The organism is Mesorhizobium sp. M0894 (assembly GCF_040319725.1).
GTDB lineage: Bacteria > Pseudomonadota > Alphaproteobacteria > Rhizobiales > Rhizobiaceae > Mesorhizobium.
Map to the genome: position 1 here is coordinate 56211 of NZ_JAMYOG010000002.1, position 54837 is coordinate 111047.

The following is a 54837-nucleotide window of genomic DNA, read 5'->3' on the forward strand; positions in this document are numbered from 1 at the left end:
TCCGTCGCAAATGCAGATCAACGACAGGCAGCCCAGCGTGGAGTGTTCAGAGAGTATGTATCTCTCACTCTCCGACAGCATCGCCAATTCCGGAAGATCGGGACCCGCTTCGAGCACGCGACATGACCGCTGCGCCGAACTTAAAGCCGGCACGAAGGTAAATTGTCCGCTGGAGAAGAGCCGAAAGCCGAGCGCCCGGTTGGCTTTCAATGTCGCTTGTGCCGGCGAAATGTTCGTGTAGGTCACATCCCTTCGCTTGAGAACCGCCGCAACCAACATGGCGCCGTAGGGACGGAATTCTGCGTCGACTGACCAGCTTGAAAGATTGCAGCGGATTTCGTCGCCCTCCGACCCCTGGTAGCGAGCATAAAGGGTGAGCACAACGCCGACGATCCGACCGGCATGCTCCAAAACAAAGCCATATTGTGGGAACTCGGCAACTGCGGGCCGCTGCGACAAACGGGTCAGAGCCTGTATCCAGTAACTCCGGTTACGCGCCGGAAAGCCCCTGCACAGACAGTCGACCACTCCCTCCCAGTCGGTTTCTCGAATTGGTCTACAGCGAAGACCGGGCGGGAGAGCGCCAAGTACGGCCAAAATCAACTCCGGAATACGATTTACTTACATGTGTTTAATGCGCCCAACATATCGGCGCACAACGATTAATAGTCTGTGCGGGTTTTAAAAACGATTTTCCACACTCAGCACAAAACACAGGTCGCCATGCCGGGCTGCTCACCGTCCTGAATCGCGCCCAAAGGTGCGGTCGCCATGGTTGACTTGGTGTTGAATGCGGCTTTACAGGAATGAAGCGCGAACCGGTCGGGGAACGTCCTGGTGCCAATCCGGTACCGACTGCTCGAACCCGCCCTCTCGCGATATCCTAAGTGATTGAAAAATCACCTTGGAGGGATGGCCGAGCGGTTTAAGGCACCGGTCTTGAAAACCGGCGTGGGTGCAAGCCCACCGTGGGTTCGAATCCCACTCCCTCCGCCATTTGAAGCCTTGTCCCGAAAGCAATCTCCTGGGCTTGCGTCGAGATGACCGGGAAGGGACCCCCGATCGGGTTGATTTCTCCGTCCGAATATGATGCTTCTCCCGCCTATGAATAAACTATTTTCTGCGGTTTTCGCATGGACGATAGTGGCTTGGCCGGCCACCGCGATGGACAGCGCATTGCGCGCCGGCCTGCTTAAACTCGACCCGCAAACCCGGCTGGAGCAGCGATGCGACGCCGAAATTCTCGACCGGATTACCCGCGACGACCACAAATACAGAGCCGATCGCGTCGTCGCTTACGCCTTTGCGACGCCCGAAATGGGCGCCGATGCGATCAGGAGCCCGGGCGCTGCGTTTCGCAGCAAGGGACAATGGTACCGGCTGAAATTTAAATGCGAGACAGCGCCGGACCATATGGAGGTCCTGCAGCTCCGCTACCGGATCGGCGACGAAATTCCCGAAAGCGACTGGCCCAAATACAATCTCTACAACTAGGCATTCGCGACCTCTGGCCGCATTTTCGCCGGTGTTTCGGGCCGATCGTCGCAAACTCTGTATGTTGCCGCCGTGACGAGCGGTTTGCCGACCTTGTTCCAACCAGTCCCTTGACGCGCGGGAACCATACACGTTAGGGCCTCCAGGCATTCGACGCGAACGGCCGGCCAACCAGCAAGGGAACTCCCAGTCGATGGAAATTTTCACCGCCGCGGGCTTCTCTGCCCTGCTCCAGGTCATCGCCATCGATCTCGTGCTTGCAGGCGATAACGCCATTGTCATCGGCCTTGCCGCTGCCGGCCTGCCGGTCGAGCAGCGCAAGAGAGCGATCCTTATCGGCGTGGTGGCGGCGACGGTGCTGCGCATCGGTTTTGCAGCTATCACTGTCACTCTGCTCCAGATTGTCGGCCTGCTGCTGGCCGGCGGCATCCTGCTGCTGTGGGTGTGCTGGAAGATGTATCGCGAACTGCGCACCTCCCATGCCGACGAAGTGGAGGCGACCGAGGCGTTGTCCAATTCCGATATCAACAGCGATAATATGGTGGCCGGGAAGGCGCGTAAGAAGACGCTGGGTCAGGCTGCATTGCAGATCGTCATCGCCGACGTCTCTATGTCGCTCGACAACGTGCTGGCAGTCGCCGGCGCAGCGCGCGATCACTTCCAGGTGCTGGTGATCGGCCTGGTCCTGTCGATCGCGCTGATGGGCCTTGCCGCGAGCTTCATCGCCAAGCTGCTGCACCGCCATCGCTGGATCGCCTATATCGGCCTTTTGATCATCTTCTATGTCGCACTCGATATGATCTATCGAGGCGCGGTGGAAGTCTTGCCGCATGTCAGCAGTGCGGTGAGCTGACGCATCGACTCGAATTCGCATCGGCCGGCACTTCGACTTCGGCCAGCCTTCGGGGGCGCTTGCGTTTCGCTGCAGCCGCTGCCCATACCAATGCGGCAACAACTGTGGTACTGCGCCGCCAATCCTGAAAATCCGGAAAAGCTTTGATGTCCGCCCCTCGTGTCAGCTTCGTCAGTCTTGGATGCCCGAAAGCCCTTGTGGATTCGGAACGCATCATCACGCGCCTGCGCGCCGAAGGCTACGAGATCGCCCGCAAGCACGACGGCGCCGACCTGGTCGTCGTCAACACCTGTGGCTTCCTCGATTCGGCCCGCGACGAATCGCTCAACGCCATCGGCTCGGCACTTTCGGAGAATGGCAAGGTCATCGTCACCGGCTGCCTCGGCGCCGAACCGGACGTCATCCGTGAAAGACATCCCAACGTCCTCGCCATCACCGGCCCGCAAGCTTATGAAAGCGTGATGGCGGCAGTGCATGAGGCCGCTCCCCCGAGCCACGATCCCTATATCGACCTTTTGCCGCCGCAGGGCGTCAAGCTCACGCCGCGCCACTATGCCTATCTCAAGATTTCGGAAGGCTGCAACAACCGCTGCACCTTCTGCATCATCCCGGCGCTGCGCGGCGATCTCGTATCGCGGCCGGCCGCCGACGTGTTGCGCGAAGCCGAGAAGCTGGCCAAGGCCGGGGTCAAGGAGATCCTCGTCATCTCGCAGGACACCAGCGCCTACGGCATCGACATCAAATACCAGACCAGCATGTTCGGCGATCGCGAAGTGCGGGCGAAATTCCTCGATCTGTCGGAAGAGCTGGGTAAGCTCGGTGTCTGGGTGCGCATGCACTATGTCTATCCCTATCCGCATGTCGCCGACGTCATCCCGCTGATGGCCGAAGGCACTATCCTTCCCTATCTCGACATCCCGTTCCAGCACGCCTCGCCGCAGGTGCTGAAGAACATGCGCCGGCCCGCCCATGGCGAAAAGACGCTCGAGCGCATTCGCGGCTGGCGCGAGGTTTGTCCGGATCTCGCCATCCGCTCCACCTTCATCGTCGGTTTCCCCGGCGAGACGGACGACGATTTCGAGATGCTGCTCGACTGGCTGGACGAGGCCAGGATCGATCGTGCCGGCTGCTTCAAATACGAGCCGGTCAGAGGCGCCCGTGCCAACGAGCTCGGCCTCGAGCAAGTGCCGCAGGAGGTCAAGGAAGCCCGCTGGCACCGCTTCATGCAGCGCCAGCAGAAGATCTCGGCAACGCAACTCACCAAGAAAATCGGCAAGCGCCTGCCGGTCCTGATCGACGAAGCACATGGCAATTCGGCCAAGGGCCGGACCAAATACGATGCGCCCGAAATCGACGGTTCGGTCCATATCCAGTCGCGGCGGCCGTTGCGCGCCGGCGACATCGTCACCGTCAAGATCGATCGTGCCGACGCTTACGACCTCTACGGCTCGGCGGTCTGATATCATTCAATCCAAAACAAAAAGGGCGCCGCGTGGCGCCCTTTCGTTCGATGTGTTTCCGGTTGCTTACTGTGGCAGCTTGTCGTCGACGCCCTTCACGTAGAAATTCATCCCAAGCAGCGTGCCGTCGTCAGCGACCTCGCCGTCCTTCAGCCATGGTGTGCCGTCCTGCTTGGCGATCGGCCCGGTGAAGGGATTCCAGCCGTCGGCTATCTTCTTGGTGGTGGCCTCGGCCATCGCCTTGACGTCGTCGGGCATATTGGTGAACGGCGCCAGCTTGACGGCGCCGTCCTTGATGCCGAGCCAGACATTGTCGGGCTTCCAGGTGCCGTCGAGCGCCGCCTGGACCCGGCTGATGTAGTACGGGCCCCACTCGTCGGTCAGCGAGGTCAGCTGCGCGTGCGGCGCGAACTTGATCATGTCCGAGGACTGGCCGAAGCCGTGCAGCTTGCGCTCCTCCGCCACCTGCAAAGCAGCGGTCGAGTCGGTGTGCTGGACGATGATGTCGGCGCCTTGGTCGAACAATGCCTTGGCTGCGTCGGCTTCCTTGCCCGGATCGAACCAGGAGTTCACCCAGACGATCTTCGCCTTGAAGTTCGGGTTGATCGACTGCGCGCCGAGCATGAAGGAATTTATGCCCATCACCACTTCCGGGATCGGGAAGGAAACGATGTAGCCGGCGACGCCCGACTTCGATTGCTTGGCGGCGATCTGGCCAAGCACGTAGCGGCCTTCATAGAAACGCGCATTGTAGATGCCGAGATTTTCGGCCGTCTTGTAGCCGGTGGCGTGCTCGAACATCACCTTGGGGAATTTCTTGGCGATCTTCACTTCCGGGTCCATGAAACCGAAGGACGTGCCGAAAATGATCTTGCAACCTTCGCGTGCCAGGCGTTCGAAGGCGCGATCGGCGTCGGGGCCTTCGGAGACGTTCTCGAGATAGGCGGTCTCGACCTTGTCGCCGAGTGCCTTTTCCACCTCGAGGCGGCCTTGGTCGTGCTGGTAGGAGTAACCGAAATCGCCTATCGGGCCGGTATAGACCCAGCAGGCCTTCAACTTGTCCGCCGCCTCGGCTGACGCCGCCAGTGACAATGCGGCCGTCGTCGCCATCAGGGCAATAAGCAGTTTTTTCATTGTGTTACCTCTCTGAGTTAAGCCTTGGAGCTTCCGTCTTTTTGTTGTCAACGATCCGGAACGAAGGGCTGGCCCAGGGAAGCCGGCGTGTTCATCATCGTCAGACGCTTGTTACGCGAGATTAGAACGAGAACCACGACGGTTGCCAGATAGGGCAGCGAAGAAAGCAGTTGCGAGGGGACCGGAATGCCAAATGCCTGTGCATGAAGCTGGCCGATCCAGACCGCGCCGAAAATATAGGCGCCGGCTAACACCCGCCATGGCCGCCAGGAGGCGAAGACGACCAGAGCCAGCGCGATCCACCCGCGGCCGGCGGTCATGTTCTCCACCCATTGCGGTGTATAGACCAGCGACAGGTGGCCGCCGGCAAGGCCTGCACAAGCGCCGCCGAAAATCACCGAAAGATAGCGGTAACGGATGACGTGGATGCCAAGCGCATGGGCGGATGCATGGCTGTCGCCGATCGAACGCAGAGTGAGCCCGGTGCGGGTCTTGAACAGGAACCACATGACGGCGGCGGTCAGCGCGATCGAGATGTAGAAGATCGGATCCTGACCGAACAGCAGCCTGCCGACGATGGGGATTGCGGTCAGGCCGGGAATATCGAGGTTGGGCAATCTCTCACCGGGCTGGCCGACAAAATTCGTCCCCATCATGCCGGAAAGGCCGAGGCCAAGCAGCGTCAGCGACAGGCCGGTGGCCACCTGATTGGTGGCCAGCGACAGGGTCATGAGGGCGAACAGAAGCGAGAACACTGCCCCCATGGCAATTGCCGCCAACAGCCCTATCCACGGCGAGCCGGTCAGATAGCCGGCGCCGAAGCCGCCGACCGCACCCATGATCATCATTCCTTCGACGCCGAGATTGAGCACGCCGGAACGTTCGACCACCAGTTCGCCGATCGCCGCTATCAGCAGCGGCGTCGCCGCCGTCGCGATGGTCAAGAGGATGTTGACGGTGATGTCCATCAGCGGGCTTCCTCCAGCTTCGGTGCTGCCTCGAGTTTCGGCGCGGCAAAGCCGATTAGGCGGATGCGATAATGAATGAGCGTGTCGCAGCCGAGCACGAAGAACAAAAGCATGCCTTGGAACACGCGCGCCACCTTGTCGGAGATGCCGAGCGCGCTTTGCACCGCCTCGCCGCCGAGATAGGTCAGCGCCAGCACAAGGCCGGCGGCAACGATGCCGAGCGGATTGAGCCGGCCGAGGAATGCCACGATGATGGCGGTAAATCCGTAGCCGGGCGAGATCACCGGCTGCAGCTGGCCGATGGCGCCAGAGACCTCCGAAATGCCGGCAAGTCCGGCCAGCGCGCCCGACAGCAGAAAGGCAAAGAAAACCATGCGGCTCAGGCCGAAACCGGCGAAGCGCCCTGCCCTCGGGCTCGAGCCGAGCACGCGGACCTCAAAGCCTTTCAGCATCCGGCTCATCAGGATCCAGATCAGTACTGCCGCGATCAGCGCGAAGACAAATCCCCAGTTCGCCCTGCCGGATTCCGGGAGGAGTTCCGGCAGTATGGCCGAGTCGTTGAACTGGATGGTCTGCGGGAAACCGTGGCCTTGCGGATCGCGCCACGGCCCGCGCACCAGCCAATCGAGGAAGAGCTGGGCGACATAGACCAGCATCAGGCTGGTCAGGATCTCGTTGGTGTTGAAGCGCGTCTTCAGCAGTGCCGGAATTGCGGCATAGGCGGCCCCGCCGACCATGCCGAGCAGAAGCATCAGCGGCAGCACCAATGGACCTTCGAACTGCGGAAACAGCACGGGAATGATCGAGCCGACAATGCCGCCCAGGATGAACTGGCCTTCGGCGCCGATGTTCCAGATGTTTGCCTTGTAGCAGACCGACAGCCCGACCGCGATCAGGATCAGGGGGGCGGCCTTGATCGCCAGCTCATGCAACTGCCAGACTTGGCTGATCGGTTCAATGAAGTAGATGCGGAACGCCGTCAACGGGTTGACGCCGAGCAGCGCGAACATGATAGCACCAGCAATGATCGTCAAAACGAAAGCGATGAACGGCGAGAGTGCCGAAAACAGCATCGAGCGCTGCGGGCGTTTTACAAGTTCGAGGCGCATCAAGCCGTCTCCAACGTATGTTCGGCATGCCCGGGTTCTGAGCCGCCCATCAGCAGCCCGATCTTCTCGAATGTCGCTTCAGTTATCGGCAGCGGCCTCGACAGTTCGCCATTGTGCATGACCGTGATCGCATCGGAAATCTCGAACAGCTCGTCGAGGTCCTGGCTGATCACCAGCACCGCCGAGCCGCTGCGCGCTAGCTCGATCAGCGCCTGCCGGATGTGGGCCGCCGCACCCGCGTCGACCCCCCAGGTCGGCTGATTGACCACCAGGACGCTTGGCCGGCGGTCGAGTTCGCGGCCGACGATGAATTTCTGCAGATTGCCGCCCGAAAGAGCCGCAGCCTCCGGATCCGGCGCGCTCTTGCGCACGTCCATCGCCTTTATGATGCGCTGGGCAGCGGAATAGATTGCATCGCTCTTGACCATTCCACCGGCGCCGACAAACATCTTGCCATCGGTGGCGTGGCGCGACAGAAGCAGGTTCTCCGAAAGCTTCATGCGCGGTGCTGCGCCGTGGCCGAGCCGCTCTTCCGGGACGAAGGCAGCGCCCATCAGGCGCCTGCCGGTGATCGTGAGGCCGCCGGCATCTTTGCCGCGGATGCGGACCGAGCCGGCATCCTGCTGCAGCACCTCGCCGGAAACGGACTCGAAGAATTCGCCCTGGCCGTTGCCGGCGACACCGGCAATGCCGATCACCTCGCCGGCGCGGACTTCAAGATTGATGTTCCTGAGCGGGATGGAGAACGGAGTCGCCGGCTTGCGGGTGAGTTCGCGGACTTGAAGCAGCACCGGCGCGGTCTCGATACCTTCGGCCGGCGCTCGCACCACAGCCTGAACCTCGTTGCCCACCATCATCCGCGCCAACGAAGACGCGGTTTCCTGGCGCGGATTGCAATGGCCGACCACCTTGCCGTGACGCAGCACGGTGGCGCGGTCGCAGATGCGTTTGACCTCTTCCAGCCGGTGCGAAATGTAGAGGATGGACTTTCCTTCCGAACGCAACCGCTCGAGCGTCTCGAACAGCTTATCGGCTTCCTGCGGCGTCAGCACCGAAGTCGGCTCGTCGAGGATGATGAGTTGCGGCGTCTGCAACAGGCAGCGGATGATTTCGATACGCTGACGCTCGCCGACCGACAGATCACCGACCAGCGATAGCGGATCGAGAGGCAGGCCATAACTGTAGGAGAGCGCCCTCGCCTTGGCCGCGATCGTGCTGATCGGCGAGCCGTCATCCAGCGACAGCGCGATGTTCTCCGCCGCCGTCAGCGCTTCAAACAGCGAAAAATGCTGGAAAACCATGCCGATGCCGAGCTTTTTAGCGGCGCCGGGGCTGGTGATCCTGACCACCTGGCCATTCCAGAAAATCTCGCCTGAATTCGGTTCCAGCGATCCGAACAGCATTTTCACCAGCGTCGACTTGCCGGCGCCGTTCTCGCCAAGCAACGCGTGGATCTCGCCCTTGGCGATGTTGAGATCGACATGGTCGCACGCCGTCAGCGTGCCGAATATCTTGGTGAGGCCGCGAACCTCCAGCAGGTTTGCGCCGTCTTGATCTGCACTCACAGTGCCTCCATCTGGTTTGCCAGATATGTTCTGTGTTCCCGCAAGCATCGTATGCGCGCCCTGCTCTCGACGGTAAGCGGCTCACGACTTGAAAGAGCTTCAAGAATTTCAGCGGAAACTCAAGCGGTAAAGCGCAGTTCGCAAGAACCGCGGCGTCGGCGGGCCGAAACTGCGGGCGCTCAAGGGATAAGTATCGTTGTCCCGGTCGTCCTGCGCCCTTCGAGATCGGAATGCGCCTTGCCGGCATCGCTGAGCGCGTAACGCTGATTGATCTTGATCTTGACTGCACCGCTGAGCACGACATCGAACAAGGCGGCGGCGGAAGCCTCGAGGTCCTCGCGCTTGGCATTATAGACGAACAGCGTCGGCCGCGTTGCGAACAACGAGCCCTTCTGCGCCAGCAATGAGATGCTGAAGGGCGGGATCGGCCCAGATGATTGACCGAAGCTGACGAACGTGCCGAGCGGCCGCAGGCAATCGAGCGAGGCCGGGAATGTATCGTTGCCGACGGAATCGTAGACCACGTCGCATTTCTTGCCACCGGTGATGGCGGCAACACCGGGGACGAAATCCTGCTCGCGATAGTTGATCACGTGGTCGAAGCCGTGGGCCTTGGCGAGCTCGATCTTGTCGGTGGAACTCGCGGTGCCGATCACCGTCGCGCCGAGATGCTTGGCCCATTGGCCGAGGATCAGCCCGACACCGCCTGCCGCCGCATGAAACAGAATCGTGTCGCCGGCCTTCACTTTGAAGGTACGGCGCAACAGGTACTCGGCGGTCATGCCCTTCAGCATCATAGCCGCGGCCTGTTCGTCGCTGATGCCGCCGGGCACCTTCACCACGCGGTCGGCGGCGATCACGCGCTGCCCGGCATAGGCGCCGGTGGTCACCGCATAGGCGACGCGATCCCCGGGCATCAGCCAGTCGACATCTGTGCCGACCTCCAAAACCACGCCGGCCGCCTCACCGCCGGGGATCAGCGGAAATCCGCCCTGCGGCGGATAAAGGCCCGAGCGATAATAGACGTCGATGAAATTGAGACCGATCGCGGTGTGCCTGACCAGAATCTGCCCCGAGCCCGGCTGCCCGGGATCGGTATCCTCATACGTCAGGACCTCCGGACCGCCATTGGCGTGGATGCGGATCGCTTTGGACATTTTCCAGCTCTCTTGGGATCAGGCTTTCTTGTCCGGCTTGGCGCCGAGATTTGGAAAGAACTGCATGATAGCGCCGATGCAAGCTAGGTAAAGCCCGGTGACCGTAATTCCGATCTTGATGAAATCGCTGACCTGCTCGCCCAGCACGCCGATCTTGTCATAGAAGGAGGCAAGCGCGGCCTGCGCCAGCGCCAGCGCGCCGAAAGCACACCAAAGCAGCGTCATGCCGAGATTGATGGGCCGCAGCCGTTTCACCCGCACCGGATGGATGAAATTGATCGGCACGAAGGTGAGAATGCCGGCCACCACGACCACGGCGAAGGAAACCCATTGTCCGGGTTCGATGACGAACAGCGTGAACACCACCATGTTCCAGACGACTGGAAAGCCCTTGAAGAAATTCTCCTTCGTCTTCATGCCGGTATCGGCATAGTAGATTGCGCTCGACACCACGATGATCGCCGCCGACAGGAACGACAGGCGCTCGCCCATGAAGCCGCGCTGATAGAGCGCGAAGGCCGGAATCAGCACGTAGGTCACGTAGTCGATGATGTTGTCGAGGAGTTCGCCCGACCATGTCGGCAGGATTTCCTTGACGTCGAGTTTCCTGGCGATCGGCCCGTCGATGCCGTCGACGAACAGCGCCAGCCCTAGCCACCAGAACATCGCCGTCCAGCGCTGCTCGCTTGCTGCGACCAGCGACAGAAACGCCAGGAATGAGCCCGACGCGGTCAAGAGATGGACCGAGAACGCCCGCGCCTGCGGCCATGTGACTTTCTTCTTCGGCCGCGGAATCCGGTCGGCGATTTTCCTGGCCGTCGTCTTCTTGCTCACGGTCCCCGCCAGTCCAGCTTGCAGATTTCGGCCGAGCGGCCGGCAAAGTTCCAGTTGCGGCCAAAGGCCCGCATTTTGCTCCTGTCGGATTTGGCGACGATGATCTCCGGCGCGATCCAGTATTCCGAATTGGTGATGACCGTATCCTTGTCGCGATCCTTGCCGGTGATCGGCGTCACCGCGCCATCGATGATCTTCGGTATCTGAAAGATGCGCGTTTTCTCACGCGTCTCGTAGGTGATCGGCACCTGCTCGGCGCCGAGGAACTGTCCGACCAGGATCGAGAGCAGCGATGTGGTTCCGCCGGCCTTGCCGGTGAATATCTTCGTCAGTGCCTTCACAGCGTAGACCGAGGCGCGCTTGTCGATGAACAGGCCGGCAGTCCAGTTGCCGCGGCTCATATAGCCGGGGATTTCCATGATCAGCCCAAGATTGAGACCAGACAGGTCGACCTCGCCGAAATGGCCGGCATCGATGCGGAATCCGGCCCAGGTCTGGCAATAGCCTTCCGTCGGCGGATGATTGCCGAGCGACAGCACGCAAGGGCAAAAAACCGTGCAATTGCAGGAGAGGACGAGCTCTCCCTTCATTGCCCAGTTTTGGTCTGTCATCGAATTCTCCCCCTCATGTCGAGACTACTAGCAGCGTGGCTGCCCAGACAAGCAGTATCGCGCCGGCCAGCCGCGTCGGCAGATTGCCTGCCGTCTGTTTTTCGACCAGGCTAAACAGGCCGATGAGCGCCATCCAGAACACGTTCATCACGCCGACGGCAAACATTACCAGCATCAGCGCCCAGCAGCATCCAAGGCACCACAGGCCCTGCTCCATGCCGAGCCGGAAAATGCGAATGGGCCTGGCGCTCCAGTTGGCGAACAGGACCGAGAACGGATTTCTGCACTTCTCCAGACAGGCTTCCTTCAGCCAGCTGAACTGATAGAGACCAGCGATCGACAGCGCGGCTGCTCCGGCAATTCCAACCGCCGGATCGAGCATCTGCCCGGGTGACGCGAATGCATCGACTGCTAGCGTCAGGGCTGCGAACATTGCCGAGACGGCAAGCCAGACGCTTAAATATCCAGCGACGAGGACCAACGGATGGGCGACCGGCTCCCCCTTGATCCTGGCGGTATCTGCGATCTCGCAATAAGTCCGGATCATCGGCGCCGCGGAGGGCAGCATGGTCGCGATGGCCATCAACAGCCACATCGCGGTGAGTGCCCCGCCTTGCGCGCCTAGGCTTGCGTGAAGCGGCGCCGGCGCAAGGCAGAGGGCGAAGAAACGCGCAAGGAAATCCGGCAGCGGCAGTTGCGGCAGATATCTCAGCATAGAGTCACCGGGTGCATCGGTGCCCGGGAGCCGGCTTACGGCACCACGAACTGCAATTGCGCCGAGAAGGAGCCATGCAAGGGCGATGCCCATGCCAGCAACAACGCTCACCGTCAGTCGAGGGCTGCGCGCAACGCTCGCCATCGCACGGCCGATACCGTCCAGGTGGCTGAAATCGTCTTGTTGGCCGGTCATGGCAACCGAATGGGCCGAATCGCCGCGTTGATCAAGCGACATCACCTGACCTATATGGACCGGCAGGTCGGATAGGCCTCACCTCGCAATCGGGAAGCCGAATTTGGATCATCGGGAAACAGCACGGATACTCGTTGCCGGCAGCGGCCCCGCAGGGCTGATCGCGGCGCTTGGCTTTGCCGAGACCGGCTTTCCGGTGACGCTCGTCGGACCCGAGGCAGCCGGCCCCGATGCCCGGACGACAGCCTTGATGAACCCTGCCCTGAAGATGTTAGAACGGCTCGGGATCCTGGATAGAATCAGGCCGCACGCAGCGCCGCTCAAGGTGATGCGCATCGTCGATGCAACAAGCCGGCTGATCCGCGGCCCGACAGTGACCTTTCGCGCCAGCGAGATCGACGAAGAGCAATTCGGACTGAACGTGCCCAACAGCGTTCTCAACCGCGCGCTAGCCGAGGCTGTCGGCGCGCATGCGGGCATCGAGTGGCGAAAGTCGATGGTGGAGGCATGGCGCCTCGATGCCGACCATGCCCATGCCGTTCTCGCCGACGGCAGCGAGATTGAGGCGTCGTTGGCGGTTGCCGCCGATGGCCGTCAGTCGCCGGCCCGCGAGGCAGCCGGCATCCGGACATCGGTCCGATCCTATCCGCAGGCGGCGCTGGTGCTCAATTTCGGTCACCGCAGCGACCATGCCTTTACTTCGACCGAATTCCACACCGAGACCGGTCCGTTCACACAGGTTCCCCTGCCCGGCAACCGGTCCAGCCTTGTCTGGGTGCTCGAGCCCGATACCGCCAGGGACCTTGCAGCACTTGACGACGCCGAGCTTTCGACGCGGGTCGAACAGCGGATGCAATCGATGCTGGGCCGCGTGTCGGTTGAGCCCGGCCGACAGGTCTACCCCCTTTCAGCGGTGAGCCCGTGGCGGTTTGCGCAGCACCGCGTGGCGCTTGTCGGCGAAGCCGCCCATGTGTTTCCCCCAATCGGCGCGCAAGGCCTTAATCTCGGCATCAGGGACATCGACGACCTGATTGGTACCGCAAGCAGAAATCGCTCGGACCCGGGCGCCGCCAAGGCGCTTGCGACCTATGATTTCAAGCGGCGGCCGGACATCCTGGCACGCAGCAGCGCGGTCAACCTGCTCAACATGTCGTTGCTTTCCGACATGCTGCCGGCCCAGTTGGCGCGCAGCGCTGGTCTTGGCGTGCTTGAAGGGTTTGCGCCGTTGCGGGCGTTTTTTATGCGCGAGGGTCTGCGACCCGGCAGCGGTTTTGCGGCATTTTTTGGTGGATTGCGAAAACCGGCTGAGCGCTAGCGATCTTGGGTACCGCCCTTGCTCCGCATCTTGCGAACTCAACCCGGCGTCACGCGCTTCGGGATTGAATTGACGCAGAGTCTGCGCCAAATAACGAACATGTCGACGGCAAGGTCTGGACCAATCTTTGCCGGACCGATGCGTTAGAGTCTAAAGTCTTGGAGCGTTCCTTGCGTGTTCCAGGATGCGTGGCGTCCAAGAAGTTCAAGTGGTGAGTGCGATGAAGACAGCCAAATTCTCGATCGGACAGGTGGTTCGCCACCGGCTGTTTCCGTTCCGCGGCGTCATTTTCGATGTCGACCCGCAATTCGCCAACACCGACGAATGGTACGAGGCGATCCCCGCTGACGTGCGGCCGCGCAAGGACCAGCCCTTTTATCATCTGCTCGCCGAGAATTCGGAAACGGAATACATCGCCTACGTGTCCGAGCAGAATTTGCTCGAGGACCGGTCGGGCGAACCGGTCCGGCATCCACAGATAGGTGAGATGTTCGAGAAGAGGCCGGACGGGCGCTACGAACCGAAGCACCAATCGAGACATTGATGACTTAGCTAGGACTTGGCCGGCTTGAGACATGGCTGGACCCGACAATCACCCGGTTCAGCAAAAAAAGCGGGGCATGAACCCCGCTTTTTGTTTGTTCGAAAACCCGTCGATCAGTTGGCGGCAGTCGATCAGTTGGCGGCCTTCGCCTTTTCCTGCTCTTCCTTGAGCTTCTTGGCAAAATCCTGGTTGTTCTTGGCGACGAACTCCTGGAGCTTCTTCTGCCGGTCCTCGATGTCCGACTGCTGCAGCGGCGGGCCGTCGAAGGCGCCGCTGAAGCCGGTCAGCGCAATCTTGATCGGATTCGGCTGGTTCTGGAAATTGATCGAGGTCAGTGTCAGCGCCGATCCCTTCTTGAAGGATGCGACGAGCTGATCGGTCAGCGGCACTTCCGCCACGCAGCGGTCCGGGAAGCAGATCACATAGTCGAGCTTCTGCGCCTTGCCGCCGTCGATCTGGAGGCCGATGCCGGGAGGAACCAGCCGGCCGGTCGGAACCGTCACCTGGAACACCTTGCGGTTCACCTTGCCCTTCAATTCGATCAGGCTGACGCCGGTGATGAGCTGGCCGTTGCCGGCGGTGGTGATGTTCTGGACATTGCAGATGTCGACGTCTTCCTGCTTGGTGCAGGCCTTGAACCAGCCTTGCGGAATCTGCTGTTGCTGCTGCGCGGAAGCAGCGGGAATCCCGGCGCCGAGAATGCCGACCACGCCAGCGGCCATGACCGACAGGCGGTACGCGTTGCTGTTCAGGCTGGTCATGTCGTGCATTCCTCTCAAATGATCCCGGAACCGGCTTTTTCGCGCCGTGTGGTCCAGCTACCTGTTGCCGAAATGAGGCAACAGAATGACTTCGGACGGCGTGTTACACTGCAAGCGATGCCGAATCCAGCCCGAGCCTCGCGAATCTTGGCCGAAGGATTGGCTCAGGGGGTTGGCCGGTGCACGACCGGCTCATGTATGCTGCGCATCGAATCGGGAAGGAGACGGTCATGGGCCGCGTTGTCATTTGGCTGATCGCCACAATATTGTTTGTCGGCCTTTCCCTGCAACCGGCCCTGTCGGAACCGAAGCACGCGCTTGCCATGCAGGGCGAGCCGGCGCTGCCGGCCGACTACAAGCATTTCAACTACGTCAACCCCGACGCGCCGAAGGGCGGTAGCATTACATATTGCGTCGTAGGCAGCTTCGACAATATCAATCCGTTCATCCTGAAAAGCCTGCGCACCACGGCGCGCGGCATGATGGATCAGAGCTTTGGCAATCTCGTCTTCGAGCCGTTGATGCAGCGCAACTACGACGAGGCCTTCAGTCTCTACGGCCTGCTAGCCGATACCGCCGACATGGATCCCGAGCGCAAGGGCATCGAATTCCACCTCGATCCCAGGGCCAAATGGTCTGACGGCGAACCGGTGACGCCGGAAGACGTGTTGTTCACCTATGACGTCTTCACCGAGAAGGGCCGGCCACCTTACAGCCAGCGGATGAAAGCGATTGCCAAGCTCGAAAAGACCGGCGACCGCAGCGTGCGCTTCACCTTCAACGACAAGGCCGACCGCGAATTTCCGCTGATCATTGCGCTGACGCCGATCATCCCGAAACACGCCTTCAACAAGGACACATTCGACAGGACCACGCTGAAGCCGGTGGTCGGCAGCGGCCCTTACACGGTGGCGCAAGTCGTGCCCGGCCAGCGCATCGTGTTCAAGCGCAATCCGGACTATTGGGGCAAGGACGTTTCGTCCAAGCGCGGCTTCGACAATTACGACCAGATCACCATCGAATATTTCCTCAACGCCAACGCCAAGCAGGAAGCGTTCAAGAAAGGCATCTGCGCCATCGACGACGACAGCGACCCGGTCAAACGCGAGCGCGATCTCGACTTTCCGGCCTTCCACCGGGGCGAGGTCATCGCCGAAACTTTCGACACCGGCATTCCGCCGGTGGTCAACGGTTTTCTGTTCAACACGCGGCTGCCGAAATTTTCCAATCCGGTCGTGCGGCGTGCGCTCGGCATGCTCTACGATTTCGAATGGGCCAACAAGAATCTATTCGACGGCAAATACACGCGAACGATGAGCTTTTGGCAGAATTCCGAACTCTCCGCGCTCGGCCACCCGGCCAGCGAAAAGGAAAAGGCCCTGCTGGCCCCCTACCCCGGCCGCGTGCCTGCAGATGTCATGGACGGCACCTACAGGCCGTCTGTCACCGACGGCTCTGGCCAGGACCGCAAGGTGCTGAAGGCCGCATTCGAGCTGCTGAAGAGCGCAGGCTATACGGTGCAGGACGGCGCGATGCTCGATCCCGAGGGAAAGCCGTTCGGTTTCGAGATCCTGACCGCCTCGCAGGACGAAGAGCGACTTGCCGCTATCTATCAGCGCACGCTTGAGAAGCTCGGCATCGATGTCGGTATCCGCAGCCTCGACGGTGATCAGATCCAGTCGCGCAAGCAGCGTTTCGATTTCGAGGTGCTGGTCGGCTCGACCGGTTTCAACAACTCGCTGTCGCCCGGTATCGAGCAAACCGGGCGCTGGGGATCCGCTGCCGCCAAGGCCGAAGGCTCGTTCAACCTCGCCGGCGTCGCCGATCCGGCGGTGGACGCGGCGATCGAGGCGATGTTGAGAGCTCGCTCGAAGGAGGACTATGTCGCCGCCGTCCGCGTCCTCGACCGGCTGTTGATCTCCGGTAACTACATGGTGCCGACGCAGCACAACAACCGGCAATGGCTCGCTTATTGGAACTATCTGGAACATCCGCAAAAGACGCCCATATACGGTTATCAGTTGCCGACCTGGTGGCGCAAACCGAAGTGACCTCTTCAGAACAGGAGATCAAGATGAACGACGAGAACTCGATTGCCGTCGATGTGGTCTCCGACGTCGTCTGCCCCTGGTGCTTTATCGGCCAGAAACGGCTCGACAAGGCGATTGCCGCCGTCGATATCGACGTTCACATACGCTGGCGGCCCTTCCAGCTCGACCCGACGATTCCGCCCGAAGGCAAGAACCGCCGCGACTACATGGTGGCGAAATTCGGCAGCGAGCAACGCATCCGCGAAATCCATGCCCGGATCGAGCCGTTGGGCGAGGCTGAAGGGATTTCCTTTGCCTTCGACGCCATCAAGGTCGCGCCCAATACGCTGGATGCGCACCGGCTCATTCGCTGGGCCGGGACTGCCGGCGAGGCCGTTCAGAACCGGCTGGTGCGCCGGCTGTTCCAGCTGAATTTCGAGGAAGGCGCCAATCTCGGCGATCATGCCGTGCTGATCGAAGCCGCCCGCGAGGCCGGCATGGATGCCTCCGTGGTCGAAACGCTGCTGCCGACCGACGCTGATGTCGAGGCGGTGCGCACCGAAATCGCCACCGCTTCGCGCATGGGCATATCGGGCGTGCCGTGCTTTCTGCTTGAGGGCAAATATGCCGTAATGGGAGCCCAGGACGCCGATACGCTTGCCGATGCGATCCGCCAGGTTGCAGCGGCCAAGGCACGCGGCGAGCTGGAAACGGCCAACTGAGCCGGACTATTTCACCGTCACCTTGGCCTTGCTGACGAAAAAGCCATGGCCATGCTTGCCGGTGCAGGTCAATCCCTTGGTGGATGACTGGCAGGAAAACGGCCCCTTGCTCCAGCTATTGCCGTAGGCCAGCTTGGTGACGTCGCCGCAGCAGCCTTGCTCGCCCGGATACTTGATCAGCGTCGCCGGGCCTTTCGGCCCGAGGATGATGGTGATGTAGCTGGGCTCGACACGCGAACAGCTCAGCTCCGGTCCGCCATCCTGCGGCTCGTAGGTGCTGGTGCCGCCCTTCGGCGTATAGATGCAGCCGATATTGCCGGACGGAGTGTTGAACTCGACCTGCCCCTCGGCGTTTGCAGGAACGGTCTGGCTGCCGGCATATGTTTGCGGGCAGCCAGGCAAATGTTGCGAGCATCGCGGCAAAAAAAGTCCGTGCAAGCATGAAGAACTCCCCCCGGTTCAAACCTAGATGCGCCCGCCAGGTTCGATCCGAAGCGCATCTTTGTCAAACGCAGTTTGTGCGGGCTCTAAAAAGCTCGGTCTAATTGATGTTGGTCCGCATCCTGGACTGTGCCGGCAAAATCATTGCTTGGCTGATTACGGGTTCGTGACAAGGCGGCTTCGACTACGAATCATGCAGTCACGTTCTGGCCGCCGACGAGGTCGGAGCTGACCGTAAAGGCGGGCCGAAGATCGGTCGAGGCTGTGAAGATCGACCGCTGGGTGGCGCTTCTATGTTCACAAAGCTGTGTGAGGACCTTCCCCAACGTAAGGGGTTTGGTTGCGTTGGCGAAGGCAAGTAACTCTTTGAAATTGCGTTTGTATTCCACCTCTCGAAATGCGACGGCAAAGCGCCGCGAGCATTCATTCTGTTGCTCCACTGCAACGGCCGGCCAGCCAATCCACCTGCGGCTGGAGAAAAGCTAATGGAAAATGATCAATTGGTGTTACTGTCCGTAACAAAAGAAAAACCGTTTGGGCGGGATAGTGATTCGGGTCGATAGACCAACGCGACATTCAATATCGGAAAAATGGCTCCGCGGTGCCGCAAGGCAGTCGCCCCTGACGCCCGTATCGTCGATGCGCAGCTTCTGGGGGCTGATGCGAGCTTACTGGTTCTCGGACCGCTGGATGGAAGCCTGGACCTTGACGCTGGTGATTGCGCTGGTCATCGCCCTGTCCAGCAAGGCTGAGGTCTGGTTTACAGTGGCTGGGGCAGAGCTGGCGACTTCGATCGCTTTTTTCCACGATGCCGCGAATACCACGCCACTCAAGACAGTACTGACCAATGCCGGTTTGCTCGTGCTGCTGGTCGTGCTCAAGGACGCGGGTATTGCAGGCGTTCGCAACCTTGTTTCCAAAACACTGCATCGCAAATGGCGTGGCTGGCTGGACAGCCGCTTCAACGAAGCCCTGCTCGACAGCAATCATACCCACTTCCATGCCCAGCATGGGTCTTCCGGGAACGCAGCTCCTGACAATATCGACCAGCGCGTGCAGGAATCCATCAAGGGCATGACCGGTGGGGCCATCGGGCTTGCTACGGGTGTGCTAGGTGTCTTCACCTCGCTCTATTTTGTCGGTGGCGCTTTGCTGGCAAATTCCGTGGAAGTAAAAGGACTGGAGTTCCTCGGCAGCTACGGCAGTGCCGTTCTCGCGCTCCTGGCGGTCGCTATCTACGTGCCGTTCAACACCTGGATCGCAGTCAAACTCGGCGGAATGCTGGAGTGGCTCAATATCAGGATGCAGCAGGCAGAAGGCAACTACCGCAGCGAGTTGATCACGTTGCTCCGCCGCAGTTTTCACGTTGCCGCACTGCAGGGCGAGAATGTGCAGAAGACTGTGCACAGCCAGCGTTATGCCGACATTGACCGCACCTGGGCAAGATTGAACATCGTCAATACCGGCTACGCCTCGTTCGAGCTGATCTACAATTTCATCGGCGCCAAAATTGTCGCTTTCGGACCTGGGCTAGTGCCCTTCATCCACAACGGCCTCGACCTCAAGGGCTATTTAACGGCCTCCGGACAGGTCGATTCGCTGATCAGCAAGTGTTCGTGGTTCATCCATGTGATGCCGGATCTCGCCACGTTGCGTGCGAACAGCCAGCGCGTCGTCGAATTGGCGCAGGCGATCGAAAACGTCCAGCATCCGCAGGAATTCTACAGCCTGACCGGCCGCTCCGACTTCCGCTACGATCGTCAGAACCCGGTCTTCGGCCTGACCATCCAGAAGCTCGAACTGGCGCATCAGGGCGAGGACGCCACCCCGTTCCTGAGCGCTGCAAACTTGCGCTTCCGGCGTGGCGAGTGGACCTTCCTGAAGGGCGAATCCGGATGCGGCAAGACCTCGCTGATCAAGGCGATCAACGGCCTGTGGCCTTATGGCCGCGGCACTATCGTCTTCCCCGAAGGGGTCAGGAGTTTCTACGCCGCCCAGGAGGTGAAGCTGCAGCAGGTCTCGCTGAAGCAGCTGGTCTGCCTGCCCGGCTCCGAACGTGATTACGCCGACGTGCAGGTCGCATCCGCCCTGCACAAGTCCGGCCTCGGCGACTTCATCGAGCATCTGGCCGATGAGAGCCGTGAAGGAAAGATCTGGGATCAGATCCTTTCGGGTGGGCAAAAACAGAAGCTGGTCGTCGCCCGCATCGTGCTGCAGCAACCGGGACTGCTGTTCCTCGATGAAGCCACCGGCGCGCTCGACCCCGATGGAAAGATCGCCTTCCATCAGGCGATCAAGGACAATTGCCCCGACGCAACCGTGATCTCGATCATGCACGAGGCGGCGCCGCCGAGATCGCTCGCGGGCACCGAATTCTACCACAGCGTGGTTGCGATCGCCGACGGCGTCGCCACCAAGAAGCCGCTGGTTCCGAGCTTGCCGGTCGAGCTCACCACCATCCTCACGCAGCCGACGCGGCCGGCCGAGGACAAATGGCTGCGCTTTCCCCGCCGGCTGAAGCAGAGATAGCCGCGGCACCACTGCCGGCATCCAGCCAGCCTGCCACGCAGCCCGATCACAGTCTCGCGATCCAGTCGGTTTGCCGCCGTTTTGACCCGCTCTCGCGATTGACTCGGCAAGGCGCGCTCCTATGTTGCGCCGGCTCGCAGAGATGCCAACCCGAACCCGCGAGCAGAAAGGTCACCGCGCCATGCCTGGCGACAGTCACAGTCGAACGCAACCGCCGTCCGCTTGACGTGACCTGACCGGCTCACGTCCTGCCGGACGGCAAGGAGTGAGCCATGAACGAGTTTTCCCCCGTTGCGGGCGGCGATGCCATCGCCATCGCTCGCGTACTTGCCAACGAACACGTCGCCGACATCGTCGAGGCCTTGAATCAGGAGCCCCGCGAGACAGCATCTGATCTGCTCTGCGAAGTGCCGTTCGAGCGGCTGGTCGAGATCTTCGACCAGCCTGAACTCGACGGCGCGTCCGAACTGGTCGAGGCGCTGCCCCGCAGCAGGGCAGGCAGGCTGCTTGCCGCCATGTCGGTCGACCGCGCCGCCGACATACTGCGCGCTCTGAACGAACCGGCTCGTTCCGAACTGCTTGGTGGCCTGGCGCCACCGCTGCGCGCGACGCTGCTTGCCATTCTCGGCTATCCCGAGGGCAGCGCCGCCTCGCTCATGACGACCGAATATGTCAGCGTGCCGCCGGACTGGAGCGTGGCCCGCACGCTGGATTACATCCGTAAGGTGGGTCGGACACGCGAAACCGTCTATGCGATCTACATCGTCGATCCCAAAACGCATGTCCTGTTGCGCTCGACCAGCTTGCGCCGGCTGATTGCCGGTGAGCCGGATGAGCTGATCATGGCGGTTGCGCCGGATCGCGCGCCTATTGCCGTGTCGCCGCTGACCGATAGCGAGAAGGTCGCACAGCTGATCTCGAAATATGATCTGCTCGCCGTCCCGGTCGTGGACAACGGCAAACTCCTCGGCATCGTCACCATCGACGACATCATCGACACGATGATCGAGGAAACGACCGAGGACGTGCATCGCTTGGGCGGCATGGAGGCTCTGGACGAGCCCTATATGAAGATGAGCTTTCTGGCGATGATCCAGAAGCGCGCCGGTTGGCTATGCGCGCTGTTCGTCAGCGAGATGCTGACCGCCAACGCGATGCAGAGCTACGAGGGCGAGCTGGAAAAGGCGATCGTGCTGACCCTGTTCATTCCACTGATCATGAGCTCCGGCGGCAATTCCGGCTCGCAGGCGACCTCGCTCGTCATCCGGGCGCTGGCGCTGCGCGAGATCGGCCTTGGCGACTGGTGGCGGGTGGCCCTGCGCGAGCTGCCGACCGGCCTGGTGCTTGGCTCGATCCTTGGCGTAGTCGGCGTTTGCCGCATCGCGCTCTGGCAGTATCTCGGCTTCTACGACTACGGCCCCCACTGGCCGCTGATCGCAATGACGATCGGCGCCACGCTGGTTGGCATCGTCACCTTCGGCTCGCTGTCTGGATCGATGCTGCCGTTCGCCCTGAAGCGCATCGGCTTCGATCCGGCCAGCGCATCGGCTCCGTTCGTCGCCACGCTGGTCGACGTCACCGGGTTGGTGATTTATTTTTCTGTGGCGCTGGTGATCCTGCGCGGAACGCTCATGTAAAAAAACTCACGCACTTCCATCGCGGCAATCCCGTTGCCGCGATGGGTTCTTGTCGCGTCAGACGCGCTCACCATCTCTCACCCGGTAAGTCGGCTTGTACATGGTGACGAGTTCTTCCGCCGCGGTCGGATGCACCGCCATGGTACGATCGAAATCATCCTTGGTCAGCCCGGCCTTCAGCGGTATGCCGAGAAGCTGCGCCATTTCGCCGGCATCCGGCCCGAGGATGTGGGCGCCGAGGACTCTTTTCGAGGCGCCGTCGACGACCAGCTTCATCAGCATCTTTTCATCGCGGCCGGAAAGCGTGTGCCGCATTGGCCGGAAGGTGGCGCGGTAGATTTCGAGATCCGAAAAGCGTTTTGCCGCCTCATCCTCCGACAGGCCGACCGTGCCGATCTCGGGCTGGGAAAAGACCGCGGTCGCGATCGTGTCGTGGTCGGGCGCCGTCGGCTTGTCCTTGAAGGCGGTCTCGACGAAGCACATCGCCTCGTGGATCGCCACCGGCGTCAATTGCACGCGGTGGGTGACGTCACCGATCGCCCAGATGTTGTCGATATTGGTGCGGGAGTATCCGTCGACCTGGATTGCCCCGGTCTTGGTCATCTCGATGCCGACGCCTTCCAGGCCCATGTTCTCGGTATTGGGAATGCGGCCGATGGCGAGCATGACCTGATCGACCGTCAGCACCGTGCCGCCGGTGACAAGCGCGTCGAGCCGGCCGTCAGGCCGCTTCCTGACCCACTCTGACACGGCGTGGCAGAGGATTCTTATCCCCTTCTTTTCCATCGTCTCGTGCAGCATGCGTCTGAGGTCCATGTCGAAACGGCTGAGGATTTCCTTGCCGCGGTAGACAAGCGTCGTGTCGACGCCAAGCCCGTGAAAGATGTTGGCGAATTCGACGGCGATATAGCCGCCGCCCTCGATCATGATTGCCTTCGGCAGCTCCTTGAGGTCGAAGGCCTCGTTGGAGAAGATGCAGTGCTCATGGCCGGGCAATGCCGGGTGCGGTGCCGGACGCCCGCCGGTAGCGATCAGGATCTGGTCGGCGGTAACGGTGCGATCCTCACCGAGAAGATGCACCACATGCGGATCGACCAGCACGGCGCGTGAGTGAAAGACTTCGCCGCCGGCGCCCTGCACGTTGTTCTGGTAGATGGCCTCCAGCCGGCTGATTTCGCGATCCTTGTTGGCGACCAGCGTCTGCCAGTCGAAACGCGCCTCAGGCACCGTCCAGCCATAGCCGGCGGCGTCGGCGAAATGTTCGGGGAACTGCGAGGCATAGACATAGAGCTTTTTCGGCACACAGCCGCGGATCACGCAGGTGCCGCCATAGCGGTATTCCTCGGCGATGCCGACCCGCTTGCCGAGTGCTGCCGCGACGCGCGCCGCCCTCACCCCGCCGGAGCCACCGCCGATGACGAAAAGGTCGTAGTCGTAATCGGCCATGGCTGAACTCCTTGCCCCTCAAACACCGAGACAGGTAGGCTGCCGACCACCAAAAGAAAAGCCCGGACTTGCCGGGCTTTCTGGTCCAGTGGCGGTCAGGCCGCTCGGAAGTCCGCGATCAATTCGGTGTGGCGTCCGCGGGAGCAGCGCCATCGGCCGGGGCGGCACCGTCGGCAGGTGCGGCCGGCGCCTTGGCATTCGCCGCTGCACCTAGAGTCTCGCCTACCTGCTGGGCGAGATCGCGAGCCAGGCCGTTCTGCCAGATGTCGGCAGCCTTCACCAGCTCGCGCGTCACGATCGAGCCGTTGTCGAGCAGCTTCTTGCCGGTATCGGAATTGTAGAAGGCGGCGATTTCAGTGAGTTCCTTTTCCGAGAACACTTTTGCATAGGCAAGCGCTGCTTCCTTTTCCAGGTCGGCGCGGCGCGATGCCAGGGCCATCGCCTTCTCGTTGATCGTCTTGGCGATCAGTTCCTGCATGTCCGGGTTCTTCTGGATCAGCTGCTGCTCGAGCGCCGCGGCAGCTTGCGGCAGGATGTTGTCGAACGTATCCGTCGCATGGATCGCCGCGACCGCGGCGCGCGCCGCCTTCAAATGCGCATCAGTGACATCCTGCGAAAACGCCGGCGACGAAAACGCGAAAACGGCCGAGGCCGCCAGAATGGCAAAAAAGCGGCCAACCCGGTTATGCAACATCATGATCGGTAAAACTCCCTGGTTTTCGGGCGGCATGGACGGTTTGGATGCCGTCGCCGCCGGCTATGATGGCCGTTGATGCCAGCCCGATGAAAAGACCATGCTCGACCACGCCCGGAATGGCGTGGAGAGCATTCGAAAGCGCTCTTGTATCCGGAATGCGGCCAAAAGATGCATCGAGGATAAAATGGCCGCCGTCTGTAACAAATGGCTGGCTCCCCGTCATCCTCAGTGTAACAGGGCCGGAAAGGCCAAGGTTTGCAGCCACTGCGCCAACCGCAATTTCGGTGGCGCGCAGGCCAAACCGGTTGACTTCGATGGGCAGCGGAAAACGGCCGATCATCTCGACCATCTTGGAGCTGTCGGCGATGACGATCATGCGGGCGGAGGCCGCCGCGACGATCTTTTCGCGCAGCAGCGCGCCGCCGCCGCCCTTGACCAGTGTCAGCGCCGGATCGATCTCGTCGGCGCCGTCGATGGTGAGGTCGAGCTCGGGCGTTTCCTCGAGGGTCGACAGCGGCACACCAAGCTCGGTGCAAAGGACGGCGGTGCGCTCCGAGGTCGGCACGCCGATGACAGTCAGGCCGGTGGCGACCTTGTCGGCGAGCAGCCGCACGAACTCATCCGCTGTCGTGCCGGTGCCGATGCCGAGCCGCATGCCGTCCGTAACGTGGGCAAGCGCTGCCCGAGCGGCCTCAACCTTCAATTGCCTCGCATCCATGCCGGGTCCTAAGATTTGTTTCGGCGCTGGTAGCATTTTTGCCGGGCTGGTCAAAGGACCTTGCCTGCGGTGCATAAGCCGGCTTGCCTGAACGGGCCGCAGCGGTTATCGCCTGCCGGCAATCAAATCGTCACAGGACAGGCCATGACCCGACCGATCATCGTGTTCGACCTCGACGGGACGCTGATCGACACGGCGCCGGATCTGCTCGACAGCCTCAACCACAGCCTTGCCGCCAGCCAGCTCACGGCCGTCGACGAAGCCGGCTTCAAGCGCTTCGTCGGCCATGGCGGCCGGGTGATGATAGAGCGCGCCCATGCAGCGCAGCACAGGTCGCTGGCAGTGGAGGAGCACGACCGCCTGCTAAAGCTGTTTCTGGACCATTACACCGTTAACATTCCCGGCAAATCGCGCCCTTACCCGGGCGTCCCGGAGGCGATCGCGCGGTTCGAGGCGGCCGGCTACCTGCTGGCCATCTGCACCAACAAATACGAGGCCAATTCGGTGGCACTGATCGAAGCGCTCGGCATGACCAGGCATTTCGCGGCGATCTGCGGCCAGGACAGTTTTCCGTTCCGCAAGCCAGACCCGCGCCATCTCACGCAGACCATCGCGCGTGCCGGCGGCGACCCGCACCGTGCACTGATGGTCGGTGATTCGCAGACCGACATCGACACGGCAAAGGCCGCCGGCATTCCGGTGGTGGCAGTCGATTTCGGCTACACCGACCGTCATGTGCGGGAGTTCGAACCGTCGGCGGTGATCTCGCATTTCGATTCGCTGACGCTCGATCTGGTACAAGGGCTGATGGCCGCGGCTGAGGGCTGAAGCCGGCCATAGTCCGGACCGCCAGATGCCGACCGACAAGTGGTTGACTTCGCGGGCCGGCCTCCCTTATATCGCGGCGCGCTTGGCCTTCGGGCAACGAGCGGGCGATTAGCTCAGCGGGAGAGCACACCCTTCACACGGGTGGGGTCGCAGGTTCAATCCCTGCATCGCCCACCATCTGCTTTCCTGAATCAATTCCAAGTCAGAGCGGCTAGTTGTCAAAATCTGACGCTTGGTGCCGAAGCAGTAGGCCCGCTCTGGGTAAACCTGCCTTTCGCTCCGGCTGCTGAAGCGGCTTTATCGCGCCCACTGCAAGCATATCGCCCATTCGGCAAACTCGCGCGTCGAGGCCTTTTTCAGCGGCGCGAAGCAATCCCCGCCGCCTGGGAGCGGCTGGAGCGCCCGTCGCGGTCATCAAGCGGGTCGCTCGCTACGCTCCCGCTACGGACTCGATGTCACCCATTGTGAGGCCGCAGCCCGATCACGGTCCGCGCTAAACCCAACCCGAACCAAAGTGTCCACAGGGACATCACCAGTGATGCCACGACCCAGACGAAGCTGCCCAGGGTGACTCCGAGCCACATGCCCAGGGGCCAACCGAGGAAGGCTCCAATTCCGGCCACGACTGCGATGTGCGATGCCCAGACCGGCGTGGCTCGGTGAGTGGTCTGCGCCTCGTTGCCAGCGATCACGGCAACGGCCAACGCCAAAAACATGAAGCCGTTGGCCTTTCCTTCGGAAAATGCCCACCAGGCCTCGAAAGTTGCCGTGTCCCCGGCGGCAGCAGCGGCGGAGACCACGGTGGCCTCGGCCACCGCGGTCGTCATGGTCCAGAGGGCGCCGACAGTCAGCACACCCCAGGCAGACAACGTCCACCACGCCTCGGTGAGGCGCGATCTGGCCGCCAGCACGATCAGACCTGTCAGGGCGAACAGTGATAGCGCTACCGCGGAAACCCAATGGATGATCGCCCATCGGACAGGGTCGTCGGTGATGACTCCCATCTGGCGACCCATATCGGGATCGATCGGCCCATGGCCGACCAGCGCGCCTGCCAGCAGGATAGAGGCGATCGCAAGCCAAACTCCTGCTACGCGCGTTCCTTCTTCTGTGTTTGCCATAGAGACCTCGCGCAGTAATGGTCCCATGTCCCATCTAGCGCCAGATTTCAAAGGGTTGCAAGATGGCCAATGATCGGAACGGGTCAACTGACGCCGTAACATTGCCACATCTGTACGACCGGAAAGGGTCGGAACAGATAATCCGCATTGGGCACCAAGCGTCAGATTTTTACCACTAGCAGCTGCAGGTCGCCCCCTCGCCCCCAAAATTCTTTTGGGCGAAATTCAAGGCGCTGCTGTAGCTCGTGTAGCTCTGGAACTGGCAAACGTTGGAGCCGGCCCGCACCTTCATCTGCTCGATATCCCAGAACGAAACTTCGATACGGTCGTCGGCGCAATAGACCGTATAGCGTTCAGGTTCCAGCGCCTCGGCTTTCTGCACAGGCATCGAAACGGACGGGATGGAAAGTATGGAAAGTACAAATATGATGGCATGACGCATTTGCATGTAGACCCCGAGTGACCGTCGGCACTGTTATGGCCGCGATGTTGAGGCGACGCATCATGATTTTAAGCAGTCGCCTTGTTCTTTCGGCGGCCATAGATCAGGTACGGACGGCGCCTCGTTGTAGCGCAACGCTCCGCGATCCCGGAACAAACCTGTATGGAAACGAGTTTCTGGTGATCGAGATGTGAGGGAAAGCCATGTCCAGACTTGTTTTGGCGGCCGCCGTGCTGCTTGTCGGCGGATCGGCCTTTGCGGCTGACGAAAATCCGGTGCCGGCGCAGAATGCCAAGAAGCTGTCGGAAATCATTGCCAAAGTCGAGCAGCGCGACGACTTCCGCTACATCAAGGAAATCGATTGGGACAGCGGCGCCTACACCGTCATTTATTACACGAACGACAAGGCCAAAGTCGAAATCACCTATGATCCGGTGACAGCCGCGCCGAAATGAAGCTGTCCGCCAACGGTCCAGATTCTAAAAAATGGCGCGCCTCGAAGGTCCCGGGCCTTCGGCACACCCTTGCGCAGATATGACTTTGATGGCTGACTGGGTGCTATCATTGCGCGCGGGGGTGGGCATGGCGACGGTAAAGCACGTATTGAAACGCTTTCTGATGATGCTCGCGGGTTATTTCATAGCGGTACTGGTTGGGCTGATCGCGGTGGCGGCGATCTATGGCGGGCTGAGCTCGCTGCCAAATGCGCCGAATTATTTCGACGTCATGGGTGTCAGCCCCGTTGCGGTGCTGCTGTTGCCGCCGCTCGGCATGTTCATCTATTTTCTGACGATCGTGCTGACTGCCCTGCAGACGCTGATCTTCGCACTGATTGCCGAGTTTTTCTCGCTGCGCAGTTTTTGGCTGCATATGATCTTCGGCGCCGCGGCTGCGGTTGGCGGCTTCGCCCTGATCTGGCCCAGTGTACCAGACGATACGAACCCGGAGCGCTGGGCCGATGTCGGTATTATTGCAGCGGCAGGCGTTGTCGCCGGCCTGGTTTATTGGCTGATCGCCGGGCGCGAGGCCGGCTTCCGGCGTCCGCTCTTTCAGCGCTAGACCCGCATTCCTCAGCTTGCCGGCGAACGCACCGCTTCCGTGCTGTCGAGCGCCTGCTGCAGCCTTGTGTCGCGGCCGTATACGTCGTTGAAATATTCGACATTGCCGGACAGGTCCGGCCATGCGGTGAAATAGGCGACATAGACCGGGATCTTGCGTGTCACGTCTTCGGTCGAATGTCCGAGCTTCAGTCTGTCCTCGATGTAGTCGACCGAGGTGCCGAGCACGGCAGCCGCCATACCGCGCGGATCCTGCAAGCGCACGCAGCCATGGCTGAGCGCGCGCATGTCGCGCTGGAAAAACGACTTCTGCGGCGTGTCATGCATGTAGATGGCGTGCTTGTTGGGGAACAATATCTTCAACTCGCCCAGCGCATTGGCCTCGCTCGGCAGCTGGCGCACGCCGTAGGGTATCTTCGCGCCATAGGCGCCCCAATTGACCGAGGAGGAGGGAATGCGCTTACCGCGCGCATTGACCACCTCATAGCCCGCGCGGTCGAGATAGCCCGGATCCCGGCGCAGCCGCGGCAGCATCTCATTGACCAGGATCGACTGCGGCACGCCCCAATAGGGATGGAAGTCGACCTGCTCGATCTGGTCATAGAAGAAAGCAGTCTGGTTGGTGGGCCTGCCGACGACGGCGCGGGTCTTCAGCTTCTCCTCGCCATCGTCGATATAGCTCGCGGTGAAAGCCGGCTGGTTGATGAAGACACGCGGGCTGCCGAGGTCGGAAGGCAGCCAGCGCAACTCTTCGAGCGCGACCCGAACCTTCTGAACCTTGTCGGCCTTGGACGTTCCGGCCAACGATGCAACGGTACGTGGGCCGATGACGCCGTCGCCTTTCATGCCGGCCCGTTTCTGCACCGCCTTGATCACCGGCACCAGCTCCGGATCGTAGACCTCGCTGATGGCGAGCCTCGCCAGGACCTCGCCATAGGCGCCGCCCATCTCGTCATCGAGATTGCGCGCGATCTTTGTCAAAAGCTTCGGCAGTTCAGGGCTGGTCTGCCCCGGCTTCAGCAGCAGATTGGGATCGATGGTGATTTCGTCTTCGGCGCTGGCCTGGAGCGCTTCCAGTTCGACGCGCAGCGCCTGATACTCGGCGTTCTGTGGATGCCGCGATTCGAGGTAGGTGCGAGCTTGCTGGGTATGGGCCAGCGTCTTCAGCACCCCTTCCATGTCGAGCGGCTTCGGCGGAAAATCGTAGTAGCCGGTCATGCGGTTGGGATCGACGCGGCCGCTTTGTGCGTCACGGGCGTAGCGCAGGACGCGTGCCGACAGCGCCATCTCGAAGCGGACCAGCTCTTTCAGGCGTTCATCGGCATCGCCCGCCGATGTGCCTGCTGCCGGAATTTCGACGGTGTAGTCGAAGGGCGTCAGGCCGTAGCTCGCGGCTTCGCCCAGCACCCGCACCGCATCCTGCGCACGGCTGCTGGGACTGGTTCCCGTCACCCAGATGAAATCCGGATTGGCTGAGTAGTAGGCGATCAACGCCTTGGCGATGTCCTTCTCGGCATAGAGGTCATAGCCGTCGAGCCCGGCAATGGCTTCGCGGAATGCAGCCCCGGTGGCCGCCGGCTCGAACGCAGCATCCTGCGGCGTTGCCGGTTCAGGCGCTGCCGACAGTGCCGAAAAATCGACGCGCACCAGCGGATCGCTCTTGTAGGTGTAATAGGACGGGCTGCTGATTTGCGCACCACCACCGCCACCACCGGAAGCGGCCGGCGCCTTGGGCCTCGGCTTGTATTTTGACGGTGGCGGGGGAAAGTTACCTTTCGGCGGTGCGTGTTTGACGCCGCCGCCGAAAAGCATGTCGAAGAACCCTTGTGCTTCAGCCTGCGGCGCGCCGAAGGCCAGCATTGCCGCGGCCACCGCAAACGGCAGCACGGTGGCTTTGTTTTCAAGGAGTTTCATGGATCACCCGCTCCGGTTGAACCCGGATCCCGTTCCGCACCGCTTTCACGGTCTCGCCCACCGCATGGCGGATGTAAGGCGTGACTATACTGATTCATACTGATTTCGTTAAGCTTCCATAAATTTCGGAACGTCTGTTGCAGAACGGTTTCACAACATCGTGACGGGTCAAGCCAATCCGCCTTCGCCCCCGACCAATGGTAGTGCCCGCGAGCCAAGCCTCAAGCGTTGGCGCCGCCGTCGATGGTCAATGCCGCGCCTGTCACGAAGCGCCCTTCGGGGCCGGCAAGCCAGGCGACCATGCCGGCGATCTCGTCGGCCGTGCCGAAGCGAGGCGTCGCCATCTTCTGGCGCTGATGCTCGGCGTGCGGGCCGCCTGCTGGATTCATGTCGGTATCCGTCGACCCCGGATGGACGACATTGGCGGTGATGCCGCGCGGACCGAGATCGCGTGCAAAGGCCTTGGTCAGGCCAACCAAGGCAGCCTTGCTGGCCGAATAGGCGCTCAGGCCGGCATCGGTGGCACGCTCGGCCAGGTTGCTGCCGATCGAGATGATTCGGCCACCCTCGCCCATATGCGCCGCTGCTGCCTTGGCGGCGACGAACGGGGCTCTGAGGTTGACCTCCATTGTCTCATCGAAGTCGGCAAGCGACAGGGCATCGATCGGCGCAGCGCGCCAGATGCCGGCGCTGTTGACGAGGATATCGAGCCGTCCGAAGGCTTTTACCGCCTCATTGACTGCCGCCTCGATCGCGGCAGCATCGCGATTGTCGGCCTTGATGGCGAAGGCCCGGCCGCCGGCCGCCTCGATTGCCCCGACCACCGAACGCGCCCGTTCCTCGCCATTCACATAGGTGATCGCCACGCCCGCGCCGTCGGCCGCGAGCCTTCGTGCGATCGCCGCACCAATGCCGCGGCTGCCGCCGGTGACGAGGGCGGCCTTGCCGTTCAAGCTCCTGGATGACATTTGCTTCTCCATTTTGTAGTGATTGATACATAAATATCTGCCAGCCTTGCTGAACCACGTCAACTGAATTATGTATCGATCAACACAGAAAGCACACCATGCCGGAACGAGGCCGCCCCCGCACCTTCGATCGAACCGCCGCCTTGCGGCGGGCAATGGAAGTGTTTTGGGCCAAGGGTTATGAGGGCGCGTCGATAAGCGACCTGACCGCTGCAATGGGCATCAACTCACCCAGCCTCTACGCAGCCTTTGGCAGCAAGGAAGCGCTGTTCCTCGAGGCGACCGAGCTTTACACGCAGGTGGAAGGCACCGATATCTGGTCTGCGCTGGAAAAGGCGCCGACCGCACGCCAGGCGGTCGAGCGATTCCTGCGCCAGACGGCCAGGGCCTATTCGCAGACCGGCCGTCCGCAAGGCTGCCTTATCGCGCTCGGCGCATTGCACCAGGACTCGAGCCGCGGCGCCATCTGCGATGATCTGCGCCGTCGCCGTGCCGAAAACCGCGAAGCCTTGCTGAGACGCCTCGAGCGTGGCGTGGCCGAGGGGGAGTTGCCGGCCGATTTCGACTGCGGTACGGCCGCGACCTTCTATGCGACCGTACAGCACGGCATGTCGATCCAGGCGCGCGACGGCGCGTCGCGCTCGGCTCTTCTGGCGACGGTGGCCGGGGCGATGGCAGCTTGGATAGCGATGGCCAGCACCGGGGCGGCGTGACGGTCGAAACCGGCTGACAAGAACGATATTCAGGTCACTGCAGAGAAGGCTCCAGCCTGCCGGCAACGAAACCAACGGCACGCTCCACCACACCCTTGTCCGCGAGAATACGGCGGTGGCCGAGCCCGTCGGCCCAGTACAGCCGCACATGGTCGCCGGCACGCGCGTAGAGCCTTGCATGATCGGCGGACACTTCGCGGTCGTCCGGCGCGTGGATCACCAGCGTCGGCAGCGGCGTGCTTGCCAGTTGGCGGTCACCGGTGAATTCGTGCAGCGGCCGGCCGGCGATGCGCTCGACCCGGTCGGCCATGGCGACCTGCGAGCGCGAGCCGACATTCAGCATGCGGCTGAAATCGGCAAAGATCGCAGGAAGCGAGCTCGGCGCAGCGATTAGCACCAGCCGCCCGGCCGTCAACGGCGGGATATTTCTGATTGAACCGGCGACGGCATTGGCGGCGACGGCACCACCAAAGGAATGGCCGGCGATGGCGGCAAATGGGCCGAACCATTCGCCGGCAACCCGTGCTGCATCGACCGCACTGACAAGGGTCAGCCGGCGGCCCTGCGACTGGCCGTGGCCCGGCAAATCGAGCGAGACCACCTTGTAGCCGGCATCGCGATAGGCTTCGATCAATGTGCGCATGTATTCGGTACGCGAACGCCAGCCATGGATGACGAGCACGGTGCCTGCAGCCGCCCTGCCCGGCTCGGGCCGGAATTCATGCACCATGACGCAGCCGGTTCTGGTCTTTAGCCGGTGATGGCGCGCTTCGGTCATGAAATCGGCGGCGCGATCGATTGCGCGGCGCTCACCATGGCTCAAGCTCTTTTCGTGCGGCGTGCGGCAGAACAGCTCGAATGCGGCGCGCCCGGTGAGTCGCGGCGCCACATGCTCGGCCACGCCGAACGTGCCGCGGATGACCTTCAGTCCAAATGATGCCATAGTGGCGATCCATCCATTGGTTCAAGCATGAACATAATAGTTCAAACATGAACATTAAGCAAGACCTGCCCTGGGACAACCCGCGTTTTCGCAACTGGGTTGCGGTGGCGCGCGCCTGCCACGTGGTGGAACGCACCTTGGCGGTGAAGCTGGCGCCGCTCGACCTGAAGCCGGCGCAGCTCGACGTGCTGATGAACCTCTACCGCCATCCCGGCATGTCGCAGCACGACCTCGCTCGCCGCCTGCTGGTCGGCCGCTCCAACATCACCATGCTTTTGCCGCAGCTGGAGACCCGCGGCCTACTGCGCCGCGAGAGCGACGAGAAGGACAAGCGCGTGCTGCGGCTGACGTTGACTGAGGCAGGCGAAGCACTGCTGATGCAGGCCCTGAAGGTCCACATGACGCTGATCGAAAAGGCGATGAGCCAGTCGACGCCGGAACAATGCGACATGATCGGCGAACAGATGCGCAAGATTGCCGAGGTGTTGAAGACCGCCTGACGGCCCAGTGCTTCACCACCAAATTCCCTCACCACCAAATTTCTTCACCACATCGATTTTTTCGCGCGCTCCGGCCATTCCCTGTCGTAGACCTCGCCGTCGATGTTCTTGCGGCTGGTGATTTCCAGGATTTGGCCGGCGGTCGGCAGCGATCTTGGGTCGACATGCCTTGCCGGATTCCACAGTTCCGACCGGTGAATGGCGCGGGCGCACTGGAAATAGACCGCATCGACCTCGACGACCGTCACCGAGCGCGCCGGCTTGCCCTCGACTGCGAACGAGGCGCAGAGCGCGGGATCGGTGGTGATGCGGGCGCGGCCATTGACGCGCAGCGTCGTGCCGGAGCCCGGCACCAGAAACAGAAGCGCGACGCGCGGATCGCGAAGGATGTTCCTCAGCGAATCGGCACGGTTGTTGCCGCGCCGGTCCGGCATCATCAGCGTTTTCGGATCGTGGATGCGGACGAAGCCGGCGAGATCGCCGCGCGGCGAGCAATCCAGCCCTTCAGGCCCGCAGGTTGCGAGCGCAGCAAACGGCGAAGCTTCGATGAAGGCTTCGTATTCGGGAATCAGCTGGTCGAGCTCCTTGACCACCGACGCCTCGCGAGGCAGGCCATAGAGCGCTTCGAGTTGTTCGATGCTGGTGATCACGGACATGTTTTCGTCTCCAAACCTTTGCCGGCGCTACTCCAGACGCATGACATTTTCACGACACGATGCCCGTTTGTCGGTCATCAGGAAACGGGTGTCGAGGGACCGCGAACAAGCGCAAACCGCTTTCGTGCTGACAGAAACGGAGGTCAAAAATGGAGAAACCGCTCGGCCGGCGACGCACCGCCATGGAACTTATTGAAAACATGTTCAATGTTGAAATGCGTTTCCTGCAATCAGGCTCGGAGAGCCTCGATATGCTTGCCAGCGCATTTCATGTCGAGATTGTCGTGCATGAGCCTCGCTCCCTGCCCTATGCCGGTGACTGGAACGGCCTCGACGGCGTTGGCGCCCTTTTCCGCAAGATGCGGGAAATCTGGAGCGACGTGGCGGTGGAGGACCTTCAGGTCGCCCAAAACGATGACATGGTGTTCATGAGCTGCACGCTTTCACTGACATCGCGGGCCAATGGTGCAACCATCAAACAGCCGTTTGCCGAAGTCTTGCGCTTCAAGGATGACCGGCTGATCGAAGGCACGCCGTTTTATCACGACACCAGCGAGATACTGGCGATGCTGCGTTGACCGGAGCGTCCCGCGGGAATCAGTCAACGATCGCGGCTTAGCCCCTTCTCTTCCAGCTCGGCGAGATAGGCGGCCCAGCGTGCATCCTTCTCATGACCCAGCGTATGCAGGTAATTCCAGGTGAAGATGCCGGTGTCGTGGAAATCGTCGAAGGTGATGCGCACGGCATAATTGCCGACCGGCTCGATCTTAAGGATCGCTACATTGCGCTTGCCGGGAACGGTGACGCGCTGTTCGGGCGAATGGCCCTGCACCTCGGCCGACGGCGAGGCAACACGCAGCAGCTCGGCTGGCAATTCGAACGGCTGATGGCCCGGAAAGGTGACGGAAAGCAGCTTGCGGTCCTTCGAGACCCTGAGTTCCTTTGGCGCTGTCATGCTGGTGGATCCTACGGAAGACAGCCTTCCCTACGCCGCTTCGCGTTGAGGGAAAAGGCCGTTTCAGAACTTCCGACATGATCTGTCGGCGTCGGGATGTTACCGCAGATCGCGAGCTTCTATCTTGAATGGCAAGTTGGCTCGCATCACATAGCCATATATAACGAAGCCGTTCACGGCCACGGGAAGCGCATAAGCATGGATATGATCGATCCTTTCGGTCGCACGATCACCTACCTGCGCGTGTCGGTCACCGACCGCTGCGATTTCCGCTGCACCTATTGCATGGCCGAGGACATGACGTTCCTGCCCAAGAAGGACCTGCTGTCGCTGGAAGAGCTCGACCGGCTTTGCACGGTCTTCATCGAAAAGGGCGTGCGCAAGCTCCGCCTTACCGGCGGTGAGCCGCTGGTGCGCAAGAACATCATGCATCTGGTGCGCCAGCTTTCGCGGCATCTCGAGAGCGGTGCGCTGGAAGAGCTGACGCTGACCACCAACGGATCGCAGCTTTCACGCTTTGCCGCCGAGCTCGCCGACTGCGGCGTCAAACGCATCAACGTCTCGCTCGACACCCTCGATGCCGACAAATTCCGCCAGATCACCCGCTGGGGCAATCTGGATAAGGTCATGGACGGCATCGACGCGGCGCAGGCGGCGGGGCTGAAGGTAAAACTCAATGCGGTGGCCTTGAAGGACTTCAATGACGCCGAATTGCCGGAAATGCTGCGCTGGGCGCATGGCCGCGGCATGGATCTGACGGTCATCGAAACAATGCCGATGGGCGAGATCGACGCCGACCGCACCGACCAGTATTTGCCGCTGTCGCTGCTGCGCGCAGCACTCGAGCGCCAGTTCTCGCTGAGCGATATTCCCTATAAGACCGGTGGCCCGGCCCGCTATGTCCACGTCGCCGAGACCGGCGGGCGGCTCGGCTTCATCACGCCGATGACGCATAATTTCTGCGAAAGCTGCAACCGGGTCCGGCTGACCTGCACCGGCACGCTTTACATGTGCCTCGGCCAGGAAGATGCAGCCGACCTGCGCGTACCACTGCGTGCGTCCGAAGGCAACGAGCTGGTCGCCGACGCCATCGACGAAGCAATCGGCCGCAAGCCGAAAGGCCACGACTTCATCATTGATCGCCGCACCAACCGCCCATCGGTGTCGCGGCATATGAGCGTCACCGGCGGCTGATTTGTCACCGATTTCGTGCAAGAATAATCGCCTTGGCATCGGCTTCGAGGCAAGGCTCATGCAGCGGCTTTTTGCAATCCCGACGTTTTTCGGAGTGATGGCGGGGACCATGGCAGTTGCCGCGCCACTCACCTATACGAGCGAGCGCTTCGGTACCGTCTGCACCTTTCCGGATGAGATCTTCACTCTTCGCCAGCCTGAGCCGGACAATGGCGATGGACAACAATGGCTCACGGCTGATGGCGCCAGCCTGATCTGTTCAGGCATCCTCAATATCGATGATGAAACTCCGACAGCCTTCGTCTCCGCCCAGAGGGGCAGCAAGGAACCTGGCTACAAGATTACCTACAGCAAGACCGGCAAGGACTGGGCGGTGCTGTCGGGCATCAAAGGCGAGAACATCTTCTACGAACGCCGCCTGTTCGGAAAAGACGGTGTCATCCGTACGGTCTGGATCGACTATCCGCCAGCCTTGAAATCGAAATACGACCCGCTTATCGGAGCGATCGCCGGCAGCCTCAGGGGACCGTGAGCATCCGGCGACCTCGGAACATATTCGCAACCCGTTGTTTTTGCTAACGAGTCACGGTTGACGCGTGTAGTCGTATCGTACGGCAAGCCATTTCTTGCCGCTGCCATTGGCCTGAAGGAAATGCTGCTCGGCCACTTCGTGATTGTCGCCGTCCCTGGAAATGACGAAATCGGAGGCAGTGAACCGCCCTTCGACCTCGGGCCCGAAGCCGACGAAACCAAGCGGCTCGAAAAGCAGCGAAATCTTGCCGTCCTCCTCGCCACCAAAACTCCAGGCGGGCATGATCCCTGCCGGGAAACGGGTATCCATCGAGACATACTTCCAGCGGCCCTCCACGCGGTCATAGCTCAAATAGGCTATCCGCTGGAAGTCTGGGATTTTCGATCCGGGCGCCGGTCGCATCACCTCCTGCATGAAGGGGCCGATCATCGTACGCTCGGCCACCAGCCCGGTCATCACAATCGGCTGGGCGCCGGGCGTTGGCCAGATCGTGTTGACGACGGACCATTTCCCGACGCGGCGAGCGAGTTCATCCGCTTCGTGACCCGGCGTGGACATCCGTTCGACTGCCGACGCCGAAGCGCCGTTCTCGGCGAAGGCAGGCGCCATCGCCATGAGGATAACCGCCAGTGCAGAAGAGAACCGGGAAGCCGACGAAACGTGCCGCCTGCTGCCTGTGCCAAGCATGTCCGCATTGCCTCGTGCATTCATCATGGACCACCTCCCCAGACAAGATCAGAAGCCTACAATGACCAATTTGGTGAATCTTGCCGAGCAAATTTGATCTCGTCGAAAAATTTTCCTCGAGCCGCAGTGTGATCGATTTGCCCTCCGAACCCATCCTTTGGAACGGCACATTTCGGGATCACACCCAGAAAAGGTCTTGTCCGCAAACGGTTACCGGATTTACCGCAAGCCCGTTCGGGCCTAGCCTCTGCTCTGGAGCGGTTCTTCGCCCAGTGGGGGAATACGATATGCACAAACTCATTCTTTCTGTTGCATTGCTCAGCTTCGCGGCCCTGCCCGCGGCGGCCCAGTCGATCGGCGGCACCTATGCCGTGGCCGGCACCAACTTCGATGGATCGTCCTATGGTGGCGACGCGACGATCACGCTGACCAGCGAGACTACCTGCACGATCCATTGGGAGACAGGCGGCTCGTCCTCGGACGGCATCTGCATGCGCAACGACGATGCCTTCTCCGCCGGCTATGTCATGGGCAAGGCGGTTGGCCTTGTCGTCTACAAGGTGCAGGAAGACGGCTCGCTGCATGGCCTGTGGACGATTGCCGGCAAGGAAGGCAACGGCACCGAGGTGCTGACGCGCAAATAAGCCTGCCGCTCTTGCGAGGTAGATGTCACGGGCCACAGAAAGGCTGTGGCCCAGCCCTTTGACGTTGCTGTTTTGCGGGTGCCTGCTAGACGCATGCTGCAGGACTCACCCGGTAATCGCCTTGCCTCTTTCGCCAAATCTGCGCGGCGCGTTGTTCATGATGGTGGCCATGATTGGCTTCACCCTCAACGATGCAATCACCAAATTCTCGTCGGAATCGATGAACATGGCGCAGGTCATGCTGATCCGCGGCGCCTTCGCTTCGCTTTTCGTTGCCCTGCTTGCGTGGCAACGCGGCGCGCTTGCCCGGCCTGGCTCGATGCTGCAGCCGACAGTTGCGCTGCGCGTCGCCAGCGAGGCCGGCGCCACGGTGTCGTTCCTGGTTGCTCTGGCACATCTTCCGATCGCCAATGTGTCCGCCGTGCTGCAGGCGCTGCCGCTGGCTGTGACGATGGGCGCCGCGCTTGTGTTCAACGAGGGCGTCGGCTGGCGGCGCTGGCTGGCCATTGCCGTCGGTTTTGCCGGCGTGCTGATCATTGTGCGGCCGGGCTTCGAAGGGTTCAGCATGTTTTCTCTGCTGGCACTGGCTAGCGTGGCATGCTGCGCGGTGCGCGACCTCGCCACCAAGCGGATTCCGCAGGCAATTCCGACATTGCTGGTGTCGACCGCCACCGCTCTTGCCATGACCGTTCTGGGCGCAGCATTGCTTTCGCCGATGGGCGGTTGGACGCCGATGACGGGAAAAAGCACGGCATTCCTGGCGCTGGCGGCGGTGCTCGTGCTCATTGGCTACCAGTTCATCATCATGGCGATGCGGGTGGGCGATATCTCCTTCATCGCGCCGTTCCGCTACACCGCCCTGCTCTGGTCGATCCTGCTTGGCTTCACGATCTTCGGCGATGTCCCCGATCTGCCGATGATCGTCGGTGCCACGATCATCATCGCCTCAGGCCTCTATGCGCTCTACCGCGAACGGATCGTCGGCCGGCGAAAGACAGCTGCCGAAAGCGCTGGACCGGACATGGCGCCGGACGGCATATAGGCGCGACCGTTGACGACCGTCTGATTTGAAAACTTGATTTTGGTCATAGGGTCTAGCAGCAAACGATGGGCCGAGATATCGCAGGGATCATTCTGGCCGGCGGCCGGTCGAGCCGGATGGGCGGCGGCGACAAGACGCTGCTTGCGCTTGGCGATGGGACCCTGCTCGACCGTGTCGTTTCGCGCCTTGGCCCGCAGGTCGGCCCGCTGGCGCTCAACGCCAATGGCGATCCGGCACGGTTTGCCGCGACGGGGCTTCCCGTGCTTGCCGACACCGTCAAGGGTTATGCCGGGCCGCTTGCCGGGATCCTGACCGGCCTCGAATGGGCTTCCGACACCACTTGCCAGGCGCTGGTCACGGCTGCAGGCGATACGCCTTTCCTGCCCAAGGATATGGTCGAGCGGCTGCTCGCGGCAGCCTATGCACGCCCGGGCTCGATCGCCGTTGCCTGTTCCGGCGGCAAACGGCATCCGACGTTTGCGCTCTGGCCGCTGGGGCTCGACCAGGCCTTGCGCCAATTTCTCGTCGAGGAAGACAACCGGCGCGTTTCGGCGTTCATCGACCGGCACGGTTTTGTCGAAGTGGATTTTCCCATCCTGAAATCCAGAGGGGCCGAGATCGATCCCTTCTTCAACATCAACACTCCCGACGACCTTGCCCGGGCCGCGCATCTGTTGCAGAGCATCGAGCCATGAACAGACGTATCTTCGGCATCACTGGCTGGAAGAACTCCGGCAAGACGACATTGACCGAAAAGCTGGTCGCCGAACTCGTCCGGCGCAGCTGGAAAGTGTCGACTGTAAAACACGCCCATCATGATTTCGACATCGACAAACCTGGAGCGGATAGCTTTCGCCACCGCCAGGCGGGAGCGATGGAGGTGGCGATCGTGTCGGGCAGGCGCTGGGCGCTGATGCACGAATTGCGTGGCGAGGACGAGCCGACGCTGGAGGCGATCCTGTCACGGCTGGCACCCTCCGACATCGTGCTGGTCGAGGGCTACAAGCGCGAGGCGCACAAGAAAATCGAGACGCGACGGCTCGAGGCCAAGGACCGGACACCGCTCTCGGCAGGCGATCCACACATTATCGCCGTCGCCTCCGACTTTCCCATTGTCGGCGAAGACTTGCCGGTCTTCGATCTCGACGACACGAATTCGATAGCCGACTTCATCGAACGCGCCACCGGCCTGACGCGCTGAGATTGCGGCCGCGGGGAGCCTCCCGCCACTTTCTCTCCATTTAGGCGTTTGACCCAGCGTCACCGTTTTCTGAACATGACCTTCCCTCAAGCGGCGGTTTTGCAGTTGCTTTTTCTTGGGAAAGAATGGGAGTATCGCGCCAGCGGGCGGTCAAAAGCACCGCCCACAGAGCCGTTCGGGAACGACGGCCGGGACCAACAGAGAGGACCATTATGCGTATTGCACTGCGTATCGCGCTCGCCGCATCGGCTGCGCTGCTGACGCTTGGCGTTGCCCAGGCCCAGGAAAAAACCTTGAGGATCGGCACCGAAGGAGCGTATCCGCCATTCAACAACCTCACCGCCGACGGCCAGCTCGTGGGCTTCGATATCGATATCGCCAAGGCACTGTGCGACGAGATGAAGGTGAAGTGCACTTTTGTCGCGCAGGACTGGGACGGCATCATTCCAGCCCTTCAGGCAGGCAAGTTCGACGCCATTGTCGCGTCTATGTCGATCACCCCGGAACGCGCCGAGAAGGTCGACTTCACCCACAAATATTACAATACGCCGCCGGCAATCGCCGCGCCTAAGGACACTGATATCAAGGGTGTCACCAAGGAAGATTTGGCCGGCAAGACGATCGGCGTGCAGGCATCCACCACGCATTTCAACTATTCGACCAAGACTTACACCGACAGCACCGTCAAGCCGTATCCGACCGCGCAGGAATACCAGCTCGATCTGGCCAATGGCCGGCTCGATGCCGCCAATGACGACATCGTCGTGCTGCAGCAATGGCTGGATTCGCCGGACGGCGCCTGCTGCAAGCTGGTCGGCACAATCAAGCCCGTCATCGAAATCCACGGTCCGGGCGCCGGCATTGCCGTGCGCAAAGGCGAGACCGACCTGGTCAACCAGTTCAATGCGGCGATCGACGCGATCCGCGCAAACGGAAAGTACAAGGAAATCAACGACAAATACTTCAAATATGACGTTTACGGCGGCGAGTCCTGATCGACCGACATAGGACAACGTGAACGGCGGGAGATTCCCGCCGTTCTTATAAGGATGCCGCGCACGAGGGGTGATGCGGTACGGGTCTCAACGAGCCTCAAGGAGAACAGGCAGGCGGATGCAGAGCGCACTGACGCTTCTCAGTTGGGGACCCGAAGGCTGGCTCGACGACATCGCCGCGGGTGTGTTTGTCACAGTATGTCTTGCGCTGGCCACGCTGCCCTTCGGGCTGACGCTCGGCTTTTTCGTGGCGCTGGCCAAACAGTCGGAAGAGCCGTCGCTGAGACTGGCCGGGAACATCTACACCACGATCTTTCGCGGAATACCCGAGCTGCTCACGCTGTTTCTGATCTTCTTCGGCATCCCATTAATCCTGCAATACATTGTCCGGCTGGTGAGCCCCGGGACATCGGCCGACGTCAACAGCTTCGTCGCCGGGATGATCGCGCTGTGCTTCATCTTCTCCTCTTATTCCAGCGAGGTGTTTTTATCCGCCTTCCGCGCGATTCCAAAAGGGCAATATGAGGGAGGCTATTCGATTGGCTTGTCCAGCGGCCAGACGATGCGGCTGATCGTACTGCCGCAGTTAATCCGCATCGCATTGCCCGGACTTGCCAATCTTTGGCTGATCCTGCTCAAGGACACCGCGCTCGTCTCGGCCGTCGGCCTCAACGAGATCCTCCGGCAGAGCGGGGTTGCCGCTCGCGTCACCAAGCACGCCTTCCTGTTTTACGGTTTTGCCGGCCTGATCTATCTCCTGCTAGCGATCGTCTCCTCCTTCGGCATCAATGCGATCGAACGAGCGGTTGGCGGCAGCGAGGTCAAGAGATGAGCCTGGCCACCGACACGCTGAAGGTTGACCGGCCGCCGCCGCCCGCACGCGGCTGGTCGCGCCAACGCATCCTCGGCCATGTCCTGGTCGGCCTGTGGATCGCTCTCGGCATTGGCGTGGTCGTCTACCTAGTCACTGCGTGGAACCCGGAGTTCTTCCAGAAATATGCACCCGGCTACATATCCGGCCTTGGCATCACCCTGCTGCTGGTTGCCATCTCGATTGTGCTTGGTGCGATCCTGTCGGTGCCGATCGCCTATGCACGTATGTCGAACAATCCGATCCTTTCGGGGTTCGCCTATGCCTATGTCTATTTCTTTCGCGGCACGCCGCTGTTGGCGCAGACCTTCCTGGTCTACTACGGGGTCGGCTCCTTCCGACCGGAGCTCGAGATGGTCGGCCTGTGGGGCTTCTTCCGCGAAGCGTTCAACTGCGCGATCTTCGCCTTTTCGCTGAATACGGCCGCCTACCAGGCCGAGATTTTGCGTGGCGCGATCGAGAGCGTGCCAAGGGGCCAATGGGAAGGTGCCGCCTCGCTCGGCCTGCACAAACTGCAGACGATGTGGAAAATCATCCTGCCGCAGGCGCTGATTGTGGCGCTGCGCCCTTATGGCAACGAGATCATCCTGATGATCAAGGGCTCGGCAATCGTCGCCATCATCACGGTCTACGATTTGATGGGCATCACCCGGCTCACTTATGCGCGCACCTTCGACTTTCAGTCGTATATCTGGGCGGCGATCATCTATCTGGTCATCGTCGAAACATTGCGCCACGGCGTCGAGTGGATCGAACGGCGTATCACCATCCATCTGCACCGCTGACTCCCATCCCCTTGCCTGATCCGATAAGAAGGCCGCAAAGCAGGTTTCTAAGGGATTCGAAAACATGGCTTCGGTGGCATTTCTCGGTCTTGGCGTCATGGGTTATCCGATGGCCGGGCATCTCAAGAACAAGGGCGGTCACGACGTCACTGTCTACAACCGCACCAGGGCCAAGGCCGAGCAGTGGGTTGCCCAGCATGGCGGCAGCTTCGCCGTGACGCCGGCAGAGGCGGCCGAGGGCAAGGACTTCGTTTTTTCCTGCGTCGGCAATGACGACGATCTGCGCTCGGTGACGACCGGCGCCGGAGGCGCCTTCAATTCAGTGAAGAAGGGCGCCATCTTCGTCGACAACACCACGGCATCGGCCGAGGTCGCGCGCGAACTGGCGCAGCAGGCGCAAGCGCTCGGGTTTTCGTCCCTCGACGCTCCGGTCTCCGGCGGTCAGGCAGGCGCTGAGAACGGCGTGCTGACCGTGATGGTCGGCGGCGAGCCAGACGCCTTCGACAGGGCCAAGCCGGTCATAGATGCTTATGCCCGCATGGTCGGGTTGATGGGACCGGCAGGGGCTGGCCAGCTCACCAAGATGATCAACCAGATCTGCATTGCCGGCCTCGTTCAGGGACTGGCCGAAGGTATCCATTTCGGCAAGCAGGCCGGGCTCGACATCGAAAAGGTGATCGAGGTGATTTCCAAGGGCGCGGCCGGTTCCTGGCAGATGGAGAACCGCCACAAGACGATGAATGCCGGCAAATATGATTTCGGCTTCGCCGTCGACTGGATGCGCAAGGATCTTGGCATCTGCCTCGCCGAGGCCGACCGCAACGGCGCCAAACTGCCGGTGACGGCACTTGTCGACCAGTTTTACAAGGACGTGCAGGCGATGGGCGGCAAGCGCTGGGACACGTCCTCGCTGCTGGCGCGGCTGGAGAAATAGGATTTCACCGTGGCCGAGCTTTCGCCTCAATCCAGCGCCGACGAAATCGTCGCTCATCTGCGCTCGATCGCCTCGGAGGAAAATCGCCTTGGCATGCTGCGCTACGGCATCAAGATCGAACGTGCGCTCGGTATCTCGCATGGCGTGCAGCGGCAGATTGCCAAGAAGATCAAGCGCAACCATGACCGTGCCTTCGAGCTTTGGCAGACAGGCATCATGGAGGCGCAGTTCATCGCCTCCGTGACCGCCGATCCAGAGCGGTTCTCCGCCGCGGATGCAAGACGATGGGCGGCGACTTTCGACTCGTGGGATATCGTCGACGGGGTCTCCGATCTCTTTGTCGATACGGATTGCTGGAGGGAACTGATCGCCGAATTCGCGGTCGACGAACGGGAATTCGTTCGGCGCACGGCGTTTGCGATGATGGCTTGGTCGGTGGTCCACCGGAAGAAGGAACCCGAGGCGACCTTCCTCGAATTCCTGTCGATCATCGAAGCGCATGCGACCGACGGCCGCAATTTTGTGAAGAAGGCGGTGAACTGGGCGCTTCGTTCGATCGGCAAACGATCGATGAATTTGCACGGCCCTGCCCTTGCCCTGGCGCAAAAACTAGCGGCCTCGACAGACAGGACTGCGCGCTGGATCGGCAAGGACGCCGTGAAGGAACTTTCCGATGCCAAGACGCTCGAACGGCTCGCCGCCAGAAAAGCTTGACCTGAGCAAAGTGCGCTTCACGGAGGTGACGCAATCGACGCGCGCTGATTTCGAAAACCTGTTCGAGCAACCCGGCGGGCCGAAATATTGCTGGTGCATGGCCTGGCGCAACCTCGACCGCCGCGAGCATGTCGAGAACGACGAGAAGAAACGCGCGATGATGGCGCTGATCGAGGCTGGCACGCCGGTCGGCATTGTCGCCCAGATCGATGGCCGGACCGTCGGCTGGTGCTCGGTCGCGCCGCGCGAGACCTACCGCAGGCTGTCGCGGCAGCAGGACGATAGCGAGATGGGCATCTGGTCGATCGTCTGCTTCTATGTACCGAGAGCGCTGCGCGGTGGCGGGCTGGCAAGCGCATTGCTCGACGCGGCCATCGATCACGCCGTTGCCAAAGGCGCCAGGATGATCGAAGCCTATCCGGTCGACGATGCTTCGCCGAGCTACAGCTTCATGGGGTTTCGCGGCATGTTCGTCGCCCGTGGCTTTCGCGAGATTGGCATAGCCGGCTCGCGCCGGCATGTGATGCGGCTTGAGCGTTGACCAGTGGACAGCGGCAGCTTTACTTGATGTCCGCAGATCAAGGCTCAACAGCGGAGCAGCGATGAGCAACCGTTTTAAATCAGGCGCGGTCTTGGCGACTGCCTTGTTGGCGTCCGCCATCGCGGCAAGCGCTTCCGCTGGGACCATGCACATTTTCTGGAAGGATCTGCGCCCAGCGACCCAGGCAGCCGCCGAAAGCGTCGGACTGCCAATGATCGCGGCCAAAATGCCGGATCATGGCGAAACGCTCTCTCACGATTTGCAGGACCAGACCGTGCAGCTCGCGGGCTACGCACTGCCGGTCGATCGCGACGGTGATCTCGTCTATCAATTCCTGCTGGTGCCCTGGACAGGGGCCTGCAGCCATATGCCGACGCCGCCGCCCAACCAGATCGTCCTCGTTACGCCTGCGCAACCCTACCGGATGTCCGAGGCCTACCAGCCGGTTTCGATAACTGGCGCACTAGAGCCAGGCATGGAGAAGAGCCAGCTTTTCATCCTTGACGGCGTCAGTGTCATCCAGTCGGGCTACACTGTGCGCAAGGCCGAGGTGGTCAACGTCGACACCGTGCCGGACACGATCACGCTGCCGGTCAACTCGCCCTGGACTTTCCTCAACAAAAAGAAGAACTAAGCAGAAGAATGTCAAGCGGCGTTGGCGCCGGACTCCTTGTCGAGCACCATGTAATCCAGCGGCATCTCGGTGGTGTATTTGATCTGCTCCATGGCGAAGGAAGACGACACGTCGCGGATCTCGATCTTGGCGATCAGCCGCTTGTAGAAGGCGTCGTAGGCGGCGATGTCGGGCACCACGACGCGCAAGAGATAGTCGACATCGCCGCTCATGCGGTAGAATTCGACCACTTCGGGAAATTCCTGGATGACCTCCGAAAAGCGCCGCAGCCATTCATGGCTGTGCGAATTGGTGCGGATCGACACAAACACCGTGACCCGCACATTGACCTTTTCATGGTCGAGGATGGCGACGCGCCGCTTGATGACGCCCTCTTCCTCGAGCTTCTGGATGCGCCGCCAGCACGGCGTCGTCGACAGGCCGACCTTCTTGGCGACGTCGGCGACCGCAAGCGTCGCATCCTCCTGCAGGAGGCGGAGGATTTTTCTATCGAGGCGGTCCATTGGGTGCTCCCCCTGATGCAAGTCGTCCAAAGTGCGCAGCGGCTTTGGCACAACGATATGCATAAAAACAAGAATTTAAAGCGCGTCCCCTCATGCGCTGCGCGCTTCGCGGAATAGATTACCATATTCCCTCTTGTCATGGCCTTTTACAAGAAAGAAATTCTGTCGGATAGCGCGAAAGCGAGTGATTTCTTGCTGAATGCCTAGCCGATGCGATAGCGGATTTCCGATCTTAGAAATGGCAGCAAATCCATTTCAAACCATGGATTGCGCTTCAGCCAGCCGGTGTTGCGCCAGGACGGGTGCGGCAGCGGCAGGACTTTCGGGTCAGTCGGTGCCGCCCAGATGGCGCGCCAGTCCAAGACTGTTTCTGTCAGCGAGGGACGGCGCGCCGCGCCCATATGCCAGCTTTGCGCGTAGATGCCGATCGTCAGCACCAGATCGACTTGCGGCATCAGCGCCATCAGCGATACGCGCCAGGCCGGCGCACATTCGCGGCGCGGCGGCAGGTCGGCGCCCTTGGCGTCCTGACCCGGAAAGCAAAAGCCCATCGGCACAATGGCAAACTTGTCCGTGTCATAGAATTCCTCGCTGCCGACGCCGAGCCAGCTTCGCAGCCGGTCGCCGGAGGCGTCGGTGAACGGCATGCCTGACACGTGGACCTTGGTACCCGGCGCCTGGCTGGCGATCAGGATGCGGGCGCTCGAAGATGGCCTGAGCACCGGACGCGGCTGGTGCGGCAATGGCCTGCCGGCCGGCTTATCGACGCAGATGCGGCAGGCGCGTACCCTCGCTGCCAAGGCTTCCAACTCTTCGCTCATTCGGAACTCATTGTCAGGCGGCGGCACTCGGCCGGCTTGAGATTGCCCGATACCAGCGCAGCACGTTGGTGCACTCTTCGGGTACCTTGATGCGAGCCGGCTTCATGAAGTCGATGGCGACCAGCCCGGTGATGTCGGCGATCGAATAGGTATCGCCGGCGACGAATTCCCTGCCGGCGAGCTCAGTGTCCAGAAATCTCAGGAATTCGATCGCCTTCGGCTTGTTGGCCTCGCCCCATTCGGGGATTTGCGGGATCTCCCATTCCCTCATTGCGGGATGGATATGCCGGAACGCCGCGGAGACGCAGCCGAACAGATTGAACTCCACGCGCCTTTGCCACATCTCGACGATTGCCTTGCCCAGCGCACCACGCCCGAACAAAGCCGGCTCGGGGTGCAGTTCCTCGAAGTAACGGCAGATTGCGACGGACTCGGTGATGATGGTGCCATCGTCGAGTTCGAGCACCGGCAGACGCTTCAGCGGATTGCGCGAGCTGACCGGCTGCTCTTTGTGCTCCAGCGCACCCATGTCGACCGGCACCAGCGGAACTTCAACTCCCTTTTCAGCCAGGAAAATCCGAACCCGACGTGGATTGGGCGCGCGCCCGCCGTCGAACAGCTTCATCTCTATCCTCCTCGTCCGTACGACGAATTATAGGCGCAGCTCACCAGAAGCGAAAAATCTCCCGCAGGGCGTCGCCGATCGACGCCAAGGTCCCGTGTTTTCTTTCGACCAGCTCGTGCCCGTGGCTCTCGCGCCAGTTCTTCGGCTCGTCGAAAGTTCCGGCCCAGATGCCGGCCTTGCCTGCGCGCGCAGCGGCTTCCTCGGTCTCGAAGTCGCCAAAGGCGACCGCCCAGCCGGCCTCGACCTGAGCGCGGTTGAGATCCTTGCCGCCGACCTTGCAATCGCCGAGCAGCCTGCCGTAACGGTCGCGCTGCCAGCCGCTGCAGGAAACCGCTTTGCCGGCAATCAACCGCACCAGGGACTGCCGCGCGAGCTTGCCGCAGGGATAGTCGGCACCGTCCTTGCGGCAGATCTGCGAATATTCCGGCGCGTCGATGCCGCGCATGCGGACACGCTCGCTGCCGAGGGTGATGCTATCGCCGTCATTGACGAGCGCGGCGCCCTCCGCCTTGCGCGTCTCCACCCGGTCGAGGCGCGCCGCCAGGAGGATCAGCAGGCCAAGCACGATGAGCGTCAGCCCATAGTCCATCAGCCTGCGCCACCGGCTTCGCGGGCGCGGCGCATAGTATCGCTGGCGCGGCCATCGCGACCACGAACGGCTCATATGGCAAACCGTTGGTTAATCATTCGAACGTAGCTTAACGATTTGAAATTGCTGCCCGCGTAAATTGAAGACTTCATGCCCCTGCAACGCTCGACCACGGCGGACAAGTTTATTGTGGACCGCAGGAAACGCCATCGCAACAGCGATGTCGCGCGCGCGGTCCGCAAGACGCGCGACCGTCTTTCGCAGCAAGCCGGAAATCCCGACTTCGACCGCGAGCTGTTGAAGCTCCACGCGCTGTCGATGACCGGCGGCGTGATCGTCGTCCCGCTGCTCGTTCTGGCAACTGCCGCCGCAGGCTTGCTCGCGGGCGTCGGCAAGGAGATCGGCGTCTGGGCGCTGTTCACATTCATCTGCTACACCATCGTTGCATTCATGGCGAGACGCGTCACTCAGGCGTCCGAGCTCAACCCGCTGGAAACGCATAGGGATTTCCTGATCGGCCATTTTCTTTGCGGGCTTGGCTGGGCCTGGTTCGCATGGCTCGGCTGCGAAACTTGCCAAATCGATCAGTTCCAGGTCGCCAAGGCGGTGGTGCTGCTGCTCGCCATGTCGGCAACCGCGATCCTGGCATCGTCCCTGCGCGGTGCGCTGTTGGCGACCTTCGCCCTCCCGGTCGCCATCTATGCCTATGCCAGTGCGAAACTATGGCTGCCCGTCGAGGTGATCATGGCAGGTTTGCTGATCGCTTCGCTGCCTTTCTTCGCCTATGTGGCGCGCCAGCTCAACCGTTCCTCGCTGATGCTGCTGTCGTTCCGCTCCGAAAAGGACGCGCTGATCGCCGAACTGGAGACGGCGAAATCGATGTCGGACGAGGCACGGCGGCGGGCGGAAGACGCAAATCTGGCGAAATCACGTTTCCTGGCCTCGATGAGTCACGAACTGCGCACGCCGCTCAACGCCATTCTCGGCTTTTCCGAAGTGATGGCCAACGAGGTGCTCGGCCCGATGAGCAACCCGACCTATCGCGACTATGCCCGCGACGTGCATGACTCCGGACAGCATCTGCTCGACCTGATCAACGAAATCCTCGACTTGTCGCGCATCGAAGCGGGTCGCTACCAGCTCAATGAGGAGCCGATGATGCTGCTCTCCGTCGTCGAGGATTGCTGCCACATGATGGAGCTGAAGGCGCGCAACAAGGACATCCGCATCGTCCAGGATTTCGAAAACGCCTTGCCGCGCCTGTTCGCCGACGAACGCGCGGTGCGGCAGATTGCGCTCAACCTCTTGTCCAATGCCATCAAGTTCACCGCCACCGGCGGCGAAATCCGCGTGCGCGTCGGCTGGACGGCGGGCGGCGGGCAATATCTCTCCGTCAAGGACAATGGGCCGGGCATACCGGAAGACGAGATCCCGATCGTACTCTCGGCCTTCGGCCAGGGCTCGATCGCCATCAAGAGCGCCGAACAGGGCACCGGGCTTGGCCTGCCGATCGTGCAGGGCCTGCTGGCCATGCATGGCGGCGAATTCCAGCTCCATTCCAGGCTACGCGAAGGCACCGAGGCGATCGCCATCTTCCCGCTGAGCCGGGTGATGGAGGAACTGCCGGCGCTGCCGACCAAGGCGGTTGCTTCGCGCCGGCGCTGAATGCTTAACCGCGGACCGCGGCTGCCATGCCGGAGCTGGTCAGCGCGGCCGCCTTGACCAGTCCAGCGGCAAGAGCCGCCCCTACCCCCTCGCCCTGGCTGACGCCCAGATCGAGCAGCGCGCGAAGGCCGAGGCGCTCGGCGGCCTTGGCATGGCCCGGCTCCGGCGATAGGCTTGCGAGGAGACAATGATCGAGCGCGGCGGGGTTGGCGGCATATAGGGCGGCAGCGGCCGCGGTCACCGCAAACCCATCGAGCAGCACCGGGATCTTCTGCATCCGCGCCGCCAGAATGGCGCCGCAGATCGCTGCGAATTCCCGTCCACCGACCCGGCGAAGCGCTTCCAGCGGATCCTTGAGGCTCGCGCCGTGAAACGCCATCGCGGCATCGACCACCTCCGCCTTGCGCCTCTGCATCGCTGCGTTGGCCCCCGATCCAGGGCCGACCCAGTCGGCGCCGGTGCCGCCGAACAGCGCCGCGCAAAGAGCCGCGGCGACAGTCGAATTGCCGACGCCGAGGTCGCCAAGGCAAAGCAGGTCGGTGCCGCCGGCAATCGCTTCCATGCCGAAGGCCATGGTGGCGGCGCAACCGCGCTCGTCCAGTGCCGCGTCCTCGGTGATGTCGGCTGTTGGAATGTGCAGAGCCAGATCGAACACCTTCAAGCCGAGATCGTTGGCGATGCAGATCTGGTTGATCGCTGCACCGCCGGCGGCGCAGAGCTCGACCGCATTTGCCGTGGCGGCGGCGGGGCGCGGCGAAATGCCGTGGCGGGTGACGCCATGATTGCCGGCAAAGAGCGCCACCAATGGCCGCGTCACCGCCGGTGGCGCGCGGCCGCTCCAGCCGGCGAGCCAGGCGGCGACGTCCTCGATGCGGCCGAGCGAGCCTTTGGGCTTGTCTGCCTTGGCAAACAACTGGCGCACGCGGGCGTTGGCCGCCATATCTGCCGGCGGCAGGCTCACCAGAAGGTCGCGAAAATCGTCGAAAGGCAGCGCGCTGGTCATGTCGATGGCGATCGTCCCTGTGAATTGGTGAGCGGCATAGCCGCCTTGGCCAGCCGGCACAACCTCGGCGTAACTTGGCGGTATTGACGCGAAAGCACTTGTTGGCGGCGCACCCCGGAGGGCTTGCATTGACTTTGTCGTTGCACCATGTGGAGGCTAGCCAAGGAAATCCTCATGACGGCCATTGAATCCCCGTGCATCCTGGTCTGCTCGATCGACATGAAAACCGGTTTCTGTTTCGGTTGCGGGCGCACGCGCGAGGAAATCGCCGCCTGGATCGACATGACCCCGCAAACCCGCCGCAGCGTCATGGCCGAGCTGCCGGCAAGGCTGGAAACGGTCGAGCGACGCCCCCGCCGGGAAACCCGTCGCAGCCGCATGGCACGCGAACGCGACGCCCTCTCGTGAACCGGCCGCAGAGATGAACCGACTGTTGTGGATTCTGATCGTCGCGATCGGGGCGGGTGTGCTCCTGCTCATGCTCAACGATTCCGCCGGCAGCACGTTCGGCATTGAGAATTACGATTTCAGCCAGCTGATCTGGCTTGGCGCTTTAGCGGCGCTCGTCGGCGCCGGCCTGCTCAGATCGGGCAGGCCGTTAGGCACCATGGCCCGCAGCCTCGGCGCCTGGGGTGCCATCGTGCTGGCGCTGATCGCCGGCTATCAGTACCGCTATGAGTTGCAGGATTTCGCCAGCCGCGTCACCGCCGGCTTTGTTCCCGGCAGTCCGCTGGCACTGGGCGTGGACGAAGGCCATGCCACCGTCACCCTGGACAAGGCCGGCAACGGCCATTTCGAAGCGCGTGTCACGATCAACGGGACGCCGATCCTGACGGTTGTCGATACCGGCGCGACCAGCACCGTGCTGACCGCCGAGGACGCACTGGCGGTCGGGTTCAATTCGGCGGCTCTCCGCTTCACCATACCGATCTCTACCGCCAACGGCATGACACGCGCCGCCGCCGTAAAAACCGATGAGCTGTCGATCGGCGGCATCATGCGCAAGGACATGCCCATCATGATCGCCGCACCCGGCACGCTCGGCCAGAGCCTGCTCGGCATGAATTTCATCGGCTCGCTATCGGGCTTCGACGTCCGTGGCGATCGCATGATTTTGCGGGATTAACTTCTTTCCTCAGGCCGCCTCTGCGGTCCTGCCGAAATCGACTTCTGCGAAAGCCGCCTTGAGCACCTGCGGTCCGGCACCCGGCTTTGTCGCCTCGGTGGAAAGGATCTGCCGATAGCGGCGTGCACCGGGCAGGCCGTGAAACAGCCCGACCATGTGCCGGGTGACATGCCCGAGGCGTCCACCCTGCTCGATATGGCGTGCCGCGTAATCCGCCATGGCATCGATCAGCGCGGCAAAATCGAACGGCTCAGCCGTGCCGCCGTAAAACGCGGCATCGATGCCGGTCAGTATCCCGGGCGTGTGATAGGCGGCGCGGCCGAGCATAGCGCCATCGACATGGTCGAGATGCCTCAGCGCCTCTGCAAGAGATTGAATGCCGCCATTGATGCCGATGAATTTGTTTTGTTTTCTGGCTTTCAGCCGATATACGCGGCCATAGTCGAGCGGTGGGACGTCGCGATTTTCTTTTGGGCTCAGACCTTCCAGCCAGGCCTTGCGGGCGTGCACCCACAGCGCGTCGGCGCCGGCCGCGAAAACACCGTCGGCCAAGGCATCGAGTGCCGGTTCCGGATCCTGCTCGTCGACGCCGATGCGGCACTTGACGGTAACCGGTATTTTCACCGCCGCCTTCATCGCAGCGACGCAATCCGCGACGAGCACCGGCGTCTTCATCAGGCAGGCGCCGAACGTGCCCGACTGGACGCGGTCGGACGGACAGCCGACATTGAGGTTGATTTCATCATAGCCGAAGGCTTCGCCGATGCGCGCCGCCTCGGCCAGCTTTCCCGGATCGGCGCCGCCGAGCTGCAGCGCCACCGGATGTTCGCTGTCGTCGAAGCCGAGCAGCCGCTCGCGTGCGCCGTGGATGACCGCATCTGCCACCACCATCTCGGTGTAGAGCAGCGCCTCGCGCGTCAATTGGTGATGGAAGAACCGGCAGTGCCGGTCCGTCCAGTCCATCATAGGCGCAACGGAAATCCTATGGGCTTGATTTATCACGCTTTTTCTCGTATTTTCAGGGCCTTAAAACGTGCACACGTTCGCCGTTTGTACGACACGATATCCGTCAGTTTTCGCATTTTGTACTCCTCCCTGTGCACACAGCGTGCACGAAAAAGAGACCACCCATGGCATCCATCAACAAGTTGGCTTCCGGCAAGTGGCGTGTGCAGGTTCGCTGCAAGGGTCACTACCTCAGCACCAGCTTCTCGCTCCGCAAGGACGCCGAGATGTGGGCGCGCCGAATTGAGCGAGAAATCGACCTGGGTCAGAAGCCTGCTCCCAAGCACAAGGACGGGATCAAAACGGTCTCCGACCTGATCGACCTGCATATCGCCGATATGGCGGAAGTTGGCAAGGCGACCGGGCGTTCGAAGGCATTCAGCCTGGACCTGCTACGAGCCAGGCTCGGAAGGCTCAACATCGCGGATCTCAATCGCGAACAGGTCATAAAGTTCGGCAAGGAACGAGCCGAGGAAGGCGCCGGACCTGTCACCGTTGGAATAGACATCGGATACATCCGGACATTGCTGGTGCACGGCGCGGCTGTGCATGGACTGCCTTATTCAGCGGAGCCGGTGGAACTTGGTCGTGTCGCCCTCACCCGCTTGGGTCTTGTTGGCAAGGGTAACGAGCGCGATCGGCGACCGACGCTTGACGAGATAGAGGCCCTGATCCGATACTTCAGAGGAAACAACTTCCAGATTATCCCCGTCGACAAGATCATCCGCTTTGCGATCGCAACCGCAATGCGGCTCGGGGAAATCTGCAACGCTACGTGGGAGGACCTGAATGACCGCAACAACACCCTGCTGATACGAGATCGCAAGGACCCACGCCACAAGAAGGGCAATCACATGCGTATTCCGCTCCTCGATGTGAGTGGTTACGACGCCCGCGCGATCCTCGAAGAGCAGCGTTTTTCCACTGAGGGAAAGGGACGCATCTTCCCCTACAATGGGAAATCGGCCGGAACTGCCTTCCGACGTGCCTGTCATGAACTTAAGATCGAGGATCTGCACTTCCACGACCTGCGTCACGAAGGCACAAGTCGCCTATTCGAAGCTGGCTTCACCATCGAGCAGGTCGCCATGGTCACCGGGCACAAGGATTGGAAGATGCTCCGCCGCTATACCCACTTGAGGCCGGAGCAACTTCATGTGATCGCGGCGAGGCTTCAACAGACACCGCCACATACGGAGTTGCGGCAAGCAATCGGCTAATACCACTTTGCCAGACATCCGCCGTTGCTGGGAGGACAACGACGAATCCAGGATGGATTGAGCGATGTTGTCACGGGTCGCAAGGATTGGAAGATGTTGCGTTGATATACGCATCTCAGCCGGAAACCCTGCACACGATCCGAACTGCGAGGACAGCCTAGCCGACCGCCAATAAATTGGCGCTTCCTAAGGAAACCGCAGGCCGCTCCGTGGAAAACGCAGCGATGATCGCCTCGAGCGAGACATTCAATGCGCTGGAAAAGGTCCGGCCCTTCTGCCAAATCGCAACGTAGTGGTAGAGCGCGGACGGCTCCACTGGCCTTATTCCCAAGTGAAACGCAGCGTACTCACGCGCGATGATCTCGTTGGTTATCGAAATGCCTAGGCCAGCCGAAACGTATCCGGCTTCGTGACCGTTGCAGTCGAATTCCACTAGTATGTCTGGCTCGACGCCGGCGAAGCGCAAGGCATTG

Annotated in this window: 60 protein-coding genes, 2 tRNA genes and 1 pseudogene (2 of these 63 running past the window's edge); 34 read left to right on the forward strand and 29 right to left on the reverse strand. The window is 61.5% G+C overall.

The features are described from left to right. Nucleotides 1–459, reverse strand: partial view of a hypothetical protein gene (locus NKH91_RS03530; protein ID WP_352847945.1) — the 5' portion only. It extends 288 nt beyond the left edge of the window; 459 of the gene's 747 nt are visible here — the first part of the coding sequence; its start codon is at nt 457–459; its stop codon lies beyond the left edge, outside the window. 447 nt (nt 460–906) lie between these two features. Here NKH91_RS03530 and NKH91_RS03535 point away from each other — a divergent pair. The 4 genes from NKH91_RS03535 to rimO all read left to right on the forward strand — a co-directional run bounded on the left by NKH91_RS03535 (nt 907) and on the right by rimO (nt 3807). Continuing rightward, nucleotides 907–996, forward strand: a tRNA-Ser gene (locus tag NKH91_RS03535). 90 nt (nt 997–1086) lie between these two features. After that, the gene (locus tag NKH91_RS03540; protein WP_352482561.1) at nt 1087–1494 is read left to right on the forward strand and encodes a DUF930 domain-containing protein; all 408 of its coding nucleotides are present in this window, start codon (nt 1087–1089) and stop codon (nt 1492–1494) included. Nucleotides 1495–1687: 193 nt separating this feature from the next. Then, nucleotides 1688–2347 (forward strand): TerC family protein, encoded by a 660-nt coding sequence (locus NKH91_RS03545; RefSeq protein WP_023717595.1) that lies wholly within the window; start codon nt 1688–1690, stop codon nt 2345–2347. 146 nt (nt 2348–2493) lie between these two features. After that, nucleotides 2494–3807: a 30S ribosomal protein S12 methylthiotransferase RimO gene (gene rimO / locus NKH91_RS03550; protein WP_352482563.1), complete on the forward strand. Its 1314-nt coding sequence runs from the start codon at nt 2494–2496 to the stop codon at nt 3805–3807. Nucleotides 3808–3873: 66 nt separating this feature from the next. Here rimO and NKH91_RS03555 read toward each other — a convergent pair whose 3' ends face one another. The 8 genes from NKH91_RS03555 to NKH91_RS03590 form a co-directional block, all read right to left on the reverse strand. Next, on the reverse strand, nt 3874–4941 hold the full coding sequence (locus NKH91_RS03555; protein WP_352482565.1) for a BMP family ABC transporter substrate-binding protein: 1068 nt from the start codon (nt 4939–4941) through the stop codon (nt 3874–3876). Between the two features lie 47 nt (nt 4942–4988). After that, nucleotides 4989–5909, reverse strand: a complete 921-nt coding sequence (locus NKH91_RS03560) for an ABC transporter permease (RefSeq protein ID WP_352482567.1) — start codon at nt 5907–5909, stop codon at nt 4989–4991. Continuing rightward, nucleotides 5909–7021, reverse strand: a complete 1113-nt coding sequence (locus NKH91_RS03565; protein WP_352847942.1) for an ABC transporter permease — start codon at nt 7019–7021, stop codon at nt 5909–5911. The genes NKH91_RS03560 and NKH91_RS03565 overlap by 1 nt, the downstream gene beginning before the upstream one ends. Further along, nucleotides 7018–8583, reverse strand: coding sequence for an ABC transporter ATP-binding protein (locus tag NKH91_RS03570; protein ID WP_352847939.1), 1566 nt, complete (start codon nt 8581–8583; stop codon nt 7018–7020). Before NKH91_RS03570 ends, NKH91_RS03565 begins: the two co-directional genes overlap by 4 nt. Before the next feature lie 179 nt (nt 8584–8762). Next, a complete protein-coding gene (locus tag NKH91_RS03575; protein WP_352847937.1) occupies nt 8763–9740 on the reverse strand; it encodes a quinone oxidoreductase family protein in 978 nt (325 codons plus the stop codon). Nucleotides 9741–9758: 18 nt separating this feature from the next. Next, nucleotides 9759–10535, reverse strand: coding sequence for a phosphatidylcholine synthase (gene pcsA / locus NKH91_RS03580; RefSeq protein WP_502898973.1), 777 nt, complete (start codon nt 10533–10535; stop codon nt 9759–9761). Between the two features lie 35 nt (nt 10536–10570). Further along, nucleotides 10571–11185, reverse strand: a complete 615-nt coding sequence (locus NKH91_RS03585; protein ID WP_023717603.1) for a DUF1326 domain-containing protein — start codon at nt 11183–11185, stop codon at nt 10571–10573. Nucleotides 11186–11198: 13 nt separating this feature from the next. Further along, complete coding sequence (locus NKH91_RS03590) at nt 11199–12137, reverse strand: DUF2182 domain-containing protein (RefSeq protein WP_352847932.1); 939 nt, start codon at nt 12135–12137, stop codon at nt 11199–11201. A 61-nt stretch (nt 12138–12198) separates the two neighbouring features. Here NKH91_RS03590 and NKH91_RS03595 point away from each other — a divergent pair, with 61 nt between their 5' ends. Next, on the forward strand, nt 12199–13410 hold the full coding sequence (locus tag NKH91_RS03595; RefSeq protein WP_352716667.1) for a UbiH/UbiF family hydroxylase: 1212 nt from the start codon (nt 12199–12201) through the stop codon (nt 13408–13410). Between the two features lie 220 nt (nt 13411–13630). Then, entirely contained in the window at nt 13631–13954 is a 324-nt protein-coding gene (gene hspQ / locus NKH91_RS03600; RefSeq protein WP_352482577.1) for a heat shock protein HspQ, read from the forward strand. A gap of 131 nt (nt 13955–14085) precedes the next feature. On the opposite strand, the gene NKH91_RS03605 is transcribed toward hspQ, so the two are convergent. Further along, entirely contained in the window at nt 14086–14715 is a 630-nt protein-coding gene (locus NKH91_RS03605) for an invasion associated locus B family protein (protein WP_023717607.1), read from the reverse strand. A 230-nt stretch (nt 14716–14945) separates the two neighbouring features. Between NKH91_RS03605 and NKH91_RS03610 the strand changes: the two genes are divergently transcribed. Then, nucleotides 14946–16766, forward strand: coding sequence for an extracellular solute-binding protein (locus tag NKH91_RS03610; RefSeq protein WP_352950954.1), 1821 nt, complete (start codon nt 14946–14948; stop codon nt 16764–16766). A gap of 23 nt (nt 16767–16789) precedes the next feature. Next, nucleotides 16790–17467 (forward strand): DsbA family oxidoreductase, encoded by a 678-nt coding sequence (locus NKH91_RS03615; RefSeq protein ID WP_352847927.1) that lies wholly within the window; start codon nt 16790–16792, stop codon nt 17465–17467. 6 nt (nt 17468–17473) lie between these two features. Here the strand turns inward: NKH91_RS03615 and NKH91_RS03620 are convergent, their stop codons facing one another. Continuing rightward, the gene (locus NKH91_RS03620) at nt 17474–17905 is read right to left on the reverse strand and encodes a hypothetical protein (RefSeq protein WP_352847925.1); all 432 of its coding nucleotides are present in this window, start codon (nt 17903–17905) and stop codon (nt 17474–17476) included. A 642-nt stretch (nt 17906–18547) separates the two neighbouring features. Between NKH91_RS03620 and NKH91_RS03625 the strand changes: the two genes are divergently transcribed. Further along, complete coding sequence (locus NKH91_RS03625; protein WP_352847923.1) at nt 18548–20437, forward strand: ABC transporter ATP-binding protein/permease; 1890 nt, start codon at nt 18548–18550, stop codon at nt 20435–20437. A 272-nt stretch (nt 20438–20709) separates the two neighbouring features. Then, nucleotides 20710–22074, forward strand: a complete 1365-nt coding sequence (gene mgtE / locus NKH91_RS03630; RefSeq protein WP_352847920.1) for a magnesium transporter — start codon at nt 20710–20712, stop codon at nt 22072–22074. 57 nt (nt 22075–22131) lie between these two features. Here the strand turns inward: mgtE and gor are convergent, their stop codons facing one another. The 3 genes from gor to rpiA all read right to left on the reverse strand — a co-directional run bounded on the left by gor (nt 22132) and on the right by rpiA (nt 24935). Beyond that, entirely contained in the window at nt 22132–23520 is a 1389-nt protein-coding gene (gor, locus tag NKH91_RS03635) for a glutathione-disulfide reductase (protein WP_352847918.1), read from the reverse strand. Between the two features lie 118 nt (nt 23521–23638). Then, nucleotides 23639–24217 carry a DUF2059 domain-containing protein gene (locus NKH91_RS03640; RefSeq protein WP_352494650.1) on the reverse strand — a complete coding sequence of 193 codons (579 nt, stop codon included), beginning with the start codon at nt 24215–24217 and terminating at the stop codon, nt 23639–23641. Further along, nucleotides 24204–24935, reverse strand: coding sequence for a ribose-5-phosphate isomerase RpiA (gene rpiA, locus NKH91_RS03645; protein ID WP_023717615.1), 732 nt, complete (start codon nt 24933–24935; stop codon nt 24204–24206). The genes NKH91_RS03640 and rpiA overlap by 14 nt, the downstream gene beginning before the upstream one ends. A gap of 144 nt (nt 24936–25079) precedes the next feature. Here rpiA and NKH91_RS03650 point away from each other — a divergent pair, with 144 nt between their 5' ends. Both NKH91_RS03650 and NKH91_RS03655 read left to right on the forward strand, forming a co-directional pair. Next, nucleotides 25080–25763, forward strand: a complete 684-nt coding sequence (locus NKH91_RS03650) for a phosphoglycolate phosphatase (RefSeq protein ID WP_352847916.1) — start codon at nt 25080–25082, stop codon at nt 25761–25763. Nucleotides 25764–25865: 102 nt separating this feature from the next. Further along, nucleotides 25866–25940 (forward strand) — tRNA-Val (locus tag NKH91_RS03655). A gap of 278 nt (nt 25941–26218) precedes the next feature. On the opposite strand, the gene NKH91_RS03660 is transcribed toward NKH91_RS03655, so the two are convergent. Next, nucleotides 26219–26884, reverse strand: a complete 666-nt coding sequence (locus NKH91_RS03660; RefSeq protein WP_352847914.1) for a hypothetical protein — start codon at nt 26882–26884, stop codon at nt 26219–26221. Between the two features lie 175 nt (nt 26885–27059). Continuing rightward, nucleotides 27060–27326 (reverse strand): hypothetical protein, encoded by a 267-nt coding sequence (locus NKH91_RS03665; RefSeq protein WP_352883420.1) that lies wholly within the window; start codon nt 27324–27326, stop codon nt 27060–27062. A 203-nt stretch (nt 27327–27529) separates the two neighbouring features. Here NKH91_RS03665 and NKH91_RS03670 point away from each other — a divergent pair, with 203 nt between their 5' ends. Then, a complete protein-coding gene (locus tag NKH91_RS03670; RefSeq protein WP_023717619.1) occupies nt 27530–27781 on the forward strand; it encodes a PepSY domain-containing protein in 252 nt (83 codons plus the stop codon). A 127-nt stretch (nt 27782–27908) separates the two neighbouring features. Beyond that, nucleotides 27909–28385 carry a hypothetical protein gene (locus NKH91_RS03675; protein WP_023717620.1) on the forward strand — a complete coding sequence of 159 codons (477 nt, stop codon included), beginning with the start codon at nt 27909–27911 and terminating at the stop codon, nt 28383–28385. A gap of 11 nt (nt 28386–28396) precedes the next feature. Here the strand turns inward: NKH91_RS03675 and NKH91_RS03680 are convergent, their stop codons facing one another. Together NKH91_RS03680 and NKH91_RS03685 are read right to left on the reverse strand one after the other, a co-directional pair. Beyond that, entirely contained in the window at nt 28397–30298 is a 1902-nt protein-coding gene (locus NKH91_RS03680; protein ID WP_352847911.1) for a L,D-transpeptidase family protein, read from the reverse strand. A gap of 221 nt (nt 30299–30519) precedes the next feature. Beyond that, nucleotides 30520–31266: a 3-oxoacyl-ACP reductase family protein gene (locus NKH91_RS03685; RefSeq protein ID WP_352790022.1), complete on the reverse strand. Its 747-nt coding sequence runs from the start codon at nt 31264–31266 to the stop codon at nt 30520–30522. A 98-nt stretch (nt 31267–31364) separates the two neighbouring features. Between NKH91_RS03685 and NKH91_RS03690 the strand changes: the two genes are divergently transcribed. Next, nucleotides 31365–31979: a TetR/AcrR family transcriptional regulator gene (locus NKH91_RS03690; RefSeq protein WP_352847908.1), complete on the forward strand. Its 615-nt coding sequence runs from the start codon at nt 31365–31367 to the stop codon at nt 31977–31979. A gap of 34 nt (nt 31980–32013) precedes the next feature. On the opposite strand, the gene NKH91_RS03695 is transcribed toward NKH91_RS03690, so the two are convergent. After that, complete coding sequence (locus NKH91_RS03695; protein ID WP_352494643.1) at nt 32014–32922, reverse strand: alpha/beta hydrolase; 909 nt, start codon at nt 32920–32922, stop codon at nt 32014–32016. Nucleotides 32923–32969: 47 nt separating this feature from the next. Here NKH91_RS03695 and NKH91_RS03700 point away from each other — a divergent pair, with 47 nt between their 5' ends. Further along, nucleotides 32970–33422 carry a MarR family winged helix-turn-helix transcriptional regulator gene (locus tag NKH91_RS03700; protein WP_352494642.1) on the forward strand — a complete coding sequence of 151 codons (453 nt, stop codon included), beginning with the start codon at nt 32970–32972 and terminating at the stop codon, nt 33420–33422. 44 nt (nt 33423–33466) lie between these two features. Here the strand turns inward: NKH91_RS03700 and NKH91_RS03705 are convergent, their stop codons facing one another. Beyond that, nucleotides 33467–34078 carry a pyridoxamine 5'-phosphate oxidase family protein gene (locus tag NKH91_RS03705; RefSeq protein WP_352858493.1) on the reverse strand — a complete coding sequence of 204 codons (612 nt, stop codon included), beginning with the start codon at nt 34076–34078 and terminating at the stop codon, nt 33467–33469. 149 nt (nt 34079–34227) lie between these two features. Here NKH91_RS03705 and NKH91_RS03710 point away from each other — a divergent pair, with 149 nt between their 5' ends. Beyond that, nucleotides 34228–34656, forward strand: a complete 429-nt coding sequence (locus NKH91_RS03710; protein ID WP_352494640.1) for a nuclear transport factor 2 family protein — start codon at nt 34228–34230, stop codon at nt 34654–34656. 23 nt (nt 34657–34679) lie between these two features. On the opposite strand, the gene NKH91_RS03715 is transcribed toward NKH91_RS03710, so the two are convergent. Next, a complete protein-coding gene (locus NKH91_RS03715) occupies nt 34680–35033 on the reverse strand; it encodes a gamma-butyrobetaine hydroxylase family protein (RefSeq protein ID WP_023717628.1) in 354 nt (117 codons plus the stop codon). 198 nt (nt 35034–35231) lie between these two features. Here NKH91_RS03715 and moaA point away from each other — a divergent pair, with 198 nt between their 5' ends. Both moaA and NKH91_RS03725 read left to right on the forward strand, forming a co-directional pair. After that, complete coding sequence (gene moaA / locus NKH91_RS03720) at nt 35232–36227, forward strand: GTP 3',8-cyclase MoaA (protein WP_352494639.1); 996 nt, start codon at nt 35232–35234, stop codon at nt 36225–36227. A gap of 109 nt (nt 36228–36336) precedes the next feature. Then, nucleotides 36337–36759, forward strand: coding sequence for a hypothetical protein (locus NKH91_RS03725; RefSeq protein WP_352515825.1), 423 nt, complete (start codon nt 36337–36339; stop codon nt 36757–36759). A 51-nt stretch (nt 36760–36810) separates the two neighbouring features. On the opposite strand, the gene NKH91_RS03730 is transcribed toward NKH91_RS03725, so the two are convergent. Continuing rightward, nucleotides 36811–37473, reverse strand: coding sequence for a DUF1579 family protein (locus NKH91_RS03730; RefSeq protein WP_031193573.1), 663 nt, complete (start codon nt 37471–37473; stop codon nt 36811–36813). A gap of 260 nt (nt 37474–37733) precedes the next feature. Here NKH91_RS03730 and NKH91_RS03735 point away from each other — a divergent pair, with 260 nt between their 5' ends. The 11 genes from NKH91_RS03735 (at nt 37734) to NKH91_RS03785 (ending at nt 45807) form a co-directional block, all read left to right on the forward strand. Then, complete coding sequence (locus tag NKH91_RS03735) at nt 37734–38090, forward strand: hypothetical protein (protein ID WP_023717633.1); 357 nt, start codon at nt 37734–37736, stop codon at nt 38088–38090. A gap of 121 nt (nt 38091–38211) precedes the next feature. Further along, entirely contained in the window at nt 38212–39132 is a 921-nt protein-coding gene (locus NKH91_RS03740; RefSeq protein WP_023717634.1) for a DMT family transporter, read from the forward strand. A 65-nt stretch (nt 39133–39197) separates the two neighbouring features. Next, nucleotides 39198–39827, forward strand: a complete 630-nt coding sequence (mobA, locus tag NKH91_RS03745; RefSeq protein ID WP_352482600.1) for a molybdenum cofactor guanylyltransferase MobA — start codon at nt 39198–39200, stop codon at nt 39825–39827. Further along, complete coding sequence (mobB, locus tag NKH91_RS03750; RefSeq protein ID WP_023717636.1) at nt 39824–40333, forward strand: molybdopterin-guanine dinucleotide biosynthesis protein B; 510 nt, start codon at nt 39824–39826, stop codon at nt 40331–40333. Before mobA ends, mobB begins: the two co-directional genes overlap by 4 nt. 212 nt (nt 40334–40545) lie before the next feature. Then, nucleotides 40546–41328: an ABC transporter substrate-binding protein gene (locus tag NKH91_RS03755; RefSeq protein ID WP_023717637.1), complete on the forward strand. Its 783-nt coding sequence runs from the start codon at nt 40546–40548 to the stop codon at nt 41326–41328. Between the two features lie 118 nt (nt 41329–41446). Further along, nucleotides 41447–42160: an ABC transporter permease gene (locus NKH91_RS03760; protein ID WP_023717638.1), complete on the forward strand. Its 714-nt coding sequence runs from the start codon at nt 41447–41449 to the stop codon at nt 42158–42160. Beyond that, entirely contained in the window at nt 42157–42984 is an 828-nt protein-coding gene (locus NKH91_RS03765) for an ABC transporter permease (protein ID WP_023717639.1), read from the forward strand. The genes NKH91_RS03760 and NKH91_RS03765 overlap by 4 nt, the downstream gene beginning before the upstream one ends. Before the next feature lie 64 nt (nt 42985–43048). Continuing rightward, entirely contained in the window at nt 43049–43918 is an 870-nt protein-coding gene (locus NKH91_RS03770; RefSeq protein WP_023717640.1) for an NAD(P)-dependent oxidoreductase, read from the forward strand. A gap of 9 nt (nt 43919–43927) precedes the next feature. Next, entirely contained in the window at nt 43928–44632 is a 705-nt protein-coding gene (locus NKH91_RS03775) for a DNA alkylation repair protein (RefSeq protein WP_023717641.1), read from the forward strand. Continuing rightward, nucleotides 44592–45173, forward strand: coding sequence for a GNAT family N-acetyltransferase (locus NKH91_RS03780; RefSeq protein WP_352482601.1), 582 nt, complete (start codon nt 44592–44594; stop codon nt 45171–45173). Before NKH91_RS03775 ends, NKH91_RS03780 begins: the two co-directional genes overlap by 41 nt. A 61-nt stretch (nt 45174–45234) precedes the next feature. Next, nucleotides 45235–45807, forward strand: a complete 573-nt coding sequence (locus NKH91_RS03785; RefSeq protein ID WP_023717643.1) for a DUF3299 domain-containing protein — start codon at nt 45235–45237, stop codon at nt 45805–45807. An 11-nt stretch (nt 45808–45818) separates the two neighbouring features. Here NKH91_RS03785 and NKH91_RS03790 read toward each other — a convergent pair whose 3' ends face one another. From NKH91_RS03790 to NKH91_RS03805, 4 genes and pseudogenes are all read right to left on the reverse strand, one after another. Further along, nucleotides 45819–46310, reverse strand: coding sequence for an Lrp/AsnC family transcriptional regulator (locus NKH91_RS03790; RefSeq protein WP_006333679.1), 492 nt, complete (start codon nt 46308–46310; stop codon nt 45819–45821). A 203-nt stretch (nt 46311–46513) separates the two neighbouring features. After that, nucleotides 46514–47205: pseudogene (locus NKH91_RS03795) on the reverse strand (uracil-DNA glycosylase family protein). Then, nucleotides 47145–47756, reverse strand: coding sequence for a glutathione S-transferase (locus tag NKH91_RS03800; protein ID WP_023717645.1), 612 nt, complete (start codon nt 47754–47756; stop codon nt 47145–47147). The pseudogene NKH91_RS03795 and the gene NKH91_RS03800 overlap by 61 nt, the downstream one beginning before the upstream one ends. Nucleotides 47757–47796: 40 nt before the next feature. Further along, nucleotides 47797–48420: a thermonuclease family protein gene (locus NKH91_RS03805; RefSeq protein ID WP_352847905.1), complete on the reverse strand. Its 624-nt coding sequence runs from the start codon at nt 48418–48420 to the stop codon at nt 47797–47799. Nucleotides 48421–48495: 75 nt separating this feature from the next. Between NKH91_RS03805 and NKH91_RS03810 the strand changes: the two genes are divergently transcribed. Then, nucleotides 48496–50010, forward strand: a complete 1515-nt coding sequence (locus tag NKH91_RS03810; protein ID WP_023717647.1) for a sensor histidine kinase — start codon at nt 48496–48498, stop codon at nt 50008–50010. 4 nt (nt 50011–50014) lie between these two features. Here the strand turns inward: NKH91_RS03810 and NKH91_RS03815 are convergent, their stop codons facing one another. Then, entirely contained in the window at nt 50015–51013 is a 999-nt protein-coding gene (locus NKH91_RS03815) for a nicotinate-nucleotide--dimethylbenzimidazole phosphoribosyltransferase (RefSeq protein WP_352482679.1), read from the reverse strand. Between the two features lie 174 nt (nt 51014–51187). On the opposite strand from NKH91_RS03815, the gene NKH91_RS03820 reads away from it, so the two are divergent. Together NKH91_RS03820 and NKH91_RS03825 are read left to right on the forward strand one after the other, a co-directional pair. Then, a complete protein-coding gene (locus NKH91_RS03820) occupies nt 51188–51421 on the forward strand; it encodes a DUF1289 domain-containing protein (protein WP_031193575.1) in 234 nt (77 codons plus the stop codon). A gap of 13 nt (nt 51422–51434) precedes the next feature. After that, the gene (locus NKH91_RS03825) at nt 51435–52139 is read left to right on the forward strand and encodes a TIGR02281 family clan AA aspartic protease (protein WP_023717649.1); all 705 of its coding nucleotides are present in this window, start codon (nt 51435–51437) and stop codon (nt 52137–52139) included. Between the two features lie 9 nt (nt 52140–52148). On the opposite strand, the gene dusA is transcribed toward NKH91_RS03825, so the two are convergent. Then, on the reverse strand, nt 52149–53141 hold the full coding sequence (gene dusA, locus NKH91_RS03830) for a tRNA dihydrouridine(20/20a) synthase DusA (RefSeq protein WP_352883426.1): 993 nt from the start codon (nt 53139–53141) through the stop codon (nt 52149–52151). Nucleotides 53142–53269: 128 nt separating this feature from the next. On the opposite strand from dusA, the gene NKH91_RS03835 reads away from it, so the two are divergent. Then, on the forward strand, nt 53270–54364 hold the full coding sequence (locus tag NKH91_RS03835; protein ID WP_352883429.1) for a site-specific integrase: 1095 nt from the start codon (nt 53270–53272) through the stop codon (nt 54362–54364). A gap of 157 nt (nt 54365–54521) precedes the next feature. On the opposite strand, the gene NKH91_RS03840 is transcribed toward NKH91_RS03835, so the two are convergent. After that, nucleotides 54522–54837, reverse strand: the 3' portion of a protein-coding gene (locus NKH91_RS03840; protein WP_352883431.1) for a LysR family transcriptional regulator. Its footprint extends 632 nt past the window's final position; only the last 316 of its 948 coding nucleotides appear in the window; its start codon lies beyond the right edge, outside the window; its stop codon occupies nt 54522–54524.

Coding starts and splice junctions, on each gene's coding strand:
- NKH91_RS03625 (WP_352847923.1), top strand. CDS start 18,548: ATGCGCAGCTTCTGGGGGCTGATGCGAGCTTACTGGTTCTCGGACCGC.
- NKH91_RS03665 (WP_352883420.1), bottom strand. CDS start 27,326: ATGCGTCATGCCATCATATTTGTACTTTCCATACTTTCCATCCCGTCC.
- NKH91_RS03715 (WP_023717628.1), bottom strand. CDS start 35,033: ATGACAGCGCCAAAGGAACTCAGGGTCTCGAAGGACCGCAAGCTGCTT.
- NKH91_RS03790 (WP_006333679.1), bottom strand. CDS start 46,310: ATGGACCGCCTCGATAGAAAAATCCTCCGCCTCCTGCAGGAGGATGCG.
- NKH91_RS03680 (WP_352847911.1), bottom strand. CDS start 30,298: ATGAAACTCCTTGAAAACAAAGCCACCGTGCTGCCGTTTGCGGTGGCC.
- hspQ (WP_352482577.1), top strand. CDS start 13,631: ATGAAGACAGCCAAATTCTCGATCGGACAGGTGGTTCGCCACCGGCTG.
- NKH91_RS03760 (WP_023717638.1), top strand. CDS start 41,447: ATGCAGAGCGCACTGACGCTTCTCAGTTGGGGACCCGAAGGCTGGCTC.
- NKH91_RS03545 (WP_023717595.1), top strand. CDS start 1,688: ATGGAAATTTTCACCGCCGCGGGCTTCTCTGCCCTGCTCCAGGTCATC.
- NKH91_RS03675 (WP_023717620.1), top strand. CDS start 27,909: ATGGCGACGGTAAAGCACGTATTGAAACGCTTTCTGATGATGCTCGCG.
- NKH91_RS03555 (WP_352482565.1), bottom strand. CDS start 4,941: ATGAAAAAACTGCTTATTGCCCTGATGGCGACGACGGCCGCATTGTCA.
- NKH91_RS03700 (WP_352494642.1), top strand. CDS start 32,970: ATGAACATTAAGCAAGACCTGCCCTGGGACAACCCGCGTTTTCGCAAC.
- NKH91_RS03835 (WP_352883429.1), top strand. CDS start 53,270: ATGGCATCCATCAACAAGTTGGCTTCCGGCAAGTGGCGTGTGCAGGTT.
- NKH91_RS03780 (WP_352482601.1), top strand. CDS start 44,592: ATGCCAAGACGCTCGAACGGCTCGCCGCCAGAAAAGCTTGACCTGAGC.
- NKH91_RS03685 (WP_352790022.1), bottom strand. CDS start 31,266: ATGTCATCCAGGAGCTTGAACGGCAAGGCCGCCCTCGTCACCGGCGGC.
- NKH91_RS03805 (WP_352847905.1), bottom strand. CDS start 48,420: ATGAGCCGTTCGTGGTCGCGATGGCCGCGCCAGCGATACTATGCGCCG.
- NKH91_RS03670 (WP_023717619.1), top strand. CDS start 27,530: ATGTCCAGACTTGTTTTGGCGGCCGCCGTGCTGCTTGTCGGCGGATCG.
- NKH91_RS03540 (WP_352482561.1), top strand. CDS start 1,087: ATGATGCTTCTCCCGCCTATGAATAAACTATTTTCTGCGGTTTTCGCA.
- NKH91_RS03560 (WP_352482567.1), bottom strand. CDS start 5,909: ATGGACATCACCGTCAACATCCTCTTGACCATCGCGACGGCGGCGACG.
- NKH91_RS03755 (WP_023717637.1), top strand. CDS start 40,546: ATGCGTATTGCACTGCGTATCGCGCTCGCCGCATCGGCTGCGCTGCTG.
- NKH91_RS03605 (WP_023717607.1), bottom strand. CDS start 14,715: ATGACCAGCCTGAACAGCAACGCGTACCGCCTGTCGGTCATGGCCGCT.
- NKH91_RS03640 (WP_352494650.1), bottom strand. CDS start 24,217: ATGATGTTGCATAACCGGGTTGGCCGCTTTTTTGCCATTCTGGCGGCC.
- NKH91_RS03590 (WP_352847932.1), bottom strand. CDS start 12,137: ATGTCGCTTGATCAACGCGGCGATTCGGCCCATTCGGTTGCCATGACC.
- gor (WP_352847918.1), bottom strand. CDS start 23,520: ATGGCCGATTACGACTACGACCTTTTCGTCATCGGCGGTGGCTCCGGC.
- NKH91_RS03660 (WP_352847914.1), bottom strand. CDS start 26,884: ATGGCAAACACAGAAGAAGGAACGCGCGTAGCAGGAGTTTGGCTTGCG.
- NKH91_RS03615 (WP_352847927.1), top strand. CDS start 16,790: ATGAACGACGAGAACTCGATTGCCGTCGATGTGGTCTCCGACGTCGTC.
- NKH91_RS03575 (WP_352847937.1), bottom strand. CDS start 9,740: ATGTCCAAAGCGATCCGCATCCACGCCAATGGCGGTCCGGAGGTCCTG.
- NKH91_RS03650 (WP_352847916.1), top strand. CDS start 25,080: ATGACCCGACCGATCATCGTGTTCGACCTCGACGGGACGCTGATCGAC.
- mobA (WP_352482600.1), top strand. CDS start 39,198: ATGGGCCGAGATATCGCAGGGATCATTCTGGCCGGCGGCCGGTCGAGC.
- mobB (WP_023717636.1), top strand. CDS start 39,824: ATGAACAGACGTATCTTCGGCATCACTGGCTGGAAGAACTCCGGCAAG.
- NKH91_RS03810 (WP_023717647.1), top strand. CDS start 48,496: ATGCCCCTGCAACGCTCGACCACGGCGGACAAGTTTATTGTGGACCGC.
- NKH91_RS03765 (WP_023717639.1), top strand. CDS start 42,157: ATGAGCCTGGCCACCGACACGCTGAAGGTTGACCGGCCGCCGCCGCCC.
- NKH91_RS03735 (WP_023717633.1), top strand. CDS start 37,734: ATGCACAAACTCATTCTTTCTGTTGCATTGCTCAGCTTCGCGGCCCTG.
- NKH91_RS03705 (WP_352858493.1), bottom strand. CDS start 34,078: ATGTCCGTGATCACCAGCATCGAACAACTCGAAGCGCTCTATGGCCTG.
- moaA (WP_352494639.1), top strand. CDS start 35,232: ATGGATATGATCGATCCTTTCGGTCGCACGATCACCTACCTGCGCGTG.
- NKH91_RS03610 (WP_352950954.1), top strand. CDS start 14,946: ATGGGCCGCGTTGTCATTTGGCTGATCGCCACAATATTGTTTGTCGGC.
- rimO (WP_352482563.1), top strand. CDS start 2,494: ATGTCCGCCCCTCGTGTCAGCTTCGTCAGTCTTGGATGCCCGAAAGCC.
- NKH91_RS03710 (WP_352494640.1), top strand. CDS start 34,228: ATGGAGAAACCGCTCGGCCGGCGACGCACCGCCATGGAACTTATTGAA.
- mgtE (WP_352847920.1), top strand. CDS start 20,710: ATGAACGAGTTTTCCCCCGTTGCGGGCGGCGATGCCATCGCCATCGCT.
- NKH91_RS03690 (WP_352847908.1), top strand. CDS start 31,365: ATGCCGGAACGAGGCCGCCCCCGCACCTTCGATCGAACCGCCGCCTTG.
- NKH91_RS03800 (WP_023717645.1), bottom strand. CDS start 47,756: ATGAAGCTGTTCGACGGCGGGCGCGCGCCCAATCCACGTCGGGTTCGG.
- NKH91_RS03725 (WP_352515825.1), top strand. CDS start 36,337: ATGGCAGTTGCCGCGCCACTCACCTATACGAGCGAGCGCTTCGGTACC.
- NKH91_RS03770 (WP_023717640.1), top strand. CDS start 43,049: ATGGCTTCGGTGGCATTTCTCGGTCTTGGCGTCATGGGTTATCCGATG.
- NKH91_RS03730 (WP_031193573.1), bottom strand. CDS start 37,473: ATGATGAATGCACGAGGCAATGCGGACATGCTTGGCACAGGCAGCAGG.
- NKH91_RS03820 (WP_031193575.1), top strand. CDS start 51,188: ATGACGGCCATTGAATCCCCGTGCATCCTGGTCTGCTCGATCGACATG.
- NKH91_RS03585 (WP_023717603.1), bottom strand. CDS start 11,185: ATGACAGACCAAAACTGGGCAATGAAGGGAGAGCTCGTCCTCTCCTGC.
- rpiA (WP_023717615.1), bottom strand. CDS start 24,935: ATGGATGCGAGGCAATTGAAGGTTGAGGCCGCTCGGGCAGCGCTTGCC.
- NKH91_RS03785 (WP_023717643.1), top strand. CDS start 45,235: ATGAGCAACCGTTTTAAATCAGGCGCGGTCTTGGCGACTGCCTTGTTG.
- NKH91_RS03825 (WP_023717649.1), top strand. CDS start 51,435: ATGAACCGACTGTTGTGGATTCTGATCGTCGCGATCGGGGCGGGTGTG.
- NKH91_RS03695 (WP_352494643.1), bottom strand. CDS start 32,922: ATGGCATCATTTGGACTGAAGGTCATCCGCGGCACGTTCGGCGTGGCC.
- NKH91_RS03815 (WP_352482679.1), bottom strand. CDS start 51,013: ATGACCAGCGCGCTGCCTTTCGACGATTTTCGCGACCTTCTGGTGAGC.